The following is a 55,983-nucleotide window of genomic DNA, read 5'->3' as shown; positions in this document are numbered from 1 at the left end:
GAGTTGTTCGTACTCGTCGCAGGCATCGACGATCGCCTCTGCGACCATGGCGTCGAGTGCGGCGCTGGTGAGCCTCATCGTCCGTGGCGCCTTTCCGCGCGCAGGAGTTCCGCGAGGCGGGCGCCGACGGGGGTGATGCTTGGCAGGGGCTCGTGTGTGTAGTGACTCTTCTTGCGACGGCGCAGCAGCTCCTCCCCGTCCCGCTCCCAGGTGAACGCGGGCTTGCGCAGGAGCGCGTGGAACACGGCGTCGGCGTTCTCGGGATGCCGCCGGACCAGGCGGCGGATGACCATGGGGGAGACGGAGTCGTCGTTCAGGTACTCCCGAAGCTGCGTCAGGCAGGTGCGGTTACGGGCCAGAGCGGGATCGGCGAACAGCGCGTCGAGGCGGCCGAAGTCGGCGTAGTAGCAGATGCCTTCGGTCTCGTCACAGATCACAGCGACGTCGTCCGCGTCGAGAAGCTCTTCGGGCAGACTGCTGAGTTCATCGAGCGAGGGCCCGCTGTTCCTCGCCTGCGCGGCGGCCTCGTCGTCAAGTCCGGCGAGGGCCTTCTCCTGCCGGTGACGATGATACTCCCGCAGTCGGACTTGCGCCTCTGCCGGGTCCAGGACGAGCAGGTCCGTGCCGAACAGGTCGACGAAGTCGGCACAGGCTTCGGCCTGCATCTCCCAGGCCGTGCGCAGCATCTCGGGATTGCGGCGCAGCAGCTGCGGATTGACAGCCAGGGTCTGGACGGCGACCTGCGCCAACTCCGAACCGTCGCCGGGCGGGTAGGTGGTGAGGTTGCCGCTGACCACCCAGGCGTCGGTGTCGGGGTGGACGGGCACGATGCGCGTGGCGACGAACATCCCCTTGCGCAGATTCCGCAGAGCGCGCCGCCCCAGGTTGGAGTGGACCCGGTAGACGAGGTCGTCCAGCAGGTTGTGCAGGATGGCGGCGCCTCGATCGAGGTCCTGTACCTCGAAGAGCCCCTCGACCACGTCGCGCCAGCCGAGCAGCATCGCACGTTCGTCCTCCGACAGCGGCGGCCGCCGCTGGGCCACGAACTGCTCGACGACGGTGGAGCCGTCCGCCAGCCGGTACTGCAGCGCGAAGTGATCGATCGTCTGGATGGCGGTTGCCTCGTCCAGGAAACCGAGTCGGTCCTCGGCCTCGTCGAGCCGGGCATCCAGTCGCCGGGCGAAGCGCGGCCCCTGCGCGAACGCCACCAGCTCACTCTTGAGATCTCCGCTCCGTGCCACCAGCCTCCCGACTCGGGGAGGCGTCGTGGCGGAACCGCTCTGGTCCACTTATTCCTGCCTACTCTTCAAGTCTCTGCCGTACGACGCGATCCGCCGCCTGCGAGCGCGGCACGCGTCTGGCTGGGGCGTGTCAGGAGCCGGACGGCCGGGGCCGATCCGTGAGTTGCCGGGCGAGCTGTTCGGCGTTGAGGGTGCGCACGGCGGCGTCGACGGCATCGCGGTCGGTCAGGTCGATGCCCCGCGCGGCGAGGGCGGCCGAGATCTGCTTGGCCGGACCCCATGCCTCCTCGTCGTCGAAGGCCGCGCGAAAGGCGGACGCGTACGCATCGACTGCGGCGATGACGGGAGAGATCCATGGCTCCTCGACACCGCGTTCGGTGAGCGCGAAAGTCACCCATTGTGTCAGCACGGCGGGCAAGAGCGTTCGGTGCTCCTGATCGAGTACGGCCTTGCGGGGCAGCCAGTCCTCCAGAAAGCCGGCGACCTGGCCGGGGCTCCAGCACAGCGGACCGCGGCTGAGGTAGTTCTCTCCGTAGTCCAGGAACAGATCGGCCAGCGACCTGACGGTGTCGGCTTCCTGCGCCGCATCGGTGCGGGAGGCGGTGAACGCGTCCAGCAGACGGGTGCGTTCGGCTTCGCCGAGCGGTTGGTGTCCGGGCCAGTCGGGCAGGTGGTCTCGGCAGCGTGCCCAGGCCAGGGCCCGCAGGGCGACGACGTCCTCGTCGTCCTGGCGGGGCCAGGTCATGTCCGTCAGCCGCAGTGCCAGGGCGAGATCCGCGAGCACCTCGACCGTGTCCTGTTCGGTCGGCGGCATCGGCATCTCGCCGTCCTACCGCATCGCCGCCCATGCTTCGGCCGCCGCCGGCGTCAGCAGCGCCAGCTTGTCGACCATCGTGCCGCCGACCTCGTTGATCTGCGCCATCAGCGTGTGCGGGACGGGACCGCCGTACTCGACGAACAGCACTCGCTCGCTGTCCCACACATCCTCCGCGCGCCAGGCCCGCACCGGGCGGTGCGGCGCGGCCGCGTGCCAGGCGGGCAGCGGCTGCGATCCGGCGAGGATCTCGACCGCCTCGCCGAGCATGGAGCGGCTGTCGGGCGGGCCGACCCGCTTCAGCGCGGCCACGGCGGCAAGGCCATGCGGGGACGGTGTCGTCGAAGCCCGGCCCACCACCTCAAGACACAGCGTCTGCTCCGGCTCGCGCTCCATCATTCCGGCGGCCAGCCACGCCTCACCCAGACACCCGCTCGCCCACGCCCCCACCGCGAGGACATCCCTGTCTTCCAGATGCAGCGTTCGGGCCTCCCGCACGACACGATCCGACAGTCGCAGGGGATGCGGCGAACGGCGTACGGGCTTCTTGCCGCCACCCGGCTTGCGGCGGCCACGGCTCTTCGGCATGCCATCGAGTCTGGCAGAGCAGGGTGGGACGCGGACCGGATAGTCGAGGACAGCCCTCGCCGGGGTGAGTGCGCGGGTGCACCGACGCGTTTCCAACCGCCGCCGTGGCCTGAATGGCCCTCTTTCGTCATGAAAGCTCTCCCCGCACCCTTCGATCAGGCGCGATACGCCCATGCTGCGGGACCGACGGGGAGCCGCGATGGTCAGAACCGTCTATGTACCGGTACTGCCGACCACCCGAGCCGCCAGGCGGGCGTATGAATACGTGGACGTGTCGGTAAGACGCCGGGGAAGCCGCCAAGACCGCCCTCATCGCGATCGAACTCCTCGGCGCCCTCGTCCCGTGGCGCACGCTCGTCCTCACCGCCGGCGCCTTCCCCCGGGGCATGGACGACATCGACGTGCAACCCACCCGTACCGCCGTGCGCCACGACTGGCGGCTGCACCACCTGGTGCGCACCGTCCGCCCGGAGTTGGCGAGGAGGCTCGTGTCCGGCGACTATTTTGTGGAGCACGCCTGCAGCGCCAACACCGCCCCCGTCCGGCAACCAGGCCCGGGCTGGAGCCTGCTGCGCTACACCACACCGGACGGCTTCCTCATCGCCCGAGCACCGACCAGGGGTCTCGACCACGTCTCTCGGGTACGCGCCCAGGCTCGTTGGATAGTCGAGCACAACGGCTTCCGTGAACTCGGCGATCCCGGCCACGCCGAAGGTGAGCGCTGGCTGCGAGACTGCGCGTACGGTGACGGCTCGAAGGGCTCCGGCAATGCCGAGACGTGGCTCCGAGCGGGCCATACGCAGCACATGGACTTCGTCGGCCGGCTGGTGACAGGCGCTTTGTGAGGCGCCGAAGGCGCGAAAACGAGCCCTCCACGACGAGCAGGCGTTGCTTTGTGCCAGGGCCAGGGCCAGGGGTCTGGTGGGCAGGATGGGGACGATGCCGAAAGTATGCCTCGCATGTACCCGGCAGAGAGACATCGTATTGCGCGCGCCTGGCGAGCCAGCCTGGGCAGCTTTCCCCTCCTGCGGGTTTCCGGGTGGGGATGAACCTGCGCATGGTCACCAGGTGGACATAACGTTTCTGACCTGCGGCGACGCCTGAGAGGGAGCAGATCTTTGCATCGCGAGCCTTCAGGTGTCATGCGGACATATGCGGCCTGACCGGCAGCTTTTCTTGCGCAGAGGGTTTTCCTGGGCGGGGGACTCGGAGTATGGGGCCGGGCGGAACCGCTTGTACGCGGCGGGCAGTTGGTCATTCAAACGGTGGTGCAGCTGAGCCGGTAGGCCGTGGGCACGCAGCCGCGGGTTCGCTTCCCTCGCGGGGCACAGGGACTGGGATGTTCAGAGGAAGGCGCTTGCCGGAGTGGGAACCAGCGGCTCTGCCGGACCTCGCGGGTGGAGCCGCTGCCGCCGCAGCTGGTGGCCCCGTGGCGTGAGCACATCGCCACGTTCGGCACGGCCGACGGCGGCCGGCGAGGCGCTGTGAACCCAGGTCGTGACCGTGAGTGCGGCGCCATGGGCCAGCCGTGCCCCGCCTTCCCTGGTAGCCGAGCGGCTCCCTGTCCAGTATCGGCGTGGTCCGGTGCGTTCGTCGTCTCCCCTCGCTTGCCACGACGAGATGTGGCTTGCCCGGATGCCGCGCACGCCCCACGGCCCGGGTGCTTCCTGATCGGTTCGTCGAAATTCCGGTCCGCGACCGCCCGTGTCGATGCCACGATGAGTGGGCGTCGCACCCGCACTTTTTGACCAGTCAGAGGGGGCGTCATGTTCCACAGCTCCGGCCGGCCGGGCCTTCCTGCCGATCGCAGATGGCTGGAGACCCTGCGGGAGTTCGGACGTCCGGTGGCTGTCCTCGCGCGGCCCGAGCCCGGATGGCGCCGCCTGGTGGGCCAGGGCGCGGTCGACGGCCTCCTCCAGCGGCTCGACCTCGGGTATTACGAGGAGCAGACCATGCTGGTGCAGGTCACCACGCAGCGGCGCCTGCCTGAGCACGTCCGTGTGTTCTCAACCCTGGAGCCCGATGCGCTCCTGGATGAGTTCCTCTTCAACTCGTCGCCCCACGGACCGATCCGGCTGCCCAACGAACTGGCCACCGGAACAGGCCGGCTGGTCGTGGACGGAACAGCGATCGAGGCGCAGCGGCTCACATACGGCGAACACATCGCCACCCTCGCCGCGATCGGGGAGGAGGCAGTTGCGGTCATCAGCACCGCCGCACTCCACGATCAGGCCGTCCATCTGACCCTCGACACCACTGCCGTCCCCGTCTGAAAAGGAACACCGGCCGCCGGGAGCATTCCGGAGATCACCGACAACACCAGTTCCGTGAAGGCTGAGTGGCCAGGCCGACCATCAGTTCGGCCACGGCCGGACGGTGAGCTCCGGCCACTCGTCCTTCCAGTGCGTCGGCTTGGTCTCATATGCCCTCCCGCGGGGTCAGGGCCGGGGCCCCACGACCAGCCCTTTGTCGAATCCCAGCCGGACGCCCAGACCGCATGCCATCGCAGCGAGGCCGTCGATTCCGGCCTCGGTGGACTCGCACGCGGGCGGCGGGCATGGCACCCCGAACTTCTGCTCATACCAAAGGTGCACGCGGGCTTCGTTGTGGATCCGGCGGCACTTGCCTGCGAGATCGGACAGGTAGGCCGCAATGGACCGCCGATTGAGGGCCGTTGTCGTTACCTGCGTAGGCCGCGCATCAGCGCGGCGAGCCCGCCGAAGAACTCCTGGTCGGCCCCCACGTCCTGTGCGTGGTGTGCGGTCTCGGCCAGGCGCGGGAACTCGATCGGCGGCAGAGCGGAGATGGCGACCGTACCCTCGCCCGTCAGAGGTCCCAGGTGCTCGAGCTGGATGGCCCCGATGACGTAGCTCAGGAGGGCCCGCAGTGCGATGACACGTCGTGCGCCGTCGAAGCCCGTCTCGGTGAGAACAGTGAGTACGGCCTCCGACCAGCGCAGCACCCCGCGGGACCGGTGCCGGTGGGTGATCGTCAGCGGCACGACGGCGGGATGGGCGCCGACGGTGTCGCGCAGACGCCGTACCAGGGTCTCGATCCGCTCCTCCCACGGCGCATCCGGGGGTGGCGGCTCGGTGTCGACGGTTCCGAGCACGGACTCGACGACCAGCCGTTCGAGTTCCTCGCGATCGGCCACGTAGCGATAGAGCCCCATCGTGCTCATGCGTAGTTCCTTGGCAACCGCACGCATCGAAAGGCCGGCGACACCATCGCGGTCCAGGACGGTGAGGGCGGACGAGGCGAGGTGGTCCGGGGTGAGTGAGCGGGGGCGAGGCATAACGGTTGACAGCGTACGGCATACGCCTACGCTGGTAAGCGTATGGCGTACGCCTAAAAGGAGAAGGGGGATCATGCAAACGACTCGCAGGAACACGCGGACAGAATCCTTGGGGCCCGGTGTCGTTGTCGGTGCCCATGACCTCACGGCCGTCTCCGGCGCCCAGATCGCTGTGCCCGACGGTGCCCGGCTGACACATCTTCAGTTCCGGCGGTTCGCCGGCTGCCCGATCTGCAACCTGCACCTTCAATCGGTGGTGCGACGACACGCGGAGATCGCTCAAGCGGGAATCCGCGAGATCGTGGTCTTTCACTCGCCCGCAGAGGAACTGCGGAAGCACGTAACCGACCTCCCCTTCGCCGTCATAGCGGACCCCGCCAAGCGCCTGTACGCCGAGTTCGGGGTGGAGTCGTCGCGTCGCGCGTTGCTCAGCCTGCGGGCCTGGGCACCGACCGCCCGGGCTATCCTGCGCAGCATGTGGACGATCCTCCGCGGGCGGGAGCGTCCGCCGTCCCGCAGGCCGCACGGCGGACGGCTCGGCCTTCCCGCCGACTTCCTGATCGCACCTGACGGCCGCATCCTCGCCGCCAAGTACGGCGAACACGCCTACGACCAGTGGTCGGTCAACTACCTGCTCGAACTGGCAACTCAAACGTCACTGCCATCAGGACCTCGTCCCGAAGGAGCATCATGAGTGACGGTCCCTGGCCCACCCCGGCGAAGGAACTCGCCGAGTATCTGAGGTCGTACATCCAGGAGATGGGCCTGGGCGCCGAGGACCCCGGCGTGGTCGTCGACCGGTACCAAACCCCGGACATCGAGTGGCACAACGACGGTATGTGCCTGGACCGGAACAGGTTGATCGCCCATGCCCGCCCTGTGCGGAAGAACGTGGTCGCCCTTGACGTGGAGGTCCATGACGCCCTGGTGGCCGGCGACCGCGTCGCCGCCCGGTACGCCTTGCACTCCACCATGAGGAGAGGGCGTCGATTGGGCAGCGAGATCTACCTGTTCGGGGAGCTGGCTCCGGACGGACGGCTCCGTCGCGTCTACTCCACCAGCCGCCACATGCCAGATCAGGCCACCCAGGGGTAAAGCGTCCCGGGAGACCGTGCGGGCACTCCACGGGCGTGCCATCGGCGGTGCCGACCGACACACCGCGAGTGACCAGGAGGCCGGGAAGACCCACTGAGCAGGTTTGGCCCACCGCTCGAGCAGAGGGTGAGGAAGTTGTTCAAGGCTCTGTCCGCGGCTCCGCGAAACACCGTGTCAGCAGCTGGAGAACCGAGTGTGGGCGGCGGGCCTCCCGGTGGTGGGTGTCCTGGTGTTCTACGAAGATCCCAGCACCTACAGCTGTTCCGATGGCCAGGACACGTAAACCGAGTGCACTGACGCTCCCCACGGCCACCCCACGACGCTCGGCGCTGCGGTCGGCGGCGGGTTCGCTGGTTCGAGTGCGGCGGGGGACGCGGAACGCGGGCGCGGGGAGGACCGCTGGTCGAACGTGGGCAGCTGGTGATCCAGACCGTGGTCCGGCTGAACCGTGCTCCATGACAGCGAGTCGACCCTTGAGCCGAGGGCGGTCATCGAGCGGCGGGTCAGCGCTAAGGCGGCGTGCGCGCAACCCGAGCGCCGTTGCGGATCGTCCACGCGCTACTCGGGATTGGCGGCCATCAGATCGTGCTCGCGAGCGGGTCGGATACGCGCGAACCAACGGGCGGACTCCTGATCCCCGAGCAGGCGATCGAGGGCGAGCATGGGTTCCATGTGCTCGTAGACTCGCCCGTTCGCCCAGCTGAAACGGCCCCGAGGCGGATGGAGCACGATCACGTGGGCGCCTTCGATCGCAGGGATGTCTGCGGGTATCCCCTCGGGAGAGATGTACTCGCCCTGGGCGTCGAAGAGCCGGAACCGGCGCACCATGGCGTTGACGGGACCCACGGCAGGTACTGCGGTCTGCCACAGGAACGCGTGGCGACGATCGAACATGACTGGGTGCTGCTGGAGCCCGACATGGCTCCGCTCGCCCACCTGGTGCCGGCGGAGTACCGGTGGATCGAGGCGTCCGACGGGCGAGTGGCGGTGTACGGCGTCTGTCCTGCCGAGCCGTTCCAGCGGTGCCGCATCGAGCATCGTCTTGCCTGTCCCGAGCAAACCCTGCCGGACCTGTGGCCGTGGCTGACGAGTCTGCGAGGGGAGAACGCGTGGCAAGCCGAGCGGTTGAACGAGCCCGAGCCGCCCCGCCCTACCGAGGAGTGGCCGGACGCCGGGTAATGGGCTTCGGCTGAATCGGTGGGCTGACCTGGGGCGATGCTCCAAGATCCTGTCCACAAATAGTCCACAGAGGCCGTCATAGTGCTGCTCAGCGCCGCATACGCCTGCACATGCAAGAAGACCCCGGCCTCAGCGTTTCCGCTGGTGACGGGGTCTTTGGGCACCTCATGCAAGGTGCCCCCGGCAGGATTCGAACCTGCGCACACGGCTCCGGAGGCCAGGTAGGACCGGGGGGCCACTGGTGCCCTGACCTGCGGCGGAGGGTGCCGCCGGTTGGGGGCCGAGCAAGATCATTACGCCCCTATTACGTAGGCAGCCTGTCGGGCGCTGGGTCCGGCCCGTATGGTCGAGACATGATCTCGGGCAGCAGCGGGGGACCGGACAGCGGCGGCACGGAGTTCACGGCGGAGGGCCTGGAGCCTGTTCTCCAAGAGGCCTGTGCGACGGCCGGGCTCGACTCCCGCGGCGCCGAACTGCTGCGCCTCGGTTCGAACGCGGTCTACCGCCTCACCTCGTTACCCGTCATAGTCCGCATCGCGCGTGATCCAGCGGTCCGCGCGGAGATGGAGCGGGCCGTGGGCGTGGCTCGGTGGCTGGAGACACAGGACTTCCCGGCCATGCGCGTGCCGGCCTCGACGGCTCAGCCACTTGTCATTGCTGGCCGAGTGGTCACCTTCTGGGAGAGCGTCCAGGAGCGCGAGGAGTACGCAACGGTCGCCGAGTTGGCGGACTTGCTCCGCCGTCTGCACTGGTTCGAAGAACCCGAATCCCTCGGCCTGCCGTACTTCGATCCGCTGGCCAAGGTGGCGGCGTCCCTCGAAGGGCTGGACGGCATCTCGGATGAGGACCGGACGTTCCTCGATGAGCGAGCGGCAAGGCTCGCCAAGGAGTACGACCGGCTGGACTTCGTTCTCCCCTTCGGCATGATCCATGGCGACGCCAGCATCGGGAACATACTTCGCCATCGGGACGGGCACGCGGTGCTCATCGACCTGGACGGCTTCGCCCTCGCGTCGCGTGAGTGGGATCTGATCCAGACGGCGATGTTCTACGACCGGTACCGCTGGCACACCGAGGCGGAGTACGCGGAGTTCGTGCACCGGTACGGCTTCGACCTGATGAACTGGCCCGGGTACGAGACGCTCGCTGACCTGCGTGAACTGATGATGGTCGCCTGGCTCGGCCACCAGGTCACGACCAGCGACTCAGCCGCGGCGGAATTTGCTCGTCGGGTGCGGTCCCTTCGGACCGGGGAGGGACGAGACGAATGGGGCCCGTTCTAGTGAGTATCTATACTGCTGGCCCCTAGCCGACGGCTAGGATTTCACCGAGTGCTGCCCTTGCGGTCTCAACGAACAGGTCCAGGACGTCCTTGTACTCCTGATCGCCAACCGCGAATGCCGCACGTATTTCGGTCTCCCTTTGCGGGCTCAGATTGTTGGTAAGCGTACCCTCTACGAGAGTGGCAACACGTTCGTATTCAATCTCCATGATTTCTAGGCAGCGGACAGCAACAGCGGAGACCGCTTCTGGACCCTCTAGTTGGACCGTGTGACTTGCTTGATTGGCCACGCTGCGCGCTTGTCGTGCAGCGGTTCTCTTCTCCTGAGCGTCAGACGTGGAGGAGGACCCCGATTGCAGCACGTTGAAATACTGCCAATTTGCTTCACGCGCTTGGGTCATGGCAGTCAGTAGCGACTGATACGCGGCCAATCTTTGCTCGCGCAGCCATTTCTTATGTTCCGCATGAAGCTCGCGTATGTGATTGCGCTCCTGAACGGACTCGTGGTGCACTTGCTGTCGCTCAAGAGCTTTGTCTTTGCGCTTATCTGAGCGGGCATTGATGGCTCCAGTCAGGCCGACGCCCAGTAGAGCTGAAGCAGCTGTAATGATGGGAGTCAGCAGGTCACCCATTAATGGATCCTCTCTCCTGGCTTGTTGATCTGGGTGAGAATTAGACTGCCGAGTTTGGAGCTGTCGCTATCCATAGCCTGTGCTCCCTGATCTGCTCGGTAAACGTCTGCACGTCAGCGCTGCTGCTGGCCGCTGCGAGGTTCTGCCGGAACTCGGCGAGGTAGCTGACGCATCGCGCCGATTTGAGCTGCTCGCCCAGGTCCAGGGCGTCGAGGGCCACGCGGCAAGCCTCCTCGACGTCGCCGGCACGTAGGTGGGCGTCGGCGAGCACCATGGTTGCGAAGAAGTCGCTCCGGACGTGGCTGCCGCTCATGGCGTTCTCGGCATGGGCGACGGCCTGCCGGGCGCTGTTGACGTCACGGAAGCAGTGGGCGGCCTCTGCGGCAAGCTCGGCCTCGTCGAAATAGCTGATCCACTCGGGCTCGTCGTCGCTGTTCCGGCTCTCCAGTGCTTTCGTAGCCGCGCTCAATGCGGCTTCACAAGCCCGAACGTCCCCGGTCCGGGCAAGCGCGCGTGCCTCCATGGCGTGGAACTGGGCGCGAAGCGTGGGCGTGGCCACGGGAGAGATACCCATGAGAGCAGCACGGGCGAGCGTCGCGCCCTGCGTGTATCGGCCGAGGAACGTTGCCTGATGGCTCATGGCGGACAGGATGCTTCCGGCGAGCCGGCGGTCATTGGCGTCCTGGGCCAACCGGAGAGCTTGGAGGAAGTACCTCTGTGCCAAGCCGTGCCGACAGGCGTCGTAGGACATCCAACCGGCCAGTAGCGTTGCCTCCGCGACGGTCGAGAACAGGGCCCGGCCGACCTGCTCGGTGTATTGGCCGCGCAGCAGCGGCGTCACTTCGGTACTGAGGTACTGGATGGCCGAGTGCCGCGCGTGATCGCCGCCGAATCGGTCGTCTAAGTCGGCGAACATGTCGGCGGTGGTCTTGATGGCGGCTACGTCCCCGAGACCGACGCGCAATCCGCTCTGCCGCTGCCGGGGAACGGCAGGCTCGGGCGCTACCAACCACCGGAGCGAAGCTTCGCTCCAGGCCGGTTCGGAGGGCTCGGCCTGGAGCAGGGGCTCATATCGGTTGAGATCTGCTCGCCACAGCTGACCGACGACTTCGATGGCACCCTCGGGGCTTGCCGGATAGCTGGCGTCCAAGAGCCCCGTGTCCCGCTCGCCTTCGTGGTTCAGCCCGAGTTCGGCGGCGCTGAGGTCGTACGCCTCGCACAGCAACGGACCGTAGAAGTCGTCCGGTGCGCTGTGCCCGTTCTCCCAAGTGGCAATACGCCGCTTCACGCTTGCATCCGACGGGAGCTGGTGGCCACGGCGCGTTGCGGCCTGGCGGAGTTCGCGCACCAACCGCGGCTGACTCCAGCCTCGACTCACACGGGCCTGCCGTAAGCGAACGCTGGTCGGCTCCATCGAAGACGTGACCGTTCCCTCTCCACTGGCTCACGGGTGCGACTTTTGGGACGCGTGACTGCTTGCTCCTACGACCGAATGTACGCGCTGCTCATCGCTGAGCGCTGCCCGTAATCGGAGATCGTGAGCGGTTGCAACATGACGGGGGATGACGCGTGTCCGGGTTGCGCGTCATCCCCCGTCACCTCTCGTCATCTGCCCCGGCCAGGGTGGTGACCCTGAGTCTGGACACAGGGCGGCATCGCGGCCGCAACTGAGTCTGACCGAGGTGAGATGACGTGCAGAGGATGACCAGGAGAGGCATGGAATGGCTCTCCGCGGCGGCTGACGATCCGGTGGGGTGCCGTGCTACCTGGAGTGACGACCCCCGCGCACCGTACATGCTGCCGACCGGACGCTACTTCGACGTGGTGACGGTGGACCAGCGCGTCGGCATGGAGACCTTCGATCAACTACTCCGCCGGGGGCTGCCGTTCGGCCCCACCGTTCTCGATCACAAGGCACAGCGTGTCGGCTTCTTCCTGGGCTCGCAGAGCCAGGAGAGCTTCCTCCACTACCTCGCGCAGGAAGAGGGCACTGCACCCGCTTACCGCTACCTGAGCCGCGGCTCCGCGGTCGTCGTCCCTGGCCCCATTCCCCTGCGCGGTGACCGTTACGAGTGGCTACGCGCGCCGGCCCGGCGGCCAATGGCCAACCCCCTCCGTCCTGTAGCCCTGGCGACCATGCTCGTTGCCTCCGCCGAGTTACTTGCTCGCGTGGACCGATACGGCGAGCGCTACCTGGCCGCGGACACCTTCGGCTTCTCCGCGATCGAGGGGGCGCCGATCGATGCGCCGGGATGACGCCACCGACCGGCACGACGCTGCCACCTGGTCGCCGCTGGACAGCGACGGTTGGTACGCCGCGCGCAACGCCACCTCCGCTCTGAGGGACGCTTTGATCCGGGCGGGCCTGGAGAAGGACTTCCCGTATCTGCGGGCCGAGTTGAATGCCTTCGGGCACGGCCTGGTCGAACTCGGGCGCGTGTCGCCGGCCACCGCGGAGCGGCTGGCGGAACTGCTGCGGCTGGCGCTGGGTTCGGGCGCGCAGCGTCTCGGGGAAAGCAGCGACGAAGAGACCGAATCTCGTGATGCAAGGGGCTGAACCATGACCAACCGATGGGGCGTAGTCGCCAAGCGCGCGGAGAACCTGATGCCCGGCGTCCCCTACGTCCGAGGCTGGGCACAGGCTCGTCGTAGCGCCGGCACCTTGGCTGCGCAACTGACAACCCTGGGCTTGGAGTCGGACTTCCCCGGCCTCACGGCTGACGTGAACGTCTCGGGCGACGGTTTGGTACGCCTGGGAAGCATCCGTCCCGAGGCAGCGCTGATGCTGGCCGAACTGATCGTGTCGGGCCTAATGGCGGAGACGGCTACCCATGCTGATACGACGGCGGAGGGGACGAGGGCTGCCGGCCGAAGCTCGTCCGCTGCCTAACCAATTCGGCTTCGAATCTCCGGCTGGTCGCGGTCTAAGCGTGCTCCTGCGACCGGCCGGCTCGCCCCGTACGTCGCTGTTTCCCCCGGCGGATGACGTGCGGGGCTTCTTGCTACGCGCCATGACCCTTTCGCTGTTGGTCTGCCGCTCGGCCGGGACCGGCGCCCCAGCGCCGCAGCCCGGACGGAGCGGCAGACCAGAACGCTCGGCGACTGGCTGGGACGCTCGTAGCTGACCTGTATGGGACATCAGCTTGGGAAGCTTAGGTTTCTTGGCGGCGGTTGCTGGGCTGACCTGCGGCGCAACGGTGTAGGTGCCTAACGCCCCCAGCTTGCGTTCCCCGGTGTTCCCCGTGGCTCCCCGCATGACCTGGCACGGTTCTGGCACGTCTGCCGGGGTGCCGGCCACGGTGACAAGGGCGTTGTCAGTGGGGGGTGTTAGCTTCCGTGGCAGAGATGAGCCGGTTCGATGTTCTCGGTGAAGAACACGGCGGCCAAGGGGGGTGGCCGGATAGGGGTCCCCCAGACCACTGGGTCCCGGGATGCCGAATGGCTCCGCACCCACCCCCCTCACAACCTTCTGATCCGTAGCTCTAGCCGGATCGGTCAGCGGCGGTCATACCAGCCGCTACGCGGCCCCGGACGGAGCTACCGGACGCGGGCGATTGCTGGGGTTGCGGTACCTGGCTGCTGTACCGCAGGATCCCGGCGGGGGTGTCCATGGAACGGCATGTGCTGGAATCGCTGTTGGCCGGTGACGATGAGGCGTCCGTGAGGGGTCTGGCCACCCTCCGCAGCGGGGCCACCTACTGGGTGGCAGACCGGGCACAACCCGCAGGCCAGCATGCCGGAGTCTTCAAGCACCGACTTCAGCGCATGCGGATGCACGGACTCGAACCTCTTGGACTGGAACGAGCAGTGCAGCTCGTCCGCGAACATGGCAGGCCTGTGCGCACAGGGCTGATCGATTCTGCCGATCGGACATGGACCACCCTGCTCTTCCTCACCGAGGACGGCAGCACACTAGTTGCCTGTGCCGGCTGGCCGTTGCCGCTTGTCAGGAAGCCGCCGCTTTAGGAGTTCGCTCACTGGATCACGCGACATCCCAGAAGGGGCGCTCGCGGCCGCCCGGCATTCCAGCTGAGGCCGTCGTTGTCCGCCCTGGTCCGGCGCCGTTGATGTCAGCTGGAGATGTCAGCCAGAGTCTCTGCCGAGAGCGGCGGACCCCGCAGGTCACTCAAGCGGCACGGGAGCGGCGGGAAGCTGTTCCTTGTACAGCCACCGGAAAGTGCGGTCCGGTTCGAGGTGGGCTTCTCCCCAGTGAATGGCATGGATGCCGTTCTCCGCATCGGCCGTGAAGAAGACACAGACCAGCTTGGTAGAAGCTCCCAGCTCCTCGAACGCTTCGTGCAGCCCCAGGTACTCCTCCGTCGCCAGGCCGTCATCGAGGTCGAAGAGCCCCTCTGGCGACTGGGGCCCGTGTGCCCGGAACAGTCGACGCCGGGTGGGCGACGCGTTCGAAGGCAACCGGGCACGGTCAAGCGGCCTCGCCTTGTCCGCGTACCTGAAGGGGAAAAGCGCGTGATCGTTGATCACCGCATACTCGAACCCCCGCACGTCTCGCACGGACTCCCCCAGCTGCCGCGCCGTCTGCGCCAGGTACTCGCGCACCAGTCCTGCGAGGGCGACGCCGTAGGGACTCCGCTTCTTCAACCCCACCGCAAGATGTGCGGCATGGGCCTTCGCGTGCGCGTTGGCCAGTTGCATCGGCACAGCTACCGTCAGTGCGCCGGCATGCCGCCCGAATCTCTCGATCGACCAGGCCGACGGCTCTACCGGCTCGTCACGCGATACGGACATGCAGCGCCCCCTCCGCCAGGTCACCCCGCCTCTCAACTGTGTGACACGCACACAAAGCGCACGCAAGGGAGCGATCCGGCCACGGCGCGGCCACAGGTGCCTTTCCTCGGAACAGCCACAACTGATCACCCGGGTGAGGCCTGCGAGCAAGATGGACGGTGTCCGCCCGCTGACTGTGGAGGGTGCTTCCTCAGTGTGGATCTTCCCGGACATGTCCCCTACCGACTCTGTCTTCTGCAATTCTGGCCATAACAGTGTGTTGAGGAGGGAGTTACAGCATGGCCCCTGAGCTTCCATCAGGACCGCATGGGACTCACGAGAACCATGTCTCTGGCGAGGTCGGTGGCCCTGTTGTCCAAGCTCGCGACATCCACGGCGACGTCACCTTCCAGACTTCCGCACAGATGCGGCCTGAAATGCCGCTACACATAACGGGGAAGACCCGTCGCAGCCGCACCATAGACCTGATCTTTGAGCTCGGCGACGGTGAACGCGAGGTAATCGGTAAGCCGTTGGGTGCAGAAGTATACGTTGAGGCTCTAACAGCGCAGGCTGTAATTCTTCATAACATGCATCCTGTAGTTCTTTCGAAAAAACCTCCACGGCCATGCATTAGAGATATGCGGTATGGCGCTATTTTGATTCCTCGACAGTTCTTTACTAATCTGGATGACGAGTCGCCCACATTGAGGCCGCGCCCTAATGCCAGACCTGAACCATCTCCGGACTTTCCTTTTACTGTCACTTCGAGCGACCCGGAGATGTTTGTCATTTCCGCTATGTCCCGATACGAGGTGGAGTGGCATCTAGAACTGGAATGGTCAAGTGCCGGACAAAGTGGCGTTCTGGTGATCGACGAGAATGGTTCACCATTCCATCATCACCCCGATCCGCGTGACTACACCGATTGATCGGGAATTTCCTTTCGCGACGGGGTTTCCTGAATCATGCAAGGAGGGAAAAATGGATCCTGTCTCCGCAAGCCTGCTGGTAGCCATGGCCAACGGAGCGGCCGGAGAGGCCGGAAAACAGCTTTGGGAAGGGCTTTCACGGGTAATTCGGAGAACACCGGCTGGGGAGTCACGTGCAACCGACACCCTGGCGGGAGAGCTTGAGCTAGCTGCTCTGGAAGAGTCACCGAATGAGCTGGATCGAGCGCAGGCTCTGAGTGAAGCGCTCCAGCGGCGCGCTGAGAACGATGGGGAATTTCGGGCAAGTTTGCAGCAGTGGCACCAGCAAGCGCAGAATCTACGAACGGGCGACGGTGAAACCCGGAACATCATTAGTGGCGGCACCCAAAAGGGCCCTATTCTCCAGGGCCGCGATTTCTCCGGAATCAACTTCAACACGCCTGGTCAGTAACGTTAGCTGACGGCACTTCAGTTGCTTCGCCCACTGACGCAGCGGCCTGGGTTGGACATCGGTTGGTCCGGGGCACGTGCGCTGTCTATTGACCAACGGTCTCGATGTCCAGCGGCGCCGACGAAGCCCCAGGGATCTGAACTGGTCGGATGCCGTGGGCTTCTGTCGTTGTCGGTCGGCCCCGGACGGCCCAGATGCCCGCTGCCGGCCGCAGCCAGGGCGCTGGGCAGGGGGTGCCGCTGTTGAGGTCAGGGATGGACATCAACAGCGGCGGTTACCAGCCACCGCGGAACGAGGAGGTTGGCGGCTATTCCTGACGTGACGGTGTGCTCGCGCTACTCAGTGAGATTGAGTAGGAGATCACTCATTGGTCTCTGAGGCGACCCAGTCATAATCCGCAGCAACCTTGGGAGACGTAAAGTTGCCAGCCTCCAACCATGCACGTGTGACTACGTTGCTAGGGTCCTGCTTGATGGTACGCGATATCAGTGACCGTTCGTCTCGAGCATTCAGTAGAGCCAAAGCATAGACCCGTTGGAAAGTGGGTCTGGCTTCATCGTCGAGGCGTCGCCGAATGATGTCCTTGGTTGCTATAGGATCAATTCGGGCTAGACGTTGGGCTGCTACTGAAATTTGATGGATATCGGAACCCTTCTCAAGCCATTCCGACATGATGTCTTTGTATACGGGGAGCCGCTTTGTGCTAGGAATGGCCAACGCGAATTGAGCTGACGACCAGTGGATGGCAGCCCATTCAGTCGCTCGGTAGTCGCTGTACCAGTCGCAGTAGGGCATCAGCCTGTGCGGATCTTCCCTAATGGCGTCACGGAAGTATCTGCCTAGCGAGTCTGCAACGTGCGAAAGTTTTTCGGCAAACTCAAGCCATCGGCTGAAACTACCGTACTCCTTGTGCTTCCGCAGAGTCTTGAGAATCAGCTTGATCGTCGCAGGAGAATGGCTAAATGGCCTGTCTAGGGCTGCATTCTCTAGCCTCCTAAGCCATTCGATATCCATCTCCTCCACGGCAGCCTCAACGACATCTGATCCGTTCTCCAGTATCTCAATCCTCTTTTTCACTGGAATCGGTACTTCTTGAAGTCCTTCGAGAAGTACGTCATGACGGATCTCTTTTAGTCGACCCAAGCGGCTCTTTGAGGCGTTGGCTTCAAGTCCCAACTCTCTTACGCGAGACTGGAAGTCAAGAAAGAATTTGTAAAGGGTCGATTCATTCCCGGTAACGTAAATGTCGTCCATCCAGCGAACTGCACCAGTCAACTGCCCGGTGGACAATCTCTGTGAGATGAGATTATCAAGTGGGGCCATGTATCGGTTTGCCAAGATGGCGGAGGGCCAGCTCCGCTGAGGAAGTCCATTCCTGGAGGCGAGTTCGTCGTGAGATCGGATGATCTTTTCGATTAGGCGTGCTCCGGCAGAATCGCCCGCCTCCGAGTAGACGATGTCGACCGCTTTATTGACGTCTATCGATGCAAAGAATGACGTAATGTCCGTTTGGAGGGCATGGCCCTCCATCAAGTCTGCATTATGAAAGAAGGAGGAGTAGCTTTTCCATTCGTCACCATTATTGGATAGCTTCTTTTCGGTGCGCAGCCGCCAGCCGTAAACCCAGTCAGGCAGAGTGGCGTGAAGTTTTGAAGTCACCTGGGCTATTGCTGCGGCGTATACGATCCGCACGTCTAGCGACATCACGACGGCCGGACGAACGCCTAGTCGACTTTTTGGGACGACGGTGGGTTCGAACCTCGGCTCCCGGCGCAGTGTGATATTGCCATCACGGTGTACAATCTCTTGCCACGGAAATTCTGTGGGATTATTCGCTACCCAGGTTAGTTCAGGCCACCCCCAAGGATCGCGATACCAATCTCCATACATTTCCGTCTGACAAATATCGGCAGCCTTCTTGGCGTCGAGTCCGAAGTTCATTAGCCCCCCTGGCCCTGGACTGGTGGATAGCTCCTGTGCGACGGCCCCCTGTGGAGTCCAGGGTAATTTAGCGTCGAACTGAGGGAAGCGCGTAGTCATAAGTCGGATCGGGTCGGCGGCGTGGCGGCGGGCTCCGCGAGGTCGGTGGAACGGCTTTGGGCTGGAGCTGCTTTGGCGCGAGTGATCATGGCCCCGTAAGCTTCCGGCGCGTCGGGCAGTCTGTGGACCTGCCCGGTAAAGCACGACGTTGGGGCCATGATCTTCGAGGCTCGCGCCAAAGTGGCTGCCTAAAGCCGTGGAGCCGACCGGCCTCAGCCACAGAGGGTTTTCCTACCTCCGCCCGCATGCACGCAGCGCGCCGCCGGGCGCGGCCAGCCGGGGCGCAGACAGGAGGCAGGCCGCGCCGCAGAGGCGGCGCGCGCCCGCGCCGTGCGCGGGCTCTTGATCACGTGAAGAAAGTCTGAGCCACCAGCAGTCCGACTACAGCCTGAATGACAGCTCCAACTCGTCGCCCGGTAGGTGGAACTCCTCCAGGGCCAAGGGCTTGTCTGCCACCGTGAGCGTCACGCGCAGCACATGGAGAAGCGGCACCCCGTCCGCGAGCCGGAGGGCCTGAGCCTGGTCTGGCAGAGGCATGCGGGTGCGGACGTACTCCGTGAAGTGGAGTTCGTGGCCCAGATCGGCCAGTGCAGCGTAGAGCTCCGGTGCCGGCGGTGGGGCCTCCTCCTCGTACTTGGTGTCTACGAGGATCGAGAACGGCACGTATGTCCGGTGGAGTTGGCGGAGGTGGCCGTTGTCTGCCGTCTGTAGGGCGTCGTACGTGAACATCGGCTCGCCCGGCGGGATGCGGAGCAGGTCTGCCAGGGCCAACGGGGCGTCGGTCCGGGTGGCTACCGGCGGCTCGGCGTCGGTCCAGCGGATGCCGTCGGCCTCGATGTAGCGGCCGTCAGAGGCTCGGCGCACGCCGCGCGGGCGGGTGAGGCCGGGGCGGCTGTGGGGGGAGCGGGCGAAGGTGCCGCGGCCCATGATGGCCTCGACGAGACCGGATGCCCGTAGCTCGGCTAGACCCTGACGGACTGTGGGGCGCGTCACGCCGAACTGTTTCGCCAACGCTTCCTCGGACGGGAGCGGTTGGCCGGCCGGGAAGGTGCCGTCCAGGATGCCATCGCGCAGGTAGTCGGCGATTTGCCGGTACTTCGGCTGCGTGTTCTTCGGCGGCATGCGGGCCCTCCGTGGCCGTGACTTCTGCGGCTGTTCGTTGCTGTGGACGGCGTGCCCACGATCGTGGGCAGTTTCTCGTATCGCTAGGTCGGTTGACAACCCGTACTACGGGTCGGCAATCTGGTCTGCGTCACCCGTACTACGGGTGGTCTAGCAACCCGCAGGATTGGCCTGCGGGTGCCAGAGATGAGGAGAGACGAACAGTGGCAAGCCTTCCGATCGACACCGCGAAGTTCACGGGGATCATCTGCGCCGTGCCCCCGGCTCCGCGGGTCGCCAACCGAGAGACCGGACAGTTGCGGGTCGACCGCGAGACCGGCAAGACCATGTACCAGGTCGGCCTGTGCCTGATGGCCGGGGCGTCGGCCGATGTCGTGAACGTGAGCGTGGCCGGTGAGCCGGCCGGTGTGCAGCTCGGCATGCCGGTGGCCGTGCGGGACCTGGTCGCCACGCCATGGGAGAACGAGGGGCGGCACGGGATCGCGTTCCGTGCGGCGGAGATCCGGCCCCTGAGCGCTCCCGCCCAGGCGAGCAAGGGGGCCGGGCAGTGATGAAACTGGCCTCCACCACCACATCGGCCGGTGCGACCGGGTCGGGTTGGGTGCTGTTGGTGGCCGCAGTGCTGGTGTCGGGCCTGCTCTTGGCGGGCCCGGCCCTGCGCCGCCGTCATCCCGCCGCCTGGTGGCTGTTACTCGGCTTTCCGGTCGCCGCCTTCCGGGTCATGCGGACCTGGCGGCCCCTGATGGCCGGATGCGGGCTCGCCGTGAGCCGACGACCGGCGCTTACGGTCGTCTCCGGGCTCGTCGGCAACGGTGCGCCTCCGCCGCAGCCACGTGTGCCGCGTCGGGGTCTCATACGGCCGACTTCTGGCGGCTTTGTGTTGCTGGTCCGGCTGTTACCGGGGCAGGTGCCCGAGGCCTTCGTCAAGGCGGGGCCTGCCATGGCGGAGGACTGGGAGGTTCACGCGGTGCGGGTGACCTCCTGGAAGCCGGGGGTCGTACGGATCGTCGCGTCGGCGTCCGATCCGCTGGCTGCTCCGCGGGTGCCGAAGCAGCGGGGCCCCGGCCATCTGCTCCGGGTGGCCGTGGGTGTGCTGGAGACTGGGACCGCGTGGGTGGTCGACCTGCGGCGCGTGCCGCACTGGCTGATCGTGGGGGCCACCCGTTCCGGCAAGTCGACACTGATCAACGCGCTCGTGGCGGGCCTCGCCCCGCAAGATGTCGCCTTGGTCGGGATCGACTGTAAGGGCGGCATGGAGCTGTCCCTCTACGGGCCGCGGTTGTCCGCCCTCGCGACCAACCGTGAGCAAGCGGTCAGGCTGTTGGCCGCGCTGGTTGATCTGACCCTCGACCGCATGAGCGTGTGCCGGGCGGCACGGGTGCGAAACGTCTGGGGTCTGCCGGACAAGGAGCGTCCCGTCCCCATCGTCGTGATCGTCGACGAGCTCGCGGAACTGTTCCTCGTCGCGAGCCGCAGTGAGAAGGGCGAAGCACAGGCGGCCGGTACGGCGCTCATCCGGCTCGCCCAGCTCGGCGCGGCACTCGGGGTGTTCCTCGTCGTCGCCGGCCAACGCGTCGGCTCCGACCTGGGCCCCGGAGTCACCGCCCTGCGGGCACAGCTCGGCGGCCGGGTCTGTCACCGCGTGGCCGACCCCGGAACAGCCGAAATGGCGCTCGGCGACCTCAACCCCGATGCCCTGAAGGCGGCGCAGGCCATCACGCCTGAACAGGCCGGTACTGCCGTCCTGGCTTCCGGCGACGGCTGGGAACGCGCCCGTTCGCACCTGATCACGGAGGCGGAGGCGGAAGCCGTCGCCGCTGAGTACGCGCACCTGACTCCCGTCCTGTCCGAGCTGCACGTCGAAGCGCCGTGAAAGGGGCCTGCCGTGCTGGTGTCCATGTCCGCCGTTCTCCTGCTGGGCCTGCTGATCTGGTTCCTGCTGCGCATCCGGTACCTCCGGTGGGCCGACGCGCTGCTCTGCGGAGCCTTCGGCTTCCTGCTCTCCAAGACCGTGGCCGCGCCGTTCGCTCAGGCGTTTCTCGACGGCGTGAACGGCTTCCTCGGCCAACTCCGCTTCTGAAAACACCTGTTGGGAAGAGAAAGGGACTTCCTGTGTCCGAGTACGTCATCCGCTCCGGTGACCGGGCCGCGTTCATTGCCGGTCTTCGAGAGCTGGCGAACTTCCTGACCGCCAACCCCGCCGTCCTCGCCCCGCGCAACGCGTCCTTCGGCGTCTTCGTCGACGCGGCCGACACCGCGGCGCGCAGGGAGGGCGCGGAGCATGTCGCCGCGTCCCTCGGCGTGCCCGTCGAGGACATCGGCGAGGGCTACTACGACGCACGCCGTGACTTCGGTCCGATCGCGTACAGCGTCATTGCGATCCCGCCTAAGGAACGGCAGTGATCGCCCGTACAACGGGCTCCCGACGGGGCGCGAAGTCGCCAAACCCGACCCCGTCAGGAACCCACTCCATCCGCCACGTGAGCAGTGAAAGGAGCACTCACACTTTGTCCACTGCGCATCATTCGCGCAAATCTCCGCTGCCCGACTGCGACCTGAAGGGAGACGATCCCGAGGTCTCGGCCTGCGGGGGATCCGAACGTGTCGTCCTCGTCGGGCTCGACGACACCGAGCAGCATCTGTGCCCGGCGCACGCTGCCGCGGTCTGGCTCACGGATCCGACGTTCCGGTTCAGCGCCAAGACTCGGCCGGAGGCAATCTCTGCCGTGATGTGGCACGCGTTCGGTGGGGGCGGTGGTCGACGATGACCACGACGCTCGTGCCGGGCAGCGCTGCCGCTCTGGTCGCCAGGGCCTCGGAACCCGAGTTCGCCGCCTGGCGCCGGAACATCGTCCGCCTCGGCGGCTGTACCAACCCGATTCACCTCGTCGGCACGGCGACCGTCTTCGACACGACCACGGGCGCGGCTCTGTTCTCGTACGGGTCGGACGTCTACGGCGGTCGCCTGCTCACCGCATGCGGCAACCGGCGAGCGACGGTCTGCCCGGCCTGCTCGGCGTTGTACCGGGCGGACACGTACCAACTCGTGCGGGCCGGACTCGTCGGCGGCAAGAACGTCACGGAGGCGGTGAGCGGGCACCCGCGCGTGTTCGCCACGCTCACCGCTCCCGGCTTCGGCCCGGTGCACACTCGGCGGGAACACGACGGGCTCGTACGGGCCTGTCGTCCCCGTCGGCCGGGGGAGTGCTGCCCGCATGGGCGGCCGGTCGGATGCCGTACGCGCCACGCGGACGACGATCCTCGCCTCGGTGAACCGCTCTGCCCGCGCTGCTACGACTACGCGGGCGCCGTTCTGTGGCATGCGTTCGCCGGTCGGCTCTGGCATCGGTTCGGGCTGGAGCTGCGGCGGGAGGTTGCTCGGCGGGCTGGTCTGTCGCGTACGGAGTTCGGGGAAGTCGCCCGACTCTCGTACGCGAAGGTCGCCGAGTACCAGCGTCGGGGCCTGGTCCACTTCCATGGCGTGATCCGCCTCGACGGACCGGACGGACCCGACTCACCTCCGCCGGACTGGGCGACTACCGCACTGCTGGCGGAGGCTGTTCCGGTGGTGGCTGGTCGGGTGCGGCTTACGGCCCCGGGCGCGGACGTCGTCGGCTGGCGGGAGCTGCGCTTCGGCAGGCAGGTCGACGTACGACCGGTCACCTCGTACCGACGGGACACGGGGGAGCGGCCCACCTCCGCGGCGACCGTCGCGGGCTACATCGCGAAGTACGCGACAAAGGGAGCGGAGTCCGCCGGAGCGGTGGACGGCCGGATCTACGACGCGCGGGACATGGTCATGCTGCCCGTCCGGACGCACGTGCTGCGCATGATCGGCACGTGCTGGTGGCTGGGTGGCCTGCCGGAGTTCGAGCCGCTCGGGCTTCGTCGCTGGGCCCACATGCTCGGTTACGGCGGCCACTTCTCCAGCAAGTCGCGGCGCTACTCGACCACGCTGACCGCTCTCCGGCAGGCCCGTGCCGATCACCGTGCGGAGCAGCAGCGGGCGTCCCTCGGTCTGGCTGACGTCCCGACCGTCACAGTTGGCCAGTGGCGTTATGCGGGGCGCGGCTACTCGCCGGCGGGGGAGCTCCTGGCCGCTTCGGTGCGGGAGGGCGGTGGTCGTCGTGGTGCGTGACAGCCGTGCGAAGACGGGCGAACTGCTCACCGTTCGGCAGGTGCTCGACGAACTGGGCGGCATCTCCCGGCGCACCTTCTACCGCTGGCGGGAACTGCGCATCGCCCCTGCCTGCATCCGGCTGCCGAACGGGGAGCTCCGGGTTCGGCGGGACGTGCTCAACGACTGGTTGGAGGAGCGGGCGGAGGGGGCGGCATCGTGAAGTCGTACAAGGTCGTCATCTGGAAGCTCAGTATCAACCGCTCCGCGAAGAAACCGACGTACCTCGTTCGCTGGTCCGTGAACGGCGAGCCGTTCCACGAGTCGCACAAGACCAAGGCGCTCGCCGATCGCTTCCGGGCGAAGCTGCTTCGGGCGGCGGACAAGGGCGAGCCCTTCGACACGGTGACCGGTCTGCCCGACTCCCTGCGCGGGGGTAAGGCTGCTCTGTCCCTGCTCGAACTGGCGGTGAAGTACATCAATGCTCGGTGGTCCGAGGCCTCGGCGAAGCAGCGAGACAGCATGACCGATGCCCTGGCAACGGTCATGCCCGCGCTGGTCAAGTCGGTCCGTGGGCGTCCTGACCCGGCCGATCTGCGGCGGGCGCTGCGCTCGTACGTCCTGCCCCCGCCTCGGAGGGAGCGCGAACGACCCGAGGAGATCGCGGCAGCAGCGAAATGGATCGAGAAAGCGTCGCTGCCGGTGGCTGAGCTCCAGGAGATCACCCGCGTCCACGACCTGATCGACGCACTTACGCGGAAGCTCGACGGCAAGCCTGCGGCGACGCAGACGTACCGTCGGCGGCGTGCGGTGGTCTTCAACGTCCTCGAATACGGGGTTGAGCTGGAGGCGCTGCCCTCGAACCCGCTGAGCCGAGTGCGGCGTAAGAGGGGGAAGCGAGCGGTGCAGGAGGTTGACCGTCGGGTGGTGGTCAACCCTCGGCAGGCGCGGGAGCTGCTGGCGGCCGTCACGTACGTCGGTGGCTACGACCGGGCGAGCGGCCGGCGGTTACGGGCGTTCTTTGGCTGCCTGTACTACGCGGCCATGCGCCCCGGCGAGGCGCTCGGTCTGCGACTCTCGGACTGCACGCTGCCGGAAAAGGGCTGGGGCCGAATCGACCTGGCCGAGACCCGGCCCACCGCCGGTAAGGCGTGGACCGACTCCGGCGAGGCGCACGACCGGCGCGGCCTGAAGCAGCGGGCGGACGGCGAGGTTCGCATCGTGCCGATACCGCCACCGCTCGTGCGGATGCTTCAGGACCACATCAAGGAATTCGGTACCGCGGACGACGGTCGACTGTTCTCCAGCGAGCGGGGCAATGTGATCGCCGCTTCGTCGTACTCGCGCGCCTGGAAGCAAGCCCGTGTCCTTGCGTTCCCACCCGAACAGGTCGCCTCTGTCCTGGCGGCTCGCCCGTACGACCTCCGGCACGCGGGCGTCTCCCAGTGGCTCAACTCGGGCGTTCCCGCGCCGGAGGTGGCGGCTCGCGCCGGTCACTCGGTGGACGTCCTTCTGAAGATCTACGCCAAGTGCATCGACGGCCAGGAGCAGGAGATGAACGACCGGATCATGCAGGGCCTGGGGGAGGAGGACGAAGGCTCAGACTGACGGCACGATCGTGACCGATATAGGGAGCCCCGGACCGTAAGGTTCGGGGCCCTCGTGCAAGGCCATGTACAGACGGCCACTGCGACAGTTCCCTGGACAGCCTGGTGTACCTGCGCCATCCGGCTCAACTACCCGGTGCATCCGCATACTTGCTGTCGCCCCGACCGTACACGCTTGCGCTAACATCGGCGCAGGAGGGTGAAGGTGCCCCTTCAGGCCTGCCTCAGGCTCAACCAGGTTGAGTTGCAGGCCACCAGGGTCTTGTTGGGAGCTTTTGAGTCCTGACCGCCATCATGGGCTGACGCACAAAGCGGGCAAACAAGACTCGTTCGTATCGAGCGCCGCAGAGGACGGCGAAGTAGCTCCAAGGAACCCGGGCTGACCTTCAGCCCTCCCGAGAACATTCGCGTGCAGTGCGTCCGCGCTCGTGTCTCGGTCCGAACCGAAGGGTTCGGATCGAGGCTGCCTACGCACCCGATCCGGCCCATGACAGGGAAGGTAAGGATCGGTGGACGGCGCCGCCTTCATCATCATCATTCTCGCCATCGCTGGCGTGGCCTCTGCGCTGCTGTATGCCCTGAAGGGCATCTTGGATCAGCTCCCCGACGTCTTCGACTCGGCCCGCCGTGCGGGCGACGCGTGGAAGCGTCTCAGGGGAAAGCCGGAGGTGGTGACCAAGCCCGACGGGCCGCCCCTCCCGGTGGCGGACCCGGAGGATGACGAGGAGTCGCCCGCCGCCGCATAGCTGGCGGGCATACATTTGCCGTGTCTACTGACGCGACGACGGGACCGAATATAGGGGAGCCCCGGACCGGGAAGGTTCGGGGCTCCCATGTGACCGTCCACGTGTAGTCCACAGGGCCATCGTCGGTAGGTCGGAGAATGGCCACTCACCTGCGGAAAGACTCGCCAAGATCATTACGTCATCATTACGTGATCACTGGCAAGCGGCTGCTTTCGGCGGCGTCCGGCTGCACAAACAACAAGACCCCGCGCTCAGCCAACTAGCTGGTCACGGGGTCTTTAGGCACTTCATGCGAAGTGCCCCCGGCAGGATTCGAACCTGCGCACACGGCTCCGGAGGCCGTTGCTCTATCCCCTGAGCTACGGGGGCGTCTGGCGTTGAGCTGTTGCTCGCGGCGACGGGTAGAACACTACCAGCTCGGTCGGGGTGATCAGGAACGGGTTTCCCGGGGTGGTCGCTCGCAGGGGGCGGAAGTCGGGAAAACGCGGACGCGGTGGCCGGTCCGGACCTACTCTCGAGTTGTGCCAGGGGCGTCGGGTCGGGTGCTTGTTGTGGACGACAACAAGGTCATCCGGCAGCTGATCAGGGTCAATCTCGAACTGGAGGGTATCGAGGTCGTGACCGCGGCCGACGGTGCCGAGTGTCTGGATGTCGTTCATCGGGTGCGTCCCGACGTGATCACTCTCGACGTGGTGATGCCTCGGCTCGACGGGCTGCGGACCGCCGCCCAGCTCCGTGCCGATCCCCGGACTCACGATCTTCCGCTCGCCATCGTCAGTGCCTGTACGCAGTACGAGGTCGAGACCGGTCTTGACGTCGGCGTCGACGCGTTTCTCGCCAAGCCCTTCGAACCCGCTGAACTCGTCCGGCTGGTACGGGAGTTGATCGGGCGGCGGCGAGGCGGGGACGAGGGGGACGGCGGAGGCGTCAGCGAAGAGGTGCACTTCTCGGGGGAGCGGGCCGGGGGCAACCCCGCGTATCCCTGATCTCCGCTGTCATCTCCGCTGTCGTCTCCGCTGCCCCGGCCGCCCCCACTGCCCTCGCTGCACCGTCCACATACCGGAACTCTGTCCAAACCGGCTCGCATACCCACCCCCCTCCTCCCCTACGCTTGTCCCGTGACCCCCGTCGAGCTCTCCCGTACCGTGCTGCGCGCGGTGCGCCGTGCCGTGGACGCGGGGGAGCTCAGCGTGACCGTGCCGGAGCGGGTCGTCGTGACGCCGCCCGGGCCCGGTGGGTGCGGGGACTACGCCACCAACGTCGCGCTGCAGCTCGCCGGGCCCGCCGGGCAGCCGCCGGCGAGGGTCGCCGAGATCCTGGTGCCGCTCATCGCGGAGTGCGCCGGCGTCGAGGACGTCGTCGTCACCGGGCCCGGGTTCCTCAACATCTCCCTCAGCTCCGCCTCGTCACCGACCGCCACCCTGGTCGGGGAGATCTCCGGCCTCGGGGCCGCCTACGGCCACGGCGACGCCCTCGCCGGGCAGGTCGTCGCGCTGCGGGTGCCGTACGACGTCCGGGCCGAGGTCGTCGCCGACGCGGTGGTCAGGATCGTCGCGACCCAGGGCGGGCGCGGTGAGGTCGGTCACGGGGAGCCGGTGACTCTGCGGCCCGTTCCGGCGCCGGAGGACCCGGCGCCGCTCGGGCCCGACGCCGCCCAGTGGGCCCTGCTGTATCCGGCCGCCCATGACCGGCCCCGGATCACCGCCGATCATCTGGTGCAGCGGGAGAGCAACCCGCTGTTCCGGGTGCGGTACGCGCACGCCCGGGTGCGGGCCGTCGGGCGGGGAGCCGGGCGGCTCGGGTTCGGTGCCGTACCGGGTGATGTGCCGGACGCCCCGAGTGGCCTCGTCACAGCCCTCGCCGACTACCCCCGCATCCTCACCGGCGCGGCCACCCACCGCGCGCCCGACCGGCTCGCCCGGCACCTGGTCACCGTCGCCGATGCCGCCCTGCCGTTCCTGTCGACCGTGTTGCCCCGTGGCGAGGAGAAACCCTCGGCCGCCCACCGTGCCCGGCTCGCCCTCGCCGTAGCCGCCGGGACGGTGCTGGCCGGCGGCCTGTCCCTGCTCGGCATCGACGCACCCGATCACCTCTGAGAGAGCGCCAGAAGAGCAATGAGCCGTTCCGCACACCCCGCCGGGCCCCGGCACGCCGATGTCCTGCCGGAGGGCCACTACGCCGGCCCGCCCACCGATCTCAATGCCCTCGACGCCAAGGTCTGGGCCCAGACCGTCACCCGGGACGCCGACGGGGTCGTCAGCGTCGGCGGTGTCGACGTGAAGACCCTCGCCGAGGAGTTCGGTACTCCCGCCTACGTCCTCGACGAGGACGACTTCCGGGCCCGGGCGCGCGCCTGGCGCACCGCCTTCGGGCCGGACGCCGACGTGTTCTACGCCGGGAAGGCGTTCCTGTCGCGGGCCGTCGTGCGCTGGCTGCACGAGGAAGGGCTCAACCTGGACGTGTGCTCCGGCGGGGAGCTGGCCACCGCGCTGTCCGCGGGTATGCCCGCCGACCGGATCGCCTTCCACGGCAACAACAAGTCCGAGGGCGAGATCCGCAGGGCCGTCGAGGCCGGTGTCGGGCGGATCGTCCTCGACTCCTTCCAGGAGATCGTGCGGGTCGCGCACATCGCGCAGGAACTCGGCACCCGGCAGCGGGTGCAGATTCGTATCACCGTGGGTGTCGAGGCGCACACGCACGAGTTCATCGCCACCGCCCACGAGGACCAGAAGTTCGGGATTCCGCTGGCCGGCGGGCAGGCCGCGGAGGCCGTGCGGCGGGCGCTGCAGCTCGACGGGCTCGAGCTCATCGGGATCCACTCGCACATCGGATCGCAGATCTTCGACATGTCGGGCTTCGAGGTCGCCGCGCATCGCGTCGTCGGGCTGCTCAAGGACATCCGGGACGAGCACGGGGTCGAGCTGCCCGAGATCGACCTCGGGGGCGGGCTCGGGATCGCGTACACGAGTGACGACGACCCGCGCGAACCCCACGAGATCGCCAAGGCGCTCACCGAGATCGTGACCCGGGAGTGCGAGGCCGCCAGGCTGCGGACGCCGCGGATCTCCGTGGAGCCGGGGCGGGCCATCGTCGGGCCCACCGCCTTCACGCTCTACGAGGTCGGCACCATCAAGCCGCTCGACAACCTCCGGACCTACGTCTCCGTCGACGGCGGCATGTCCGACAACATCCGCACCGCGCTGTACGACGCCGAGTACAGCGTCGCCCTCGTGTCGCGGACCAGCGATGCCGAGCCGATGCTCGCGCGCGTCGTCGGCAAGCACTGCGAGAGCGGGGACATCGTGGTGAAGGACGCGTTCCTGCCGGGCGACCTGGCACCCGGTGACCTCATCGCCGTACCGGCCACCGGCGCCTACTGCCGTTCCATGGCGAGCAACTACAACCACGTGCTCCGGCCGCCCGTCGTCGCGGTGCGGGACGGTGCGGCCCGGGTGATCGTCCGGCGGGAGACGGAGGAGGACCTGCTGCGTCTCGACGTCGGCTGACGGGCGGACGGCACAGGCGGAGGACGCCGGAGGAAGATCTCCTGTCTGCCATCCCCACACAATGAAATAGATGTCTCACGATCCGGACGAAGGGTAGAAACTCCCGTCCGGTGAGTGAGACTGGTCCAACCGTAGACGGTATGAGGAAACGAGGTCGGATGATGCGTACGCGTCCGCTGAAGGTGGCGCTGCTGGGCTGTGGGGTAGTCGGCTCAGAGGTGGCGCGCATCATGACGACGCACGCCGACGACCTCGCCCAGCGGATCGGCGCGCCGATCGAACTCGCCGGTGTCGCCGTACGACGGCCCTCCAAGGTCCGCGAGGGCATCGACCCCGACCTGGTCACCACCGACGCCACCGCCCTCGTCAAACGCGGCGACATCGACGTCGTGGTGGAGGTCATCGGCGGGATCGAACCCGCCCGCACCCTCATCACCGCCGCCTTCGAGCACGGCGCGTCGGTCGTGTCGGCCAACAAGGCCCTGCTCGCCCAGGACGGCGCCGCCCTGCACGCGGTCGCCGAACAGCACGGCAAGGACCTCTACTACGAGGCCGCCGTCGCCGGAGCCATCCCGCTGATCCGCCCGCTGCGCGAGTCCCTGGCCGGCGACAAGGTCAACCGGGTGCTCGGCATCGTCAACGGCACCACCAACTTCATCCTCGACAAGATGGACTCCACGGGGGCGGGTTACCAGGAGGCCCTCGACGAGGCCACCGCGCTGGGATACGCCGAGGCCGACCCCACCGCCGACGTCGAGGGCTTCGACGCCGCCGCCAAGGCCGCCATCCTCGCCGGCATCGCCTTCCACTCCCGGGTCCGGCTCGACGACGTCTACCGCGAGGGCATGACCGAGGTCACCGCCGCCGACTTCGCCTCCGCCAAGAACATGGGCTGCACCATCAAGCTGCTCGCCATCTGCGAGCGCGCCGAGGACGGCGGTTCGGTGACGGCCCGTGTACACCCCGCCATGATTCCGCTGACCCACCCGCTCGCCTCCGTGCGCGGCGCCTACAACGCCGTCTTCGTGGAGTCCGACGCGAGCGGACAGCTCATGTTCTACGGTCCCGGCGCCGGTGGCTCCCCGACCGCCTCCGCGGTCCTCGGCGACCTCGTCGCCGTCTGCCGCAACCGGCTCAGCGGGGCAACGGGGCCCGGCGAGTCGGCGTACGCCGCCCTGCGCGTGTCGCCCATGGGCGATGTCGTCACGCGCTACCACATCAGCCTCGACGTCGCCGACAAACCGGGCGTTCTCGCCCAGGTTGCCACCGTGTTCGCCGAGGGCGGGGTTTCCATCGATACGGTTCGCCAGCAGGGCAAGGACGGCGAGGCCTCCCTCGTCGTCGTCACCCACCGGGCCTCCGACGCCTCCCTGTCCGGGACCGTCGAGGCGCTGCGCAAGCTCGACACCGTGCGGGGTGTCGCCAGCATCATGCGGGTTGAAGGAGAGTAACCAGCAATGACCCACCAGTGGCGCGGAATCATCGAGGAGTACCGGGACCGGCTGCCCGTCTCCGACACCACGCCGGTCGTGACGCTCCGCGAGGGCGGCACGCCCCTCGTGCCCGCGCAGGTGCTCTCCGAGCGCACGGGCTGCGAGGTCCACCTGAAGGTGGAGGGCGCGAACCCGACCGGGTCCTTCAAGGACCGCGGGATGACCATGGCCATCAGCAAGGCCAAGGAGGAGGGCGCGCAGGCTGTGATCTGCGCCTCCACCGGCAACACCTCCGCCTCCGCCGCCGCGTACGCCGTGCGCGCGGGCATGGTCTCCGCCGTGCTCGTGCCGCAGGGGAAGATCGCGCTCGGCAAGATGGGCCAGGCCCTCGTGCACGGCGCAAGGATCCTCCAGGTCGACGGCAACTTCGACGACTGCCTCACCCTCGCCCGCAAGCTGAGCGAGAACTACCCGGTGGCGCTGGTCAATTCGGTCAACCCGGTGCGTATCGAGGGCCAGAAGACGGCCGCCTTCGAGATCGTGGACATGCTCGGCGACGCCCCCGACATCCACGTCCTGCCGGTCGGCAACGCGGGCAACATCACCGCGTACTGGAAGGGGTACAAGGAGTACGCCGGGGACGGCATCTCCACCGGGATGCCCCGCATGTGGGGTTTCCAGGCCTCCGGCAGCGCTCCGATCGTGCGCGGCGAGATCGTCAAGGACCCCTCGACCATCGCCACCGCGATCCGCATCGGCAACCCCGCCTCCTGGCAGTTCGCGCTCGCGGCCCGGGACGAGTCCGAGGGCCTCATCGACGAGGTGACGGACCGTGAGATCCTGCGCGCCTACCGGCTGTTGGCCGCTCAGGAGGGCGTCTTCGTGGAGCCCGCCTCCGCCGCGTCCGTCGCCGGTCTGCTCAAGGCCGCCGAGCAGGGCAAGGTCGACCCCGGCCAGCGCATCGTCTGCACGGTCACCGGCAACGGGCTGAAGGACCCCGACTGGGCCGTCGCGGGCGCCCCGCAGCCGGTCACCGTGCCGGTCGACGCGGCCGCCGCGGCCGAGCGGCTCGGGCTCGCCTAGAGCCCGGCTCAAGGGGTACTCGAGAAACGTTCGAGCAACCTTGGCCGGGCAACCGGCACACCCTGGCCGGGCAACCGGCCGACACCCTGTGGCGTCCCGGACAGGGAACTCCCTACGGAGGGGGCACAGGGGGCTTACGACACGCATCGTGCGCCTCCTGTGCGCCCTATGTCGCCACAGAACCTTCCTTCGATAGGCTGTACCGAACCCGCCCGCTGCATATGCCTCCGCATATGGCGCGGTGCCGCGCCGTCTCCACGGCCCGAGGGTCCCCCACGTACCTATCGAATGTCATTCGACCATCACGCAGCTCAAGGAGAGTCATCGAGCGATGGCCGGTCCAGCGTTCCGCGCCGCCGCCGTCCGGGTGCGCGTCCCCGCCACCAGCGCCAACATCGGCCCGGGCTTCGACGCCCTGGGCCTCGCGCTGGGGCTCTACGACGACGTCGTCGTCCGGGTGGCCGACTCCGGGCTGCACATCGACATCGCGGGGGAGGGCAGCGAGACGCTGCCGCGTGACGAGAGCCACCTTCTCGTACGCTCCCTGCGCACCGCCTTCGACCTGCTGGGCGGACAGCCCCGTGGCCTGGAGATCGTGTGCGCCAACCGCATCCCGCACGGCCGCGGCCTCGGCTCCTCTTCCGCCGCCATCTGCGCCGGCATCGTCGCCGCGCGTGCCGTGACCATAGGCGGCGAGGCCAGACTCGACGACGCGGCCCTCCTTGAGCTCGCGACCGAGATCGAGGGCCACCCCGACAACGTCGCGGCCTGCCTGCTCGGCGGCTTCACGCTCTCCTGGATGGAGTCCGGCGCCGCCCGGGCGATCAGGATGGAGCCCAACCATTCCATCGTTCCGGTGGTTTTCGTGCCCGGGAAGCCGGTCCTGACCGAGACCGCGCGCGGACTGCTCCCGCGCACCGTGCCGCACGTCGACGCCGCCGCCAACGCGGGCCGTGCCGCCCTGCTCGTCGAGGCCCTCACCCGGCGCCCCGAGCTGCTGCTGCCCGCCACCGAGGACCGTCTGCACCAGGAGTACCGCGCCCCCGCGATGCCGGAGAGCGCGGCGCTGGTGGAGCGGCTGCGCGCCGACGGCATCCCGGCCGTGATCTCCGGCGCCGGACCCACCGTGATGGCGCTCGCCGACGCCGGCAGCGCCGAAAAGGTGCAGGCCCTGGCCGGTGCCGACTGGGCCGCCAACCGGCTCGACCTCGACCTTCAGGGAGCGAGCGTGCTTCCGCTCGCACCCTCCAGCGACATGTGACGCGCACGATTGCCGGATTTGGAGAGGGGGAATGTTTGTTGGATCCGGTAGTGTTAACCTCAAGTCTGCACCCGACCCCACCATGGCGAGGTGCATCGTGTCCCCCTTCGGGACAGACATTCTTCCGGGAGTCTCCCAAGCCATTCAGCGTTCTGTATGACGTACCTGGGCAGTACGCCGTACCCGGGCACTGAGAGGGCCGCTGGGCACGCTCCGGAACAGGTGCGACGACGCCACGTGACACCGGGTGCCACGGCTCGTCGGAAGCGCCGTCACCAGATATTTCTTCCGCCGCATTGGCGGACCACCGCCCCGGCACGGTCCACACAAGCAAGGACCGAAAGCCGGACAGCACAACCGGTCGCCGAGCCAGACAGGCCGACGTCCGCTCCAGGGAAGGACCCTTCGTGAGCGACACCACCGATCTGATGGGCGCACGTGTCGAGGAGACCGCTGCCGCGCCCGCCACGGACGCCTCCGCGCCTGCCTCCGGTGCCGGCTCCCGGCGGCGCCGCGGTACCGGCCTCGAGGGCATGGTGCTGGCCGAGCTTCAGCAGGTCGCATCCGGCCTCGGCATCAGGGGCACCGCGCGGATGCGCAAGAGCCAGCTGATCGAGGTCATCAAGGAGGCGCAGGCCGGAGGCGGAGCCCCCGCCAAGGCCGATGCCGCCACCGAGACCAAGCCGAAGCGCCGTGCCACCTCCAAGGCCCGCACGGGCGACGAGGCCGTCGAGAAGAAGGCGGAGCACGCCGCCGAGGCCCCCGCCGAGAAGGCCGTGGCCCAGCAGCAGATCGAGATCCCCGGCCAGCCGGCCGGCCGCGCGGGCGAGGCCGAGCGCGACGGGGACGAAGCCCCGGCCGAGCGCCGCCGTCGCCGGGCCACCGCCGAGGCAGGCAGCCCCACCGCCACCGGCGCCGAGACCGTCGCCGCCGAGGCGCGGACCGAGCCGAAGGCGGAGACGCCCGCGCAGTCGCAGCAGCAGGGCGACGCCCGGGCCGACGCCGGCGAGGACGGGCGTGGCCGCCGCGACCGCCGTGACCGCGGCCGTGACCGCGACCGGCGCAACAAGGGCGACGAGCAGCAGGGCGGCGGCCAGGGCGGCCGTCAGGACCGTTCGGACCGCCAGGACCGGCAGGACCGTCAGCAGCAGCCGCAGCAGCAGGGTGGCGGCCGTCAGGACCGGGGCGCGGGCCCGCAGGACGACGACGACTTCGACGGCGGACGCCGTGGCCGTCGCGGCCGCTACCGCGACCGCCGTGGCCGTCGTGGCCGTGACGAGATCGGCGGCGCCGAGCCGCAGCTCGCCGAGGACGACGTCCTGATCCCCGTCGCGGGCATCCTGGACATCCTCGACAACTACGCGTTCATCCGGACCTCCGGCTACCTGCCCGGCCCGAACGACGTGTACGTCTCCCTCGCCCAGGTCCGCAAGAACGGCCTGCGCAAGGGCGACCACATCACCGGCGCGGTCCGCCAGCCCAAGGAGGGCGAGCGGCGCGAGAAGTTCAACGCGCTGGTCCGCCTCGACTCCGTCAACGGCATGGCGCCCGAACACGGCCGCGGCCGCCCGGAGTTCAACAAGCTGACCCCGCTCTACCCGCAGGACCGCCTCCGCCTGGAGACGGACCCGGGCGTGCTGACCACCCGCATCATCGACCTCGTGTCGCCGATCGGTAAGGGCCAGCGCGGTCTGATCGTGGCCCCGCCGAAGACCGGCAAGACCATGATCATGCAGGCGATCGCCAACGCGATCACCCATAACAACCCCGAGTGCCACCTGATGGTCGTCCTCGTCGACGAGCGTCCGGAAGAGGTCACCGACATGCAGCGGTCGGTCAAGGGCGAGGTCATCTCCTCGACCTTCGACCGCCCGGCCGAGGACCACACCACGGTCGCCGAGCTCGCCATCGAGCGCGCCAAGCGTCTGGTGGAGCTGGGCCACGACGTCGTCGTGCTGCTCGACTCGATCACGCGTCTGGGCCGTGCGTACAACCTCGCCGCCCCGGCCTCCGGCCGCATCCTGTCCGGTGGTGTCGACTCGACCGCCCTGTACCCGCCGAAGCGCTTCTTCGGTGCGGCCCGCAACATCGAGGACGGCGGCTCGCTGACCATCCTCGCCACCGCCCTGGTGGACACCGGGTCCCGCATGGACGAGGTGATCTTCGAGGAGTTCAAGGGCACCGGCAACGCGGAGCTCAAGCTCGACCGGAAGCTCGCCGACAAGCGCATCTTCCCGGCGGTGGACGTCGACGCGTCCGGCACCCGTAAGGAAGAGATCCTGCTCGCCAGCGACGAGCTCGCCATCGTCTGGAAGCTGCGCCGGGTGCTGCACGCGCTCGACCAGCAGCAGGCGGTCGAGCTGCTGCTCGACAAGATGAAGCAGACGAAGTCGAACGCCGAGTTCCTGATGCAGATTCAGAAGACGACGCCGACGCCCGGCAACGGCGACTGAGCGCTGTCGTAGAACAGAGAAAAGGGCCGTCCCCCGCAAGCCGCGGAGGACGGCCCTTTTGTGTTGTGGTGCCCGGAACGGCACCGGTCCGCAGCAGGCGGTGATTCCAGTCGGATCAATCCGGCTGCTTCACCTCCACTTTGCCGAGGTGAAGGGGACGGCCGCGGGAGCGGCGAACGTGGGCGGGCTCATCTTGATCGGTGTTGCCGGACCGGGTCGAGCTCATCCCGTGCCGGCGGATCGTCCGGGAGGCGAGCACTACGGGGCCGAGCGTCCGTGTACCTAGGCCCCGCAGGCGGCGCCGGGCTCCACTCGCGCGAAGCGGTCTCCGGTTCACCGGCGCGGCCGAGAACCGGTCGCTGCGGAAGGTGGGCGATCACGTCCCGTCGGACAACGGCTTCCTGACCGCGAACGATCCGGTGGCGGGAGCCATGCACGGGGTGACATTCGTTCGCGCGCCCGCCGCCGTACCCGCCTCGCAGAGTCGGCCGCCCTGCGCTCGTCGATGTGGCCGAGGCTGTTCAAGGTCCTGCGGACCGTGGCGAAGGTGGGTTGCAAGACCGCCTGCAGCGCCTGGACGATGCGCTGTTCGTGCCGGACGCTCGCACACCGGTCTCGGTCGCTCAACTGCGCCTCCGTGGGGGCGCCGGGCTCGATCGGTTCGGTGGGGGAGTCTCGCCGGGGACGAGGCGCTGCTTCGCTTCCGGACCGGTCGGTTCGTGGCCGGCGGGTCCGGAAGGGAACCCGACGGCCGAGGAGCACGCTGCGCGACGAGCAGCGGAAAGACCGTCGCCCGCACGGGCGCCGCCGTCGCCGCCGGCCTCACGCTCGACCAGGAGCCGTACCTGGTCATCGGAGTCCCCGGGAGGACATCGACGGCAAGACGGCCGCAGGTGCCGTCTTCTCTCTGCGCGGCCGCGTCAACCGGTCGCCGGTCCAGGGCAGTTCGGGGTCCCCGGAACTCTGGAGGCGGGCGACAAGTTCCCCTTGCATCGGCATCGGCGTCCCGGCAGAGGACCTCACCTACGGCGGGGCGGCCGAGGCCGACGCCGGTCGTGCCGTCGTGGTCAGGGTGGACGACATCGGTATGTCCTTACGTGACCGGAGGCACGGCACAGCCGGTCATCACCTACGCACCGGGCACCGGTGGCCTCCCGGCTGCCGGGCTGCGGTTCGGCATGTCGGCGCGGTGAGCGACGGCTCCACGGACACGTAGCCCCGATCTTCCCGGAGCACGGCAAGGCGCCGCCCCTGCGTCCTGCGGGGCGGCCCTTTGCGTTTCCTTCCCTGATGTACGATCCCGCCCTTCGGTCAATTGCCGGATTGACGAATTCCTGAGCCCGAGGGGGGACTTAGGTGGGCACACCCACGTCCGGGAGCGGTCGCCACAGACGCCCGATACGTTTCGCGCTGCCCGTCGCCGCGGCCGGAATCGCCGCCGCCGTCACGGCCGCACTGATCTCGACCTCCGCCGGCGCGGCCACCCAGCCGGTGCCCACGGTCAAGCCGGCCGTCAGCACGACGTCGCAGGCCACGCTGAGGCAGGGTGTCGCCGACGCCGTCGCCGCCGTCCAGAGCAAGGACACCACGACGAAGCCGTCGCGCAGCGGTTCCGCCGTCTCGCCGAAGATCATCGGTGGCGGCACGGCCACCATCGCGTCGGCACCCTGGATGGCCCAGCTCTGGTACGACGGCACCGACATCAGTTTCTTCTGCGGCGGCACGGTCGTCTCGCCGACGAAGATCCTCACCGCCGCGCACTGCGTCAAGGACGAGCACGGCAAGGCCTACAACTGGGCGGCCAAAGGCTACGTCGTCACCGGCACCGCGAGCCTGCCCGACGGCACCGATCTGCACGGCGGTACGGTCACCCGCGTGGCGCGTCAGTGGAACCACCCCTCGTTCAGCCCGACGACCATCAACAACGACATCGCCGTGCTCACCCTGGCCAAGCCGGTCAAGGCCACGCCGATCAAGCTGACGACCAGCACCGACACGGCCTCCTACCGGGCCGGCACCAGCGCCAAGGTCTACGGCTGGGGCCGCACCAGCTCCACCTCGGACGACATCTCCGAGACGCTGAAGACCGCCACCCTGCCGATACAGTCCGACACCACCTGCTCGCGCTACTTCGGCAGCCTCTACACCAAGACCCACATGGTCTGCGCCGGCAAGCCCGCCACCGGCTCCGACACCGGCTCCACCGCCACCTGCAACGGCGACTCCGGCGGCCCGCTGGTCGTTGGCGGCCGGATCGTCGGCGTGGTCTCCTGGGGGGTCACGGAGAACGGCGTCGACTGCGTCGTGAAGGGCTCCTACAGCGTCTTCACGAAGGTCAGCACCTATGTCGGTGCCGCCTACGCACAGATCACCGACACCAATCTGAGCCAGTTCCACCGCCTCAACGACGGCAAGGCCGACCTGTTCGCCCGCAAGTCGTCGACCAAGGTCGGCTACGAGCTGGACTCCAAGGGCACCTCGCTGGCCTCCCGCTTCTCCTGGGGCGACTTCAGCGGCGTCAACGTCATCCTCCAGGCCGACCTCGACCGCGACGGCTACCAGGACCTCGTCTACCGGCTGGCCTCCAGCGGTGACGTCTACTGGGATCACGTCGTGCTGAACAGCGACCAGACCAAGGGCTCCTGGGTCAAGACGAAGATCTTCACCAACTGGAAGACCCGCAAGGCCATCGTCATCCCCGGTGACCTCACCGGCGACTACCGGCCCGACGTGCTGTCCGAGGACTCCGGCGGCGTGCTGTGGCTGTACCCGGGCAAGGGCAACGGCACCTTCGCCGCCCCGGTCCGGATCGGCGGCGGCTGGAGCCAGTACAACCAGCTGCGCGGCTTCGGTGACTTCAACGGCGACGGCAAGGCCGACCTGCTGGCCCGCAAGAGCAGCGGCGGCGACCTGTACCTCTACAAGGGCACCGGCAAGTCCGGCACCGGCCTCTTCTCGGCCAGGGTGAAGGTCCGCTCCGGCTGGACCGGCTTCAACACCCTCGCCGCGGTCGGCGACCTGACCGGTGACGGCAAGGCCGACTTCCTGGCCCGGACGACCGGCGGCACGCTGTACCTCTACCCGGGTACCGGCAAGGCGACCAGTGAGATCTTCGGCACAAGGAAGTCGCTCGGTACCGGTTTCCAGCAGTACGACATCTTCGGCTGACATGGCTGGTGAGCGGGGTTTCGCCCCACTTGCCCGGTGACCCCCGATCACTCGGTGTGCCCATCGCTCCACGCGGTGGGCACACTGCGTCGTGCAACCCTTTCCCGAGTTTCGCCGTCTGACCAGGCGGAGCGACGATGGTCCGGTACGCGCCGATGATCCTGGTACGCCGGGCCTGACCCTGAAAGCAGGGGGTAACCGACCAGTCGTACGAGAACAGAGGAGCCCATGTCCGCCGAGAGCACGTCAGGGCCGCACATACCCGAGTCCGGTACGACCGCCATGGACCGCCGTGGCAAGGGCCGCCGTCGCAAGCCGCCCGGTACCGGCCGCAGGGCGCTGCGCGTCACGGCCTGGACGGCGACCGGCATCCTGGTCCTCGGCGGCGCAGGCCTCGGCTACCTGTACTTCAAGCTCAACGGCAACCTCAAGACCGTCGACATCAACCAGATGCTCGGCTCCGACCGGCCCGCCAAGGTCGACAACGGTTCCGAGAACATCCTGGTCCTGGGCTCGGACACGCGTTCCGGCGCCAACAGGAAGCTCGGCGGCGGCGCGGACGACGGCAGTGCCCGCTCCGACACGGCGATGATCGTCCACGTCTACGAGGGCCACAAGAAGGCAGCCGTGGTCTCCGTCCCCCGGGACACCCTGATCGACCGCCCCTCCTGCACCGACGCGAAGGGCACCACCCACTCAGCCGCGACCGGCGTGATGTTCAACTCCGCGTACTCCACGGGCGGCGCGGCCTGTGCGGTCAAGACCGTCGAGTCGATGACCGGCATCCGGATGGACCACTACCTGGAGGTCGACTTCTCCGGCTTCCGGAAGCTCATCGACGAGCTCGGCGGCGTCAGGGTCACCACGACGAAGACCATCGAGGACCGGGAGAGCCACCTCGACCTCAAGGCCGGCACCCACACGCTCGACGGCAAGCAGGCCCTCGGCCTCGTCCGCACCCGGCACGGCGTCGGCGACGGCTCGGACCTCGGCCGCATCCAGCTCCAGCAGGCGTTCGTGAAGGCCCTCATCAGCCAGGTCAAGCAGGTGGGCGTCTTCACCAGCCCCAAGAAGCTGTACGACCTGGCCGACACCGCGACGAAGACGGTCACCACCGACTCCGACCTCGGCTCGGTGAACTCCCTGATCGACTTCGCGAACGGCCTGAAGTCCATCGACTCCAAGAACATGCACATGGTCACGATGCCGGTCGAGTACGACCCGTCGAACCCGAACCGGGTGATCGTGGCGAAGGCGAAGGCGAAGCTGGTCTGGAACGCCCTGAAGAACGACCGCCCGATCCCGGCGTCCGCCACGAAGGGGACGGCGACGGGGCAGGCCAAGGGGGTCGTGACGTCGTAGTCCGGCTGCGGGTCGTGAGGGCTGAGCGCGCAGTTCCCCACGCCCCTTGGGGAGCTGCAGTGGTCCCACCCGAAGGGGCGCGGGGAACTGCGCGACCAGCCCCCACCCACCCGCACTCGCACACGACGAAAGCGTGGCACCCCCGTAGGCGCACCCTCCTCCCCGCCCCGGAATAAAGATCAAAGCCCCCCGGTTTTGGGAGATACGGCCAGCCCTGGCAGACTGGTACGTCGGCCCCGGTTCACGCCCCGCAAGCCCGCGGCAGCGACCCGGTGCCCTCCCGATATCTAGGAGACACCTTGAAGCGCGAGATCCACCCCGAGTACGTCGAGACGCAGGTCAGCTGCACCTGTGGCGCGTCGTTCACCACCCGTAGCACGATCACCAGCGGCACCATCCGTGCCGAGGTCTGCTCCGAGTGCCACCCGTTCTACACGGGCAAGCAGAAGATCCTCGACACCGGTGGCCGTGTGGCCCGCTTCGAGGCCCGCTTCGGCAAGGCTGCCGCCGGCTCCAAGAAGTAGCGAGCCCCATATCGCCGGTCCACGGTCACGCCCCGACGAGGGCGTGCCCGGGACCGGCGTTTTTGGTCGCCCGCCTTCCCTTCCCACGCCGTAGCAGTATCAGGAGCCCAAAATGTTCGAGGCCGTCGAGGAACTCGTCGTCGAGCACGCAGACCTGGAGAAGAAGCTCGCCGACCCGTCGGTCCACGCCGACCAGGCCAACGCGCGCAAGCTGAACAAGCGCTACGCCGAACTCACCCCGATCGTCGCCACGTACCGCTCCTGGAAGCAGACCGGCGACGACATCGAGACCGCGCGTGAACTGGCCGCCGACGACCCCGACTTCGCCGCCGAGGTCAAGGAGCTGGACAAGCAGCGCGACGAGCTCACCGAGAAGCTGCGCCTGCTGCTCGTCCCCAGGGACCCGTCCGACGACAAGGACGTCATCCTGGAGATCAAGGCCGGGGCGGGCGGAGACGAGTCCGCGCTGTTCGCCGGTGATCTCCTGCGCATGTATCTCCGGTACGCCGAGCGCGTCGGCTGGAAGGCCGAGATCATCGACTCCACCGAGTCCGAACTCGGCGGCTACAAGGACGTCCAGGTCGCCGTGAAGACCAAGGGCGGCAACGGCGCGACCGAGCCCGGCCAGGGTGTCTGGGCGCGGCTGAAGTACGAGGGCGGGGTGCACCGCGTGCAACGCGTGCCGGCCACCGAGTCGCAGGGCCGTATCCACACCTCGGCCGCCGGGGTGCTCGTCACGCCGGAGGCGGAGGAGGTCGACGTCGAGATCAACCCGAACGACCTCCGGATCGACGTCTACCGGTCCTCCGGGCCCGGCGGACAGTCCGTCAACACCACCGACTCCGCCGTGCGCATCACGCACATCCCCACCGGAGTGGTCGCCTCCTGCCAGAACGAGAAGAGCCAGCTGCAGAACAAGGAGCAGGCCTTGCGTATCCTGCGCTCCAGGCTGCTCGCCGCGGCACAGGAGGAGGCGGAGAAGGAGGCCGCCGACGCCCGCCGCAGCCAGGTCCGCACCGTCGACCGCTCCGAGAAGATCCGCACGTACAACTTCCCGGAGAATCGCATCTCGGACCACCGCGTGGGCTTCAAGGCGTACAACCTGGACCAGGTCCTGGACGGCGACCTCGACGCGGTGATCCAGGCCTGCGTCGACGCGGACTCGGCCGCCAAGCTCGCGGCCGCGTAAGGCCGTACGCACGTACGAGTTACGACACGGAGGACCAGCGTGAACCTGCTGCTCGCGGAGGTGGCCCAGGCCACCCAGCGGCTGGCCGACGCCGGCGTGCCCTCGCCGCGCAACGACGCGGAGGAGCTCGCCGCGTTCGTGCACGGCGTGAAGCGGGGCGCGCTGCACTCCGTCAAGGACTCCGACTTCGACGCCCGCTACTGGGAGGTCATCGCCCGCCGGGAGCAGCGCGAGCCGCTCCAGCACATCACCGGGCGGGCGTATTTCCGGTACCTCGAACTCCAGGTGGGTCCCGGTGTGTTCGTGCCGCGTCCCGAGACCGAGTCCGTCGTCGGCTGGGCCATAGACGCCGTGCGCGCCATGGACGTGGTCGAGCCCCGCATCGTGGACCTGTGCACCGGTTCCGGCGCCATCGCGCTCGCCCTCGCCCAGGAGGTCCCGCGCTCGCGCGTGCACGCCGTGGAGCTGTCCGAGGAGGCGCTCCAGTGGACCCGCAAGAACATGGCGGGCTCCCGCGTCGACCTGCGCCAGGGCGACGCCCTGGACGCCTTCCACGACCTCGACGGCCATGTCGACCTGGTCATCTCCAACCCTCCGTACATCCCGCTCACCGAGTGGGAGTACGTCGCCCCCGAGGCCCGCGACTACGACCCGGAGCTGGCCCTGTTCTCCGGCGAGGACGGCCTCGACCTGATCCGGGGCATCGAACGCACCGCGCACCGGCTGCTGCGCCCGGGCGGCGTCGTCGTCATCGAGCACGCCGACACCCAGGGCGGCCAGGTGCCGTGGATCTTCACCGAGGAGCGGGGCTGGGCCGACGCGGCCGACCACCCGGACCTCAACAACCGCCCCCGCTTCGCGACCGCCCGCAAGGCGCTGCCGTGAGCACCCCGCAGACTGTTTCCCGGCAGACCCGGGAGTCCCGGAATTCCCGGACGTACGTGTACTTCGTGTACGAGGAGGCCCGCTAGACATGGCACGGCGATACGACACCAATGACGCGACCGACCGCGTGACGGGTCTGCGCGAGGCCGCGTCCGCCGTCCGCCGGGGCGAACTGGTGGTGCTGCCGACCGACACGGTGTACGGCATCGGCGCTGACGCGTTCACCTCGGAGGCGGTCGCCGACCTCCTCGACGCCAAGGGCCGGGGCCGCAACATGCCCACCCCCGTGCTGATCGGGTCCCCGAACACGCTGCACGGTCTCGTCACCGACTTCTCCGAGCTGGCCTGGGAGCTGGTCGACGCGTTCTGGCCGGGCGCCCTCACGCTGGTCGCCAGGCACCAGCCGTCCCTGCAGTGGGACCTGGGGGACACCCGGGGCACGGTCGCCGTGCGCATGCCACTCCACCCGGTCGCCATCGAGCTGCTCACCGAGGTCGGCCCGATGGCCGTCTCCTCCGCCAACCTCACCGGCCACCCGGCCCCGGAGAGCTGTGACGCCGCGCAGGAGATGCTCGGCGACTCCGTCTCCGTGTACCTCGACGGCGGTCCGACCCCCGGCAACGTCCCCTCGTCGATCGTCGACGTCACCCGCGAAGTTCCGTTGCTGCTGCGCGCGGGCGCGATCTCGGCGGAGGAGCTGCGGAAGGTCGTACCCGACCTTGAGGTGGCGAATTGACAGCCCCTGACGCGGGGCGTGGCATAGGCAACGGGGAAAGCGCGGCGGAGATCACGACGACGTTCGTGGGGCTGCCGCGCGACAGCTTCCGCATCCTCCACGTCAGCACCGGCAACGTGTGCCGCTCGCCGATCACCGAGCGGCTGACCCGCCATCTCGTGACGGACCGGCTCGGCGCCTTCCTCGGCGGCGGGCTGGTCGTGGAGAGCGCGGGCACCTGGGGCCACGAGGGCGCGCCCATGGAAGCAAACGCGGAGGCCGTCCTCGCCGACTTCGGCGCGGACGCCTCCGGTTTCGTGGGCCGCGAACTGCTCGACGAGCACGTGATCCGCGCGGACCTTGTCCTCACGGCCACCCGTGACCACCGTGCCCAGGTCATCTCCATGGGCCACTCGGCGGGCCTGCGCACCTTCACGCTGAAGGAGTTCACCCGGCTGGTCCGCGCGATAGACCCGGCGACCCTGCCGCCGACGTCGGAAGGCGTGGTCGTCCGGGCACGTGCGCTGGTCCGTGCGGCGGCGGCGCTACGCGGGTGGCTGCTGGCACCCACGGCGGAGGCGGACGAGGTCTACGACCCGTACGGCGCCCCGCTGCCGTTCTTCCAGTCCATCGGCGACGAGATACACGAGGCGCTGGATCCGGTGGTCACGGCGCTGACCGGGGTACCGGCGCGGAGTGCCTCGTAAGACGCGTGTGGTGCGGCGCCCCGTAAGGGGCGCGGCGAACTGTGTGAGCAACCCCCACGCACCCGCAGCCGCGCGACCGGCCGCTACCACCCCTCCGGTGGCGAAACTCCCGGAACCACGGTCGTACGCGTAAACCGCGCGACCACCCCATACCGGGCCTACATTGGACATACGTCACCGTCGACCGCCCGGAGCCCCTCATGTCGGTCACCCCTGCCCTCCTCGAGGGCGATCTGCTGCGGCGGCAGGATCCGGAGCTGGCCGAGATCCTGCTGGGCGAGCTCGCGCGGCAGTCGACGTCCTTGCAGCTGATCGCCGCCGAGAACTTCACCTCCCCGGCCGTGCTGGCGGCGCTGGGGTCGCCGCTCGCCAACAAGTACGCCGAGGGGTATCCGGGCGCCCGGCACCACGGCGGCTGCGAGATCGTGGACATGGCCGAACGGCTCGCCGTCGACCGGGCCAAGGCCCTGTTCGGCGCCGCACACGCCAATGTGCAGTCCCACTCGGGGTCGTCCGCCGTACTGGCCGCGTACGCCGCCCTGCTGCGGCCCGGGGACACGGTGCTGGCTCTCGGGCTGCCCTACGGCGGTCATCTCACGCACGGCTCGCCGGCCAACTTCTCCGGCCGCTGGTTCGACTTCGTCGGGTACGGGGTGGACGCCGAGAGCGGGCTCATCGACCACGACCAGGTGCGGGCACTGGCCCGCAGCCATCGGCCCAAGGCGATCGTGTGCGGGTCCATCGCCTACCCCCGCCACGTCGACTACGCCTTCTTCCGCGAGGTCGCCGACGAGGTGGGTGCCTATCTGATCGCCGACGCCGCCCATCCCATCGGGCTCGTCGCCGGCGGTGCCGCGCCGAACCCGGTGCCCTACGCCGACGTCGTGTGCGCGACGACGCACAAGGTGCTGCGCGGGCCGCGCGGCGGGATGCTGCTGTGCGGTGCCCCCGAGCTGGCCGAGCGGCTCGACCGGGCCGTGTTCCCGTTCACGCAGGGCGGCGCGCAGATGCACACCATCGCCGCGAAGGCGGTCGCGTTCGGGGAGGCGGCAACACCGGCGTTCACGGCGTACGCCCATCAGGTGGTCGCCAATGCGAGGGTTCTCGCGGCCGGTCTGGCGGAGGCGGGGCTGGTCGTCACGACGGGGGGCACGGACACGCATCTGATCACGGTCGACACCGCACCGCTGGGGGCCGAGGGGAAGGCCGCCCGGGGGCGGCTCGCGGCCGCCGGGATCGTGCTGGACTGCTGCGCCCTGCCGCACGGCGACGCGCGGGGGCTGCGGCTGGGCACCGCCGCCGTCACCACGCAGGGCATGGGGGAGGCGGAAATGACCCGGATCGCGGCGTTGCTCGCGGGCGTGGTGAGCGGTGTCACGGACGCGGGCAGGGCGCGTGACGAGGTGCGTGAGCTCACCGGTAGATTTCCGCCGTATCCCGGGTGAGACGGGGTAAGCGCAGCCTCGTGCACCCGGTCGTACGCCTGGCTCACAGCCTTGCGTGCAACCATCGTCGCTACCCGGAAGTCCCCATACATATGCGTCCCTCGCTAGGGTGTGGGGCTGTGATGGCCAGCGAGACATGTGGGGAAGCCTGTGCGTGAATACCTGCTGACGCTCTGCATCACGGCCGCGGTGACGTACCTGCTGACAGGGCCGGTACGGAAGTTCGCGATCGTGGCAGGGGCCATGCCGGAGATCCGGGCACGTGACGTGCACCGGGAGCCCACTCCGCGGCTCGGCGGGATCGCGATGTTCTTCGGCCTGTGCGCGGGCCTGCTGGTCGCCGACCACATGTCCAACCTCAACGAGGTCTTCGCGAAGTCGAACGAGCCGCGGGCGCTGCTCTCCGGTGCGGCGCTGATCTGGCTGATCGGTGTGCTCGACGACAAGTTCGAGATCGACGCGCTGATCAAGCTGGGCGGTCAGATGATCGCCGCGGGCGTCATGGTCATGCAGGGTCTGACGATCCTGTGGCTGCCCGTCCCGGGCGTCGGCAACGTGGCCCTGACGCCGTGGCAGGGCACGCTGCTGACGGTGGCGCTGGTCGTCATCACGATCAACGCGGTGAACTTCGTCGACGGCCTGGACGGCCTGGCCTCCGGCATGGTGTGCATCGCGGCCGCGGCGTTCTTCCTGTACGCCTACCGAATCTGGTACTCGTACGGGATCGAGGCCGCCGCACCGGCGACGCTGTTCGCCGCGATCCTGATGGGCATGTGCCTGGGCTTCCTGCCGCACAACATCCATCCGGCGCGGATCTTCATGGGCGACTCGGGCTCGATGCTGATCGGGCTGGTGCTGGCCGCGGGCGCGATCTCGATCACCGGTCAGGTCGACCCGGACGTGATGAACCTGTTCGCCGGGTCCGAGCGCAACGCCGTGCACCAGACGGTGCCGGTCTACATCCCGCTGCTGCTGCCGCTGACCATCATCGCGGTGCCGGCCGCCGACCTGGTGCTGGCGATCGTGCGGCGCACCTGGCGCGGCCAGTCGCCGTTCGCGGCGGACCGCGGCCACCTGCACCACCGGCTGCTGGAGATCGGCCACTCGCACAGCCGGGCCGTGCTGATCATGTACTTCTGGTCGGCGCTGATCGGCTTCGGCACGCTGGCCTACTCGGTGAACTCGGCGTCCATGTGGATCGTGCTCGGCGTGGCGTTCCTCAGCGCGGTCGGCCTGGCGCTGCTCCTGCTGCCGCGGTTCACGCCGCGGGCCCCGATCTGGGCGCAGGCCTTCGTGCCGCCCCGCTACCGGCGCCGCGGGGCCGTCCAGCCGGCCGAGGAGCCGGCGGCGGCAACCGCCCAGGTCGCGTCCTGCGTTGTGGGGGAGGAGCCGGAGGAACCGGAGAAGCCCGGCGACGAGCACCGCTCCCCGGTGACCGCCGGAGCGGCCCCGGTGAACGGCCCGGTGAACGGCTCGGCGGCGCCCTCGGTGAACGGCGCGGCCGCGGCCTCGGTCAACGGCGCGACCGCCCTCGGCGCCCGTTCGCGCTTCCTGGACCGGCGCACCTCCGAGACCTCCCGCTGACCCTGCCAAGGTAAGAATCTGACTAGAGCATTGCCAAGTCGTGGGGGACCAAAGCCACCCAATACCAGACACAACGGCACGGTTTCCGCTCAGACGCGCAGGTTCACTCTCATGTGTGACAGTCAGCACACCTACGAGGTAAAGACCTCATCAAATAGTTTGTGATACGGTTCACGAGAACCCCGGACAGAGTCGAAGGACCCGACTGCGACGGTCCGTCAGCGTGAGGTCTTCGACCCTCCGACCGGGACTACGCTCGTCCATGACGACACCTGCCCCCCTGTGAAAGCGGAGTTGCCGCCATGCCGTCCAATGACGCCCGGAACCTGGCCCAGGCCGCCGTACCAACGGCTGCCGTCGGCGTGCTCGCCGCCGTCGTCAGCGGGGTGGTCGCGGGCGGCAAGGGGGCGATCGGGGCGCTCGTCGCGACGGTGATCGTGATCCTCTTCATGGGGATCGGTCTCTACGTCCTGCAGCGCACCGCGAAGTCGTATCCCCAGCTGTTCCAGATGATGGGCCTGATGCTCTACGCGGCCCAGCTGCTGCTGCTGATCATCTTCATGGCCGTGTTCAAGAACACGACGCTGTTCAATCCCCGGGCCTTCGCCATCGTGCTGGTGGTCGCCACGCTCACGTGGATCACCGCACAGACCCGTGCCCACATGAAGGCCAAGATCCTCTACGTCGAACCCGACAAGGCCGACAAGGCCGAGAAGACCGGGCATTCCTCGTGAGAGGTAGGGCCGGGATAAAGGCGCACGAGAGATGCTGCTATCGTCCGGTGCCAACTGCGGCATCGCGGGCGCGGGCATCTGAGCTGCCGCCTGCTCAATCGCGAGGCGAGATGCCCCCCAGCCGCCCCCACATCCGTTACACCAGTCCCGTGCCGAACCGCGGCCCCGCGCCGCGCCGACACAACGAGGTTGCCGTACCCATGCGCCACGATGAAGGAGCCCGCGGTGAGTGCTGACCCGACGCAGACGCTCGCTTTCGACACGAGCTGTCACCTGTTCGACGGGTGTGGCTTCCCGGCTCCGGGCCTCCACTCGTTCCTGTTCAAGCCGATCTTCGGCGACGCGGACAGCAACCTGTACTTCAACAAGACGATGCTGCTGGCGCTGCTCGGGTCGATCATCATCGTGGGCTTCTTCTGGGCCGCCTTCGCCAAGCCGAAGGTCGTCCCGGGCAAGCTCCAGATGATCGCCGAGACCGGCTACGACTTCGTCCGGCGCGGAGTGGTCTACGAGACCATCGGCAAGAAGGAAGGCGAGAAGTACGTTCCGTTCGTCGTCTCGCTGTTCTTCTTCATCTGGATGATGAACCTCTGGTCGATCATCCCGGTCGCCCAGTTCCCGGTCACCGCGATCATCTCGTACCCCGCGGCCCTGGCCGGCATCGTCTACATCACCTGGGTCGCGCTCACCTTCAAGCGCCAGGGCTTCGTCGGCTTCTTCAAGAACGTCACCGGCTACGACAAGACGCTGGGCGCGGTGCTGCCGCTGTCCATGACGATCGAGTTCTTCTCGAACCTCATCGTCCGGCCGTTCACCCACGCCGTACGACTCTTCGCGAACATGTTCGCCGGGCACACCCTGCTGCTGCTCTTCACGATCGCCAGCTGGTACATGCTGAACGGCATCGGCATCGCCTACTCCGGTGTCTCGTTCGTCATGGTCCTCGTGATGACCGCCTTCGAGCTCTTCATCCAGGCTGTCCAGGCGTACGTCTTCGTACTGCTGACCTGCAGCTACATCCAGGGCGCGCTCGCCGAGCACCACTGAGCCGTCCCAACCACCACCCAGTCATCCGGTGGCCAACCCCCACCGGTCCTTGAAAGAGAAGGAAGAACCGGCATGTCCGCTCTTGCGCAGGCCACCCTCGCCGCCACCCAGATCAAGGGCAACCTCGGCTCGATCGGTTACGGCCTCGCCGCGATCGGCCCGGGCGTCGGCATCGGCATCATCTTCGGCAACGGCACGCAGGCGCTCGCCCGTCAGCCCGAGGCTGCCGGCCTGATCCGCGCCAACCAGATCCTCGGCTTCGCCTTCTGTGAGGCGCTCGCCCTGATCGGTCTGGTCATGCCGTTCGTCTACCCGACCTCCTGACCCGACCGTCGCGCACCATTAGACGAAAGGCACTGATATGAGCCTCTTGGTTCAGCTGGCGGCGGAGAAGCCCGAAAACCCTCTCATCCCGCCGGTCCCAGAGCTCGTCATCGGCCTCATCGCCTTCGTCATCGTCTTCGGCTTCCTCGCCAAGAAGCTCCTTCCGAACATCAACAAGGTTCTGGAGCAGCGCCGCGAGGCGATCGAGGGCGGTATCGAGAAGGCCGAGGCCGCGCAGACCGAGGCCCAGAGCGTCCTCGAGCAGTACAAGGCGCAGCTGGCCGAGGCCCGGCACGAGGCCGCGCGCCTGCGCCAGGAGGCTCAGGAGCAGGGCGCCACGCTCATCGCCGAGATGCGCGCCGAGGGCCAGCGGCAGCGTGAGGAGATCGTCGCCGCCGGTCACGCCCAGATCGAGGCCGACCGCAAGTCCGCCGCGCAGGCGCTCCGTCAGGACGTCGGCCACCTGGCCACCGACCTGGCCGGCAAGCTGGTCGGCGAGTCCCTCGAGGACCACGCCCGGCAGAGCCGCGTGATCGACCGCTTCCTCGACGAGCTTGAGGAGAAGGCCGAGGCGGCGCGATGAACGGAGCGAGCCGCGAGGCCCTGGCAGCCGCACGTGAGCGTCTCGACGCGCTGACGGACTCCACGTCCGCGGACGCGACGCGGCTCGCCGACGAGCTGGCGGCCGTCACCGCGCTGCTCGACCGCGAGGGCGGCCTGCGCCGGGTCCTCACCGACCCGGCACAGGCCGGCGAGGCCAAGGCCGAGCTGGTCCGGCGCCTGATCGGCGGCCAGGTCTCCGAGACCACCGCCGACCTGGTGTCCGGCCTGGTCCGGTCCCGCTGGTCGCAGCCCCGCGACCTGGTGGACGCGTTGGAGGAGCTGGCGAACACCGCCGACCTCACCGCCGCGGAGAAGTCCGGCACGCTGGACGACGCCGAGGACGAGCTGTTCCGGTTCGGCCGGATCGTCTCCTCGAACACCGAGCTGCGCGCCGCGCTCACCGACCGCAAGGCCGGTGCCGCCGCGAAGACCGAGCTGCTGCACCGGCTGCTCGGCGGCCGCGCCAAGCCGGTCACCGAGCGTCTGGTCACGCGCCTTGTGACCGCGCCGCGGGGACGTAGCCTGGAGGCGGGCCTGGAGGCCCTGTCGAAGCTGGCCGCGGAGCGCCGCAACCGCGTCGTCGCCGTCGTCACCTCGGCGGTTCCGCTGAGCGAGCCGCAGAAGCGACGCCTGGGCGCCGCCCTCGCGAAGCTCTACGGCCGCACGATGCACCTCAACCTCGACGTCGACCCCGCGGTCGTCGGCGGGATCCGGGTGCAGGTCGGTGACGAGGTCATCAACGGTTCCATCGCGGACCGGCTGGAGGACGCGGCCCGCCGCATGGCGAGCTAGCACCCCGGTACACGAGAAGAGCAGTACGTACTCACGACGGCCCTGGTTGGGCCGTACAAGAAGAATCCTGGGGGTCGCCCCCAGACCCCCCAAGTGAAACTTCGGGCCCAACAAGGAGAGCAGGGAACCCAGATGGCGGAGCTCACGATCCGGCCGGAGGAGATCCGGGACGCGCTGGAGAACTTCGTCCAGTCGTACAAGCCGGACGCGGCCTCGCGCGAGGAGGTCGGTACGGTCACCCTTGCCGGCGACGGCATCGCGAAGGTCGAGGGTCTGCCCTCGGCCATGGCCAACGAACTGCTGAAGTTCGAGGACGGCACCCTCGGCCTCGCGCTGAACCTGGAAGAGCGCGAGATCGGCGCCATCGTCCTCGGTGAGTTCAGCGGCATCGAGGAGGGTCAGCCGGTGCAGCGCACCGGTGAGGTCCTCTCCGTCGCGGTCGGCGAGGGCTACCTCGGCCGCGTCGTCGACCCGCTCGGCAACCCGATCGACGGCCTCGGCGAGATCGAGACCGACGGCCGCCGCGCCCTCGAACTGCAGGCCCCCACGGTCATGCAGCGCAAGTCGGTGCACGAGCCGATGGAGACCGGCTACAAGGCCGTCGACGCGATGACCCCGGTCGGCCGCGGCCAGCGTCAGCTGATCATCGGCGACCGCCAGACCGGCAAGACCGCCCTGGCCGTCGACACCATCATCAACCAGCGCGACAACTGGCGCTCGGGCGACCCGAAGAAGCAGGTCCGCTGCATCTACGTCGCCATCGGCCAGAAGGGCTCCACCATCGCGTCGGTCCGCCGCGCGCTCGAGGAGAACGGCGCGCTGGAGTACACGACCATCGTCGCCGCCCCGGCGTCCGACCCGGCCGGCTTCAAGTACCTGGCGCCGTACACCGGCTCGGCCATCGGCCAGCACTGGATGTACGCCGGCAAGCACGTCCTGATCATCTTCGACGACCTGTCGAAGCAGGCCGACGCCTACCGCGCCGTGTCGCTGCTGCTGCGCCGCCCGCCGGGCCGTGAGGCCTACCCGGGTGACGTCTTCTACCTGCACTCCCGTCTCCTTGAGCGCTGCGCCAAGCTCTCCGACGACATGGGTGCCGGCTCGATGACCGGTCTGCCGATCGTCGAGACCAAGGCCAACGACGTCTCGGCGTTCATCCCGACCAACGTCATCTCCATCACCGACGGCCAGTGCTTCCTGGAGTCGGACCTCTTCAACGCCGGTCAGCGCCCCGCGCTGAACGTCGGTATCTCCGTCTCCCGAGTCGGTGGTTCCGCGCAGCACAAGGCGATGAAGCAGGTTTCGGGCCGGCTCCGCGTGGACCTCGCTCAGTTCCGTGAGCTGGAGGCGTTCGCCGCCTTCGGTTCCGACCTGGACGCCGCGTCGAAGTCGCAGCTGGAGCGCGGTCAGCGCATGGTCGAGCTGCTCAAGCAGGACCAGTACCAGCCGATGTCCACCGAGGACCAGGTCGTCTCCGTCTGGGCCGGCACCACCGGCAAGATGGACGAGGTGCCGGTCGCCGACATCCGCCGCTTCGAGCGCGAGCTCCTCGACTACCTGCACCGCAAGGAGTCGGGTCTGCTGGCCTCCATCCGCGAGGGCGGCAAGATGTCCGACGACACCCTCACGGCCGTCGCGGACGCGATCGCGGAGTTCAAGAAGCAGTTCGAGACGAGCGACGGCAAGCTGCTCGGCGAGGACACTCCTGCCGCTGCCGCCAAGTGACGTAAGGAAGGGACCTGACTCATGGGAGCCCAGCTCCGGGTCTACAAGCGTCGCATCCGATCCGTCAGCGCGACCAAGAAGATCACCAAGGCGATGGAGATGATCGCCGCCTCGCGCGTCGTCAAGGCGCAGCGCAAGGTGGCGGCCTCCACGCCGTACGCGACCGAGCTCACGCGCGCGGTCACGGCGGTCGGTACGGGGTCGAACACCAAGCACCCGCTCACCACGGAGGCGGAGAACCCGGTCCGTGCCGCGGTCCTGCTCCTGACGAGCGACCGCGGTCTGGCCGGTGCCTTCAACTCCAACGCCATCAAGGCGGCGGAGCAGCTGACCGAGCGCCTGGAGCGCGAGGGCAAGGAGGTCGACACGTACATCGTCGGCCGCCGCGGTGTCGCCCACTACAACTTCCGTGAGCGCAAGATCGCGGAGTCGTTCACGGGCTTCACCGACGAGCCGTCGTACGCGGACGCCAAGAAGGTGGCGGCGCCGCTGATCGAGGCCATCGAGACGCCGACCGAGGACGGCGGTGTGGACGAGCTCCACATCGTCTACACCGAGTTCGTGTCGATGATGACCCAGACGGCGCTCGACGACCGGCTGCTGCCGCTGAGTCTCGAAGAGGTCGCGGAGGAGAGCGCCGCCAAGGGCGACGAGATCCTCCCGCTGTACGACTTCGAGCCCTCGGCGGAGGACGTCCTCGACGCCCTGCTGCCGCGCTACGTGGAGAGCCGCATCTACAACGCGCTGCTCCAGTCGGCCGCTTCGAAGCACGCCGCCACGCGGCGCGCGATGAAGTCGGCCACCGACAACGCGGGCGAGCTGATCAACACGCTCTCCCGTCTTGCCAACGCGGCCCGCCAGGCCGAAATCACCCAGGAAATCAGCGAGATCGTCGGTGGCGCCAGCGCCCTGGCCGACGCGACCGCGGGGAGTGACCGATAATGACCACCACTGTTGAGACCGCGACGGCTACGGGCCGCGTCGCCCGGGTCATCGGCCCGGTCGTCGACGTGGAGTTCCCCGTCGACGCGATGCCGGAGATCTACAACGCCCTGCACGTCGAGGTCGCCGACCCGGCGAACGCGGGCGAGAAGAAGATCCTGACCCTGGAGGTCGCCCAGCACCTGGGCGACGGCCTGGTCCGCACCATCTCCATGCAGCCCACCGACGGTCTGGTCCGCCAGGCCCCGGTCACCGACACCGGCAACTCGATCACGGTGCCGGTCGGCGACTTCACCAAGGGCAAGGTGTTCAACACCCTCGGTGAGGTGCTGAACGTCGACGAGCAGTACGAGGGCGAGCGCTGGGGCATCCACCGCAAGGCCCCGAACTTCGACGAGCTCGAGTCGAAGACCGAGATGTTCGAGACCGGCGTCAAGGTCATCGACCTGCTCACCCCGTACGTCAAGGGCGGCAAGATCGGCCTGTTCGGCGGCGCCGGCGTCGGCAAGACGGTGCTCATCCAGGAGATGATCTACCGTGTCGCCAACAACCACGACGGTGTCTCCGTGTTCGCCGGTGTCGGTGAGCGCACCCGTGAGGGCAACGACCTCATCGAGGAGATGACCGACTCGGGCGTCATCGACAAGACCGCCCTCGTCTTCGGTCAGATGGACGAGCCCCCGGGCACCCGTCTGCGCGTCGCGCTGGCCGGCCTCACCATGGCCGAGTACTTCCGTGACGTCCAGAAGCAGGACGTGCTGTTCTTCATCGACAACATCTTCCGCTTCACGCAGGCCGGTTCCGAGGTCTCCACGCTGCTCGGCCGCATGCCCTCCGCGGTGGGCTACCAGCCGAACCTGGCCGACGAGATGGGTCTCCTCCAGGAGCGCATCACCTCGACCCGTGGTCACTCGATCACCTCGATGCAGGCGATCTACGTTCCCGCGGACGACCTGACCGACCCGGCCCCGGCCACCACCTTCGCCCACCTCGACGCGACGACGGTTCTGTCCCGTCCGATCTCCGAGAAGGGCATCTACCCGGCCGTGGACCCGCTGGACTCGACGTCCCGGATCCTGGACCCCCGCTACATCGCGGCGGACCACTACAACGCGGCCATGCGCGTGAAGACGATCCTGCAGAAGTACAAGGACCTGCAGGACATCATCGCGATCCTCGGTATCGACGAGCTCGGCGAGGAGGACAAGCTCGTCGTCCACCGTGCCCGTCGCGTGGAGCGCTTCCTGTCCCAGAACACCCACGTCGCCAAGCAGTTCACCGGCGTCGACGGTTCGGACGTCCCGCTGGACGAGTCGATCGCGGCCTTCAACGCGATCTGCGACGGCGAGTACGACCACTTCCCGGAGCAGGCGTTCTTCATGTGCGGTGGCCTGGAGGACCTCAAGGCCAACGCCAAGGAGCTGGGCGTCTCCTGAACCCCGTGAGTTCCTCCGAACTCATTGTGTTCTTCGTGTGAGGGGGCGGGCGCGTCCCGCCCCCTCACGCACGCCTACTAGAATTGACCCCAACACCCGGCGCCCCTGCCGGGTGGTGACCCGAGGAGCCACCCTTGGCTGCTGAGCTGCACGTCGAGCTCGTCGCCGCGGACCGCCAGGTCTGGTCCGGCGAGGCCACCCTGGTCGTCGCGCGCACCACGTCCGGCGACATCGGCGTCATGCCCGGTCACCAGCCGCTGCTCGGTGTGCTGGAGTCGGGCCCGGTGACCATCCGTACGAGTGATGGTGGAACGGTCGTCGCCGCGGTGCACGGCGGTTTCATCTCGTTCGCGGACAACAAGCTCTCGCTGCTGGCCGAGACCGCCGAGCTGTCGGACGAGATCGACGTCCAGCGCGAGGAGCGTGAGCTGGAGCGCGCGAAGGCGGAGGGCGACGCCACTGCCGAGCGGCGCGCCGACGTCCGTCTGCGGGCGGCGACCGCGCGCTGACAGACTGCGCGTATGCGTTGACGTAACTCAGCCGCGGCTGGGACCGGAGCCACTCCGGACCCAGCCGCGGCTGAGGTAGATCTGGGTCTTTTTACGTTCCATTACCTAGGAGACGGGGAGGTCGGTGCCGATGGTCCTCGCTCTGACTGTGGCCGGAATCGTGGTCGCGCTGGTGGTGGTGGGACTCTTCCTCTTCGGCCTGCGCCGCAGACTGATCCAGCGCTCCGGCGGCACCTTCGACTGTTCGCTGCGCTGGGACGTCCCCGAGAAGACGGACACCAGCGGCAAGGGCTGGAGCTACGGTGTCGCCCGCTACAACGGCGACAGCGTCGAGTGGTACCGCGTCTTCTCCTACGCCTACCGCCCCCGCCGGGTCCTGGAACGCGACCGGATCGAGGTGGCCGGCCGCCGCCTCCCCGAGGGCGAGGAGGAGCTGGCCCTGCTCTCCGACGCCGTCATCCTCGCCTGCACCCACCGCGGCACCCGCCTGGAACTCGCGATGAGCGAGGACGCGCTGACCGGCTTCCTCGCCTGGCTGGAGGCGGCCCCGCCCGGACAGAGAGTCAACGTGGCCTGAAACGCGCCGGGGGGGGGGGGGGGGGGGGGGGGGGGCCGCCGCGGGGGGGGGGGGGGGGGGGGGGGGGGGGGGCCCGCGCGGGGGGGGGGGGGGCCCCCCCCCCCGGGGGG

The 55,983-nt window shown here is 68.1% G+C and carries 56 protein-coding genes and 2 tRNA genes (1 of these 58 running past the window's edge); 45 read left to right on the top strand and 13 right to left on the bottom strand.

Going from position 1 to position 55,983, the window contains the following annotated elements:
• The 4 genes from ACFY0P_RS43740 to ACFY0P_RS43725 all read right to left on the bottom strand — a co-directional run.
• A protein-coding gene (locus tag ACFY0P_RS43740; protein WP_388927063.1) for a hypothetical protein crosses the window boundary here: on the bottom strand, positions 1–78 show its 5' portion. It extends 231 nt beyond the left edge of the window; the window shows 78 of its 309 coding nt (coding positions 1–78); it begins with the start codon at positions 76–78; the stop codon falls past the left edge of the window.
• Positions 75–1,241 (bottom strand): hypothetical protein, encoded by a 1,167-nt coding sequence (locus ACFY0P_RS43735; protein WP_388927060.1) that lies wholly within the window; start codon positions 1,239–1,241, stop codon positions 75–77. The genes ACFY0P_RS43740 and ACFY0P_RS43735 overlap by 4 nt, the downstream gene beginning before the upstream one ends.
• A 130-nt stretch (positions 1,242–1,371) precedes the next feature.
• The gene (locus tag ACFY0P_RS43730; protein WP_388927057.1) at positions 1,372–2,061 is read right to left on the bottom strand and encodes a hypothetical protein; all 690 of its coding nucleotides are present in this window, start codon (positions 2,059–2,061) and stop codon (positions 1,372–1,374) included.
• Between the two features lie 9 nt (positions 2,062–2,070).
• Complete coding sequence (locus ACFY0P_RS43725) at positions 2,071–2,643, bottom strand: hypothetical protein (protein WP_388927054.1); 573 nt, start codon at positions 2,641–2,643, stop codon at positions 2,071–2,073.
• Positions 2,644–2,954: 311 nt separating this feature from the next.
• On the opposite strand from ACFY0P_RS43725, the gene ACFY0P_RS43720 reads away from it, so the two are divergent.
• Positions 2,955–3,488: a hypothetical protein gene (locus tag ACFY0P_RS43720; protein ID WP_388927098.1), complete on the top strand. Its 534-nt coding sequence runs from the start codon at positions 2,955–2,957 to the stop codon at positions 3,486–3,488.
• 921 nt (positions 3,489–4,409) lie between these two features.
• Positions 4,410–4,916 (top strand): hypothetical protein, encoded by a 507-nt coding sequence (locus ACFY0P_RS43715; RefSeq protein ID WP_388927052.1) that lies wholly within the window; start codon positions 4,410–4,412, stop codon positions 4,914–4,916.
• A gap of 407 nt (positions 4,917–5,323) precedes the next feature.
• Here the strand turns inward: ACFY0P_RS43715 and ACFY0P_RS43710 are convergent, their stop codons facing one another.
• Positions 5,324–5,938: a TetR/AcrR family transcriptional regulator gene (locus tag ACFY0P_RS43710; RefSeq protein WP_388927049.1), complete on the bottom strand. Its 615-nt coding sequence runs from the start codon at positions 5,936–5,938 to the stop codon at positions 5,324–5,326.
• 253 nt (positions 5,939–6,191) lie between these two features.
• Here ACFY0P_RS43710 and ACFY0P_RS43705 point away from each other — a divergent pair, with 253 nt between their 5' ends.
• Both ACFY0P_RS43705 and ACFY0P_RS43700 read left to right on the top strand, forming a co-directional pair.
• Positions 6,192–6,632: an AhpC/TSA family protein gene (locus tag ACFY0P_RS43705; protein WP_388927046.1), complete on the top strand. Its 441-nt coding sequence runs from the start codon at positions 6,192–6,194 to the stop codon at positions 6,630–6,632.
• Complete coding sequence (locus tag ACFY0P_RS43700; protein ID WP_388927043.1) at positions 6,629–7,033, top strand: nuclear transport factor 2 family protein; 405 nt, start codon at positions 6,629–6,631, stop codon at positions 7,031–7,033. Before ACFY0P_RS43705 ends, ACFY0P_RS43700 begins: the two co-directional genes overlap by 4 nt.
• A gap of 558 nt (positions 7,034–7,591) precedes the next feature.
• Here ACFY0P_RS43700 and ACFY0P_RS43695 read toward each other — a convergent pair.
• Positions 7,592–7,927, bottom strand: coding sequence for a hypothetical protein (locus ACFY0P_RS43695; RefSeq protein WP_388927040.1), 336 nt, complete (start codon positions 7,925–7,927; stop codon positions 7,592–7,594).
• Between ACFY0P_RS43695 and ACFY0P_RS43690 the strand changes: the two genes are divergently transcribed.
• Positions 7,910–8,212, top strand: a complete 303-nt coding sequence (locus tag ACFY0P_RS43690; RefSeq protein WP_388927037.1) for a DUF6083 domain-containing protein — start codon at positions 7,910–7,912, stop codon at positions 8,210–8,212. The two genes, ACFY0P_RS43695 and ACFY0P_RS43690, sit on opposite strands and share 18 nt — an antisense overlap.
• A 175-nt stretch (positions 8,213–8,387) precedes the next feature.
• Here ACFY0P_RS43690 and ACFY0P_RS43685 read toward each other — a convergent pair.
• Positions 8,388–8,448, bottom strand: a tRNA-Ser gene (locus tag ACFY0P_RS43685).
• 117 nt (positions 8,449–8,565) lie between these two features.
• On the opposite strand from ACFY0P_RS43685, the gene ACFY0P_RS43680 reads away from it, so the two are divergent.
• On the top strand, positions 8,566–9,495 hold the full coding sequence (locus ACFY0P_RS43680; RefSeq protein WP_388927034.1) for a phosphotransferase enzyme family protein: 930 nt from the start codon (positions 8,566–8,568) through the stop codon (positions 9,493–9,495).
• A 22-nt stretch (positions 9,496–9,517) separates the two neighbouring features.
• Here the strand turns inward: ACFY0P_RS43680 and ACFY0P_RS43675 are convergent, their stop codons facing one another.
• The gene (locus tag ACFY0P_RS43675) at positions 9,518–10,126 is read right to left on the bottom strand and encodes a hypothetical protein (protein ID WP_388927031.1); all 609 of its coding nucleotides are present in this window, start codon (positions 10,124–10,126) and stop codon (positions 9,518–9,520) included.
• A 40-nt stretch (positions 10,127–10,166) separates the two neighbouring features.
• Positions 10,167–11,414: a hypothetical protein gene (locus ACFY0P_RS43670; RefSeq protein ID WP_388927028.1), complete on the bottom strand. Its 1,248-nt coding sequence runs from the start codon at positions 11,412–11,414 to the stop codon at positions 10,167–10,169.
• A 404-nt stretch (positions 11,415–11,818) separates the two neighbouring features.
• Between ACFY0P_RS43670 and ACFY0P_RS43665 the strand changes: the two genes are divergently transcribed.
• Genes ACFY0P_RS43665 through ACFY0P_RS43655 form a run of 3 tightly spaced genes read left to right on the top strand, consistent with a single transcriptional unit; the run spans position 11,819 to position 13,016 of the window.
• Entirely contained in the window at positions 11,819–12,382 is a 564-nt protein-coding gene (locus tag ACFY0P_RS43665; RefSeq protein ID WP_388927025.1) for a bifunctional DNA primase/polymerase, read from the top strand.
• Positions 12,369–12,683: a hypothetical protein gene (locus ACFY0P_RS43660; RefSeq protein ID WP_388927022.1), complete on the top strand. Its 315-nt coding sequence runs from the start codon at positions 12,369–12,371 to the stop codon at positions 12,681–12,683. Before ACFY0P_RS43665 ends, ACFY0P_RS43660 begins: the two co-directional genes overlap by 14 nt.
• 3 nt (positions 12,684–12,686) lie before the next feature.
• Positions 12,687–13,016, top strand: coding sequence for a hypothetical protein (locus ACFY0P_RS43655; protein ID WP_388927019.1), 330 nt, complete (start codon positions 12,687–12,689; stop codon positions 13,014–13,016).
• A gap of 1,232 nt (positions 13,017–14,248) precedes the next feature.
• Here ACFY0P_RS43655 and ACFY0P_RS43650 read toward each other — a convergent pair.
• Positions 14,249–14,875 (bottom strand): hypothetical protein, encoded by a 627-nt coding sequence (locus tag ACFY0P_RS43650; RefSeq protein WP_388927016.1) that lies wholly within the window; start codon positions 14,873–14,875, stop codon positions 14,249–14,251.
• A 278-nt stretch (positions 14,876–15,153) separates the two neighbouring features.
• Here ACFY0P_RS43650 and ACFY0P_RS43645 point away from each other — a divergent pair, with 278 nt between their 5' ends.
• Together ACFY0P_RS43645 and ACFY0P_RS43640 are read left to right on the top strand one after the other, a co-directional pair.
• Positions 15,154–15,786 carry a hypothetical protein gene (locus ACFY0P_RS43645; protein WP_388927013.1) on the top strand — a complete coding sequence of 211 codons (633 nt, stop codon included), beginning with the start codon at positions 15,154–15,156 and terminating at the stop codon, positions 15,784–15,786.
• 52 nt (positions 15,787–15,838) lie between these two features.
• Positions 15,839–16,237, top strand: a complete 399-nt coding sequence (locus tag ACFY0P_RS43640) for a hypothetical protein (protein ID WP_388927010.1) — start codon at positions 15,839–15,841, stop codon at positions 16,235–16,237.
• A 360-nt stretch (positions 16,238–16,597) separates the two neighbouring features.
• Here the strand turns inward: ACFY0P_RS43640 and ACFY0P_RS43635 are convergent, their stop codons facing one another.
• Positions 16,598–18,178, bottom strand: coding sequence for an RNA-directed DNA polymerase (locus tag ACFY0P_RS43635; protein ID WP_388927007.1), 1,581 nt, complete (start codon positions 18,176–18,178; stop codon positions 16,598–16,600).
• Between the two features lie 480 nt (positions 18,179–18,658).
• Positions 18,659–19,399 carry a GntR family transcriptional regulator gene (locus ACFY0P_RS43630; protein ID WP_388927004.1) on the bottom strand — a complete coding sequence of 247 codons (741 nt, stop codon included), beginning with the start codon at positions 19,397–19,399 and terminating at the stop codon, positions 18,659–18,661.
• 203 nt (positions 19,400–19,602) lie between these two features.
• Between ACFY0P_RS43630 and ACFY0P_RS43625 the strand changes: the two genes are divergently transcribed.
• The 8 genes from ACFY0P_RS43625 to ACFY0P_RS43590 all read left to right on the top strand — a co-directional run bounded on the left by ACFY0P_RS43625 (position 19,603) and on the right by ACFY0P_RS43590 (position 25,869).
• Positions 19,603–19,950, top strand: coding sequence for a hypothetical protein (locus ACFY0P_RS43625; RefSeq protein WP_388927001.1), 348 nt, complete (start codon positions 19,603–19,605; stop codon positions 19,948–19,950).
• Entirely contained in the window at positions 19,950–21,272 is a 1,323-nt protein-coding gene (locus tag ACFY0P_RS43620; protein ID WP_388926998.1) for an FtsK/SpoIIIE domain-containing protein, read from the top strand. The genes ACFY0P_RS43625 and ACFY0P_RS43620 overlap by 1 nt, the downstream gene beginning before the upstream one ends.
• A gap of 12 nt (positions 21,273–21,284) precedes the next feature.
• Positions 21,285–21,479 carry a hypothetical protein gene (locus ACFY0P_RS43615; RefSeq protein WP_108014878.1) on the top strand — a complete coding sequence of 65 codons (195 nt, stop codon included), beginning with the start codon at positions 21,285–21,287 and terminating at the stop codon, positions 21,477–21,479.
• Positions 21,480–21,511: 32 nt separating this feature from the next.
• Positions 21,512–21,802: a hypothetical protein gene (locus ACFY0P_RS43610; protein WP_388926994.1), complete on the top strand. Its 291-nt coding sequence runs from the start codon at positions 21,512–21,514 to the stop codon at positions 21,800–21,802.
• A gap of 361 nt (positions 21,803–22,163) precedes the next feature.
• On the top strand, positions 22,164–23,537 hold the full coding sequence (locus tag ACFY0P_RS43605) for a replication initiator (RefSeq protein ID WP_388926991.1): 1,374 nt from the start codon (positions 22,164–22,166) through the stop codon (positions 23,535–23,537).
• Positions 23,527–23,739: a helix-turn-helix transcriptional regulator gene (locus ACFY0P_RS43600; protein ID WP_388926989.1), complete on the top strand. Its 213-nt coding sequence runs from the start codon at positions 23,527–23,529 to the stop codon at positions 23,737–23,739. Before ACFY0P_RS43605 ends, ACFY0P_RS43600 begins: the two co-directional genes overlap by 11 nt.
• On the top strand, positions 23,736–25,124 hold the full coding sequence (locus ACFY0P_RS43595; RefSeq protein WP_388926986.1) for a tyrosine-type recombinase/integrase: 1,389 nt from the start codon (positions 23,736–23,738) through the stop codon (positions 25,122–25,124). Before ACFY0P_RS43600 ends, ACFY0P_RS43595 begins: the two co-directional genes overlap by 4 nt.
• Positions 25,125–25,632: 508 nt before the next feature.
• Positions 25,633–25,869 carry a hypothetical protein gene (locus ACFY0P_RS43590; RefSeq protein ID WP_388926983.1) on the top strand — a complete coding sequence of 79 codons (237 nt, stop codon included), beginning with the start codon at positions 25,633–25,635 and terminating at the stop codon, positions 25,867–25,869.
• Positions 25,870–26,166: 297 nt separating this feature from the next.
• Here ACFY0P_RS43590 and ACFY0P_RS43585 read toward each other — a convergent pair.
• A tRNA-Arg gene (locus tag ACFY0P_RS43585) sits at positions 26,167–26,238 on the bottom strand.
• A gap of 173 nt (positions 26,239–26,411) precedes the next feature.
• Here ACFY0P_RS43585 and ACFY0P_RS43580 point away from each other — a divergent pair.
• The 26 genes from ACFY0P_RS43580 (at position 26,412) to ACFY0P_RS43455 (ending at position 55,873) form a co-directional block, all read left to right on the top strand.
• A complete protein-coding gene (locus ACFY0P_RS43580) occupies positions 26,412–26,855 on the top strand; it encodes a response regulator (RefSeq protein ID WP_388926980.1) in 444 nt (147 codons plus the stop codon).
• Positions 26,856–26,987: 132 nt separating this feature from the next.
• The gene (nrtL, locus tag ACFY0P_RS43575; protein WP_388926977.1) at positions 26,988–27,965 is read left to right on the top strand and encodes an ArgS-related anticodon-binding protein NrtL; all 978 of its coding nucleotides are present in this window, start codon (positions 26,988–26,990) and stop codon (positions 27,963–27,965) included.
• Between the two features lie 18 nt (positions 27,966–27,983).
• The gene (lysA, locus tag ACFY0P_RS43570) at positions 27,984–29,375 is read left to right on the top strand and encodes a diaminopimelate decarboxylase (RefSeq protein WP_388926974.1); all 1,392 of its coding nucleotides are present in this window, start codon (positions 27,984–27,986) and stop codon (positions 29,373–29,375) included.
• Positions 29,376–29,536: 161 nt separating this feature from the next.
• Positions 29,537–30,826, top strand: a complete 1,290-nt coding sequence (locus ACFY0P_RS43565; RefSeq protein WP_388927095.1) for a homoserine dehydrogenase — start codon at positions 29,537–29,539, stop codon at positions 30,824–30,826.
• A 6-nt stretch (positions 30,827–30,832) separates the two neighbouring features.
• Entirely contained in the window at positions 30,833–31,891 is a 1,059-nt protein-coding gene (gene thrC / locus ACFY0P_RS43560) for a threonine synthase (protein WP_388926971.1), read from the top strand.
• A gap of 331 nt (positions 31,892–32,222) precedes the next feature.
• A complete protein-coding gene (thrB, locus tag ACFY0P_RS43555; protein WP_388926968.1) occupies positions 32,223–33,152 on the top strand; it encodes a homoserine kinase in 930 nt (309 codons plus the stop codon).
• A 407-nt stretch (positions 33,153–33,559) separates the two neighbouring features.
• Positions 33,560–35,605: a transcription termination factor Rho gene (rho, locus tag ACFY0P_RS43550; RefSeq protein ID WP_388926965.1), complete on the top strand. Its 2,046-nt coding sequence runs from the start codon at positions 33,560–33,562 to the stop codon at positions 35,603–35,605.
• Between the two features lie 1,356 nt (positions 35,606–36,961).
• The gene (locus ACFY0P_RS43545) at positions 36,962–38,773 is read left to right on the top strand and encodes a trypsin-like serine protease (protein ID WP_388926962.1); all 1,812 of its coding nucleotides are present in this window, start codon (positions 36,962–36,964) and stop codon (positions 38,771–38,773) included.
• Positions 38,774–39,001: 228 nt separating this feature from the next.
• Positions 39,002–40,135 (top strand): LCP family protein, encoded by a 1,134-nt coding sequence (locus tag ACFY0P_RS43540; protein ID WP_388926959.1) that lies wholly within the window; start codon positions 39,002–39,004, stop codon positions 40,133–40,135.
• A 299-nt stretch (positions 40,136–40,434) separates the two neighbouring features.
• Positions 40,435–40,659, top strand: coding sequence for a 50S ribosomal protein L31 (rpmE, locus tag ACFY0P_RS43535; protein WP_030049623.1), 225 nt, complete (start codon positions 40,435–40,437; stop codon positions 40,657–40,659).
• A 112-nt stretch (positions 40,660–40,771) separates the two neighbouring features.
• Positions 40,772–41,848 carry a peptide chain release factor 1 gene (gene prfA / locus ACFY0P_RS43530; protein ID WP_388926956.1) on the top strand — a complete coding sequence of 359 codons (1,077 nt, stop codon included), beginning with the start codon at positions 40,772–40,774 and terminating at the stop codon, positions 41,846–41,848.
• A gap of 39 nt (positions 41,849–41,887) precedes the next feature.
• The gene (gene prmC / locus ACFY0P_RS43525) at positions 41,888–42,733 is read left to right on the top strand and encodes a peptide chain release factor N(5)-glutamine methyltransferase (protein ID WP_388926953.1); all 846 of its coding nucleotides are present in this window, start codon (positions 41,888–41,890) and stop codon (positions 42,731–42,733) included.
• 88 nt (positions 42,734–42,821) lie between these two features.
• Positions 42,822–43,469 (top strand): L-threonylcarbamoyladenylate synthase, encoded by a 648-nt coding sequence (locus tag ACFY0P_RS43520; protein ID WP_388926950.1) that lies wholly within the window; start codon positions 42,822–42,824, stop codon positions 43,467–43,469.
• Complete coding sequence (locus ACFY0P_RS43515; protein WP_388926947.1) at positions 43,466–44,155, top strand: protein-tyrosine-phosphatase; 690 nt, start codon at positions 43,466–43,468, stop codon at positions 44,153–44,155. Before ACFY0P_RS43520 ends, ACFY0P_RS43515 begins: the two co-directional genes overlap by 4 nt.
• Before the next feature lie 200 nt (positions 44,156–44,355).
• Positions 44,356–45,600 (top strand): serine hydroxymethyltransferase, encoded by a 1,245-nt coding sequence (glyA, locus tag ACFY0P_RS43510; protein WP_388926944.1) that lies wholly within the window; start codon positions 44,356–44,358, stop codon positions 45,598–45,600.
• Positions 45,601–45,750: 150 nt separating this feature from the next.
• The gene (locus tag ACFY0P_RS43505; RefSeq protein WP_388926941.1) at positions 45,751–47,184 is read left to right on the top strand and encodes an MraY family glycosyltransferase; all 1,434 of its coding nucleotides are present in this window, start codon (positions 45,751–45,753) and stop codon (positions 47,182–47,184) included.
• A 302-nt stretch (positions 47,185–47,486) separates the two neighbouring features.
• On the top strand, positions 47,487–47,918 hold the full coding sequence (locus ACFY0P_RS43500) for a hypothetical protein (RefSeq protein WP_388926938.1): 432 nt from the start codon (positions 47,487–47,489) through the stop codon (positions 47,916–47,918).
• Between the two features lie 210 nt (positions 47,919–48,128).
• Positions 48,129–48,965, top strand: coding sequence for a F0F1 ATP synthase subunit A (gene atpB, locus ACFY0P_RS43495; protein ID WP_388926935.1), 837 nt, complete (start codon positions 48,129–48,131; stop codon positions 48,963–48,965).
• Positions 48,966–49,037: 72 nt separating this feature from the next.
• Positions 49,038–49,289, top strand: coding sequence for an ATP synthase F0 subunit C (gene atpE / locus ACFY0P_RS43490; protein WP_093499060.1), 252 nt, complete (start codon positions 49,038–49,040; stop codon positions 49,287–49,289).
• A gap of 37 nt (positions 49,290–49,326) precedes the next feature.
• Positions 49,327–49,872: a F0F1 ATP synthase subunit B gene (locus tag ACFY0P_RS43485; protein WP_384556546.1), complete on the top strand. Its 546-nt coding sequence runs from the start codon at positions 49,327–49,329 to the stop codon at positions 49,870–49,872.
• Positions 49,869–50,684: a F0F1 ATP synthase subunit delta gene (locus ACFY0P_RS43480; protein WP_388926931.1), complete on the top strand. Its 816-nt coding sequence runs from the start codon at positions 49,869–49,871 to the stop codon at positions 50,682–50,684. The genes ACFY0P_RS43485 and ACFY0P_RS43480 overlap by 4 nt, the downstream gene beginning before the upstream one ends.
• 132 nt (positions 50,685–50,816) lie before the next feature.
• On the top strand, positions 50,817–52,409 hold the full coding sequence (atpA, locus tag ACFY0P_RS43475; RefSeq protein ID WP_388926928.1) for a F0F1 ATP synthase subunit alpha: 1,593 nt from the start codon (positions 50,817–50,819) through the stop codon (positions 52,407–52,409).
• A 21-nt stretch (positions 52,410–52,430) separates the two neighbouring features.
• Positions 52,431–53,351: a F0F1 ATP synthase subunit gamma gene (locus tag ACFY0P_RS43470; protein ID WP_388926925.1), complete on the top strand. Its 921-nt coding sequence runs from the start codon at positions 52,431–52,433 to the stop codon at positions 53,349–53,351.
• A complete protein-coding gene (gene atpD, locus ACFY0P_RS43465) occupies positions 53,351–54,787 on the top strand; it encodes a F0F1 ATP synthase subunit beta (RefSeq protein WP_388926922.1) in 1,437 nt (478 codons plus the stop codon). Before ACFY0P_RS43470 ends, atpD begins: the two co-directional genes overlap by 1 nt.
• Before the next feature lie 134 nt (positions 54,788–54,921).
• The gene (locus ACFY0P_RS43460; RefSeq protein ID WP_181805896.1) at positions 54,922–55,296 is read left to right on the top strand and encodes a F0F1 ATP synthase subunit epsilon; all 375 of its coding nucleotides are present in this window, start codon (positions 54,922–54,924) and stop codon (positions 55,294–55,296) included.
• Positions 55,297–55,426: 130 nt separating this feature from the next.
• The gene (locus tag ACFY0P_RS43455; RefSeq protein WP_388926919.1) at positions 55,427–55,873 is read left to right on the top strand and encodes a DUF2550 domain-containing protein; all 447 of its coding nucleotides are present in this window, start codon (positions 55,427–55,429) and stop codon (positions 55,871–55,873) included.
• Positions 55,874–55,983 lie beyond the last annotated feature (110 nt).

Source organism: Streptomyces sp. NPDC001714, from assembly GCF_042892755.1.
GTDB lineage: Bacteria > Actinomycetota > Actinomycetes > Streptomycetales > Streptomycetaceae > Streptomyces.
This window is presented reverse-complemented; position numbering and strand designations above follow the sequence as displayed.

Excerpts from the sequence above, each read along its gene's own strand:
- ACFY0P_RS43730 (WP_388927057.1), bottom strand. The coding sequence starts at position 2,061 with ATGCCGATGCCGCCGACCGAACAGGACACGGTCGAGGTGCTCGCGGAT.
- ACFY0P_RS43725 (WP_388927054.1), bottom strand. The coding sequence starts at position 2,643 with ATGCCGAAGAGCCGTGGCCGCCGCAAGCCGGGTGGCGGCAAGAAGCCC.
- ACFY0P_RS43715 (WP_388927052.1), top strand. The coding sequence starts at position 4,410 with ATGTTCCACAGCTCCGGCCGGCCGGGCCTTCCTGCCGATCGCAGATGG.
- ACFY0P_RS43710 (WP_388927049.1), bottom strand. The coding sequence starts at position 5,938 with ATGCCTCGCCCCCGCTCACTCACCCCGGACCACCTCGCCTCGTCCGCC.
- ACFY0P_RS43700 (WP_388927043.1), top strand. The coding sequence starts at position 6,629 with ATGAGTGACGGTCCCTGGCCCACCCCGGCGAAGGAACTCGCCGAGTAT.
- ACFY0P_RS43695 (WP_388927040.1), bottom strand. The coding sequence starts at position 7,927 with ATGTTCGATCGTCGCCACGCGTTCCTGTGGCAGACCGCAGTACCTGCC.
- ACFY0P_RS43680 (WP_388927034.1), top strand. The coding sequence starts at position 8,566 with ATGATCTCGGGCAGCAGCGGGGGACCGGACAGCGGCGGCACGGAGTTC.
- ACFY0P_RS43675 (WP_388927031.1), bottom strand. The coding sequence starts at position 10,126 with ATGGGTGACCTGCTGACTCCCATCATTACAGCTGCTTCAGCTCTACTG.
- ACFY0P_RS43660 (WP_388927022.1), top strand. The coding sequence starts at position 12,369 with ATGCGCCGGGATGACGCCACCGACCGGCACGACGCTGCCACCTGGTCG.
- ACFY0P_RS43655 (WP_388927019.1), top strand. The coding sequence starts at position 12,687 with ATGACCAACCGATGGGGCGTAGTCGCCAAGCGCGCGGAGAACCTGATG.
- ACFY0P_RS43650 (WP_388927016.1), bottom strand. The coding sequence starts at position 14,875 with ATGTCCGTATCGCGTGACGAGCCGGTAGAGCCGTCGGCCTGGTCGATC.
- ACFY0P_RS43645 (WP_388927013.1), top strand. The coding sequence starts at position 15,154 with ATGGCCCCTGAGCTTCCATCAGGACCGCATGGGACTCACGAGAACCAT.
- ACFY0P_RS43640 (WP_388927010.1), top strand. The coding sequence starts at position 15,839 with ATGGATCCTGTCTCCGCAAGCCTGCTGGTAGCCATGGCCAACGGAGCG.
- ACFY0P_RS43635 (WP_388927007.1), bottom strand. The coding sequence starts at position 18,178 with ATGAACTTCGGACTCGACGCCAAGAAGGCTGCCGATATTTGTCAGACG.
- ACFY0P_RS43630 (WP_388927004.1), bottom strand. The coding sequence starts at position 19,399 with ATGCCGCCGAAGAACACGCAGCCGAAGTACCGGCAAATCGCCGACTAC.
- ACFY0P_RS43620 (WP_388926998.1), top strand. The coding sequence starts at position 19,950 with ATGAAACTGGCCTCCACCACCACATCGGCCGGTGCGACCGGGTCGGGT.
- ACFY0P_RS43605 (WP_388926991.1), top strand. The coding sequence starts at position 22,164 with ATGACCACGACGCTCGTGCCGGGCAGCGCTGCCGCTCTGGTCGCCAGG.
- lysA (WP_388926974.1), top strand. The coding sequence starts at position 27,984 with ATGAGCCGTTCCGCACACCCCGCCGGGCCCCGGCACGCCGATGTCCTG.
- ACFY0P_RS43565 (WP_388927095.1), top strand. The coding sequence starts at position 29,537 with ATGCGTACGCGTCCGCTGAAGGTGGCGCTGCTGGGCTGTGGGGTAGTC.
- thrC (WP_388926971.1), top strand. The coding sequence starts at position 30,833 with ATGACCCACCAGTGGCGCGGAATCATCGAGGAGTACCGGGACCGGCTG.
- thrB (WP_388926968.1), top strand. The coding sequence starts at position 32,223 with ATGGCCGGTCCAGCGTTCCGCGCCGCCGCCGTCCGGGTGCGCGTCCCC.
- ACFY0P_RS43540 (WP_388926959.1), top strand. The coding sequence starts at position 39,002 with ATGTCCGCCGAGAGCACGTCAGGGCCGCACATACCCGAGTCCGGTACG.
- prfA (WP_388926956.1), top strand. The coding sequence starts at position 40,772 with ATGTTCGAGGCCGTCGAGGAACTCGTCGTCGAGCACGCAGACCTGGAG.
- ACFY0P_RS43520 (WP_388926950.1), top strand. The coding sequence starts at position 42,822 with ATGGCACGGCGATACGACACCAATGACGCGACCGACCGCGTGACGGGT.
- glyA (WP_388926944.1), top strand. The coding sequence starts at position 44,356 with ATGTCGGTCACCCCTGCCCTCCTCGAGGGCGATCTGCTGCGGCGGCAG.
- ACFY0P_RS43500 (WP_388926938.1), top strand. The coding sequence starts at position 47,487 with ATGCCGTCCAATGACGCCCGGAACCTGGCCCAGGCCGCCGTACCAACG.
- atpB (WP_388926935.1), top strand. The coding sequence starts at position 48,129 with ATGAAGGAGCCCGCGGTGAGTGCTGACCCGACGCAGACGCTCGCTTTC.
- atpE (WP_093499060.1), top strand. The coding sequence starts at position 49,038 with ATGTCCGCTCTTGCGCAGGCCACCCTCGCCGCCACCCAGATCAAGGGC.
- ACFY0P_RS43485 (WP_384556546.1), top strand. The coding sequence starts at position 49,327 with ATGAGCCTCTTGGTTCAGCTGGCGGCGGAGAAGCCCGAAAACCCTCTC.
- ACFY0P_RS43480 (WP_388926931.1), top strand. The coding sequence starts at position 49,869 with ATGAACGGAGCGAGCCGCGAGGCCCTGGCAGCCGCACGTGAGCGTCTC.
- atpA (WP_388926928.1), top strand. The coding sequence starts at position 50,817 with ATGGCGGAGCTCACGATCCGGCCGGAGGAGATCCGGGACGCGCTGGAG.
- ACFY0P_RS43470 (WP_388926925.1), top strand. The coding sequence starts at position 52,431 with ATGGGAGCCCAGCTCCGGGTCTACAAGCGTCGCATCCGATCCGTCAGC.
- atpD (WP_388926922.1), top strand. The coding sequence starts at position 53,351 with ATGACCACCACTGTTGAGACCGCGACGGCTACGGGCCGCGTCGCCCGG.
- ACFY0P_RS43455 (WP_388926919.1), top strand. The coding sequence starts at position 55,427 with ATGGTCCTCGCTCTGACTGTGGCCGGAATCGTGGTCGCGCTGGTGGTG.